The sequence below is a fragment of the uncultured Xanthomonas sp. genome (assembly GCF_964278005.1).
GTDB lineage: Bacteria > Pseudomonadota > Gammaproteobacteria > Xanthomonadales > Xanthomonadaceae > Xanthomonas_A > Xanthomonas_A sontii.
On record NZ_CAXYKF010000026.1, the window covers coordinates 55,691 to 112,419 of the forward strand.

Here is a 56,729-nt window from a genome sequence, read left to right on the forward strand (position 1 = left end):
AATCCAGGGCCGCACCACCCACGCATCCCCCAACGGAGACCGTCGCAGTGACCCGCAAACTCGTACTGTTGCGCCATGGCCAGAGCCAGTGGAACCTGGATAACCGCTTCACCGGCTGGGTCGACGTCGACCTGACCGAGCAGGGCCGCCAGGAAGCCGTGGCCGCCGGCCGGCTGATGCGCGAGGAGGGGCTGCAGTTCGACGTCGCGCATACCTCGGTGCTCAAGCGCGCCATCCACACCTTGCAGGGCGCGCTGAAGGAACTGGACCAGGACTGGCTGCCGGTGCACAAGAGCTGGCGTCTCAACGAACGCCACTATGGCGGCCTGCAGGGCCTGGACAAGGCCGAGACCGCGGCCAAGCACGGCGAGGACCAGGTCAAGATCTGGCGCCGCTCCTACGACATCCCGCCGCCGCCGATGGACGCCGAGGATCCGGGCCATCCGCTGCACGACCGCCGCTATGCCACCCTGGACCGCAACGCGCTGCCGGCCACCGAATCGCTGGCGACCACGCTCGAGCGCGTGCTGCCGTACTGGCACGACGCCATCGCGCCGCAGCTCAAGGCCGGGCAGACCGTGCTGGTCACCGCCCATGGCAACTCGCTGCGCGCGCTGTACAAGTACTTGAACGACGTCTCGCGCGAAGAAATTCTCGAACTCAACATTCCCACCGGCATCCCGCTGCTGTTCGAACTGGACGACAGCCTGCAGGTGCAGTCCTACCGCTACCTGGGCGACCCGGAAGCGGCCAAGAAGGCCGCCGAAGCGGTGGCCAATCAGGGCAAGGCGAAGTAAGCACCAGGATCGGCACGCGGCCGGCAGGAGAACGCGATGGGTGGATTCAGTATCTGGCATTGGCTCATCCTGCTGGTCGTGCTCGCCTTGCCGCTGCTGGTCGGCATGGTGGTGTGGCTGGCGATCCGCGCCCAGCGGCGCCGGCCGGCCGCGGCGCCGCCGCCATTGCCTCCCGTCGACTCGGTCGAGCAGCGCCTGCGCGCGCTGGAGCAGCTGAAGGCGCAGGGATTGATCGATGCGGCGGAGTACACGCGCCGGCGCGAGCAGATCCTGGCCGCGTTGTGAGTGTGTGACGCCTCGGCAGGCGCCGCGTTCTCGCGGCCTGCCAAGCGAAAGTGCGGTGTCGACGCCGCGCCGCGTGTTGCATGCAGCGCGCGTTGCCGCAGCTGCGCGGCAACGGCTTAACCCCGGCATGTCCTTACCAGACGCAGCTGGTGAACAACAGCCCGGGCTGCACGTCCACCCAGCGCAGACGGTGCGCTTGTCCGGCCGGCAAGGCCGGCGCCAGCGGCGTGGCGATCCGCGTCTCCACGCTGCCGCTGGCCGGGTCGCAGCCTTCGATGCGCAAGGCGTCGAAATCGAAGAAGCGGCCGACGGTCGCCGCGGTGGCCTTGTAGAAACTCTCTTTCGCCGAGAAGCCCAGGGTCAGCGCATACGGCCAGCCGCAGACGCGGGCGAGCGCAGCCAATGCGTCACAGTCGCTGGCGTTCAGGGCCATGCTGCGGATCGCCTCGAGCTGGTCCGCGGCCACCACACGTTCGATATCCAGGCCGATGCCATTGGCTCCGGCGGACGTCGGCATGGCGATGGCGACCGCCACGCCGTCGGTATGCGAGAGGCTGCCGAGGAAACCCTCTGGCCAGAGCGGCGCGCGGTCGGGGCCGATCGGAAGGTCGGTGGCCGTGCTGCCGGCCGCCCGCAGCGCGGCGAGCGCCGCGCGCCGTCCGGCCAGGTACTCGGCCTGGCGCTTGCGCACGCTGCGCGCGATCGACGGCGGCTGCTGCACGCGGTGGCGCTGGAAATCGTCGCTGTCGAAGGCATCGACCTCGAACGGCAGCAGCCAGGCGTCCGGCACGGCGATGCGATGCGCGCCGAGAGCGAGGCGGGCGAACGGCGGGGCGGCGAGGGCCAGGGCATTCATGGCCCTAGCTTAGAGCGTGCGCTGGCCGTGCGGCGCGTGTGGGGCGCAGGCAGGCATCGCTGTGGTGACCTGTTTCCGCAAGGATTCATCCGAATGCAGCTTGTCCGGCAGGAACGGCGCTTGTCCCCTTCTGCGGGATCAGCCGCGACCGGCGTTCCCGGTAACGCCGGTCGCGGCTGAAGCCGCTCTTACAGCAGACGTTCCGCAGCGTTGCCTTCAGCCGTCGCTGGCGTCCACCCACACCCGCATTTCGCCCTCGCCGCGATTGGCCCAGGCGAAGTAGGGCACGAAGGTCAGGGGCTGCGGCTGCCGCGTCGGCGGCGGCGCATCGTAGCGGTACAGCGGTGCGGCCGCGGCGTCGACGTCGCCATGCAGGCGTTCGCCGGTGGCTTGCAGCAGCACCTGGCCGGCGAGCGCGCCGGTGCCGGGTACGGCCTGCAGCGTGGCGTTGGCCGGCAGGCGCAGCTGATGCAGGTCGGCGCCGTTGTCGGCCTGCTCCAGGCAGTACACCAGCGGCCCGCGTTGCACCGCGACCTTGCCGGCCAGGTGGCGCACGCGCGGGTGCCCGCTGACCCGCATCGGCGGCATCGGCAGGCGCAGCTGCAAGGTGTCGCCGGACTGCCAGCGCCGGCGCAGCACGCAGTAGCCGTGCTGGCGGTGCGCATCGATCGCCACCGGCTCGCCGTTGAGCCGCAGCTGCGGCGCCTGGCACCAGTCGGGCAGGCGCAGCGCCAGTGCCGCCTCCACCGGGGCGCTGCACTCCACCTCGAAGGCGATCGTGTCCTGCCACGGATATTCGCCGCGCTGGCGCAGGGTCAGGGTCTGCCCGCCGACCTCGAACCGCGCGTCGCTGCCGACATAGAGGTTCACGTACAGCGTGTCGTCGCGGCGGGTGTAGAGGTAGTGGCCGAGCGAGGTCAGCACGCGGGCGATGTTGGGCGGGCAGCAGGCGCAGCCGAACCAGCGCTGGCGCACGGGCTTCACATGATCGAAAGTGTGGTTGCCGTGCACGGTGGGCGGGTGCACTTCCAGCGGGTTGACGTAGAAGAAGTGGCGCCCGTCCAGGGCCATGCCGCCCAGCACGGTGTTGTACAGCGCCCGCTCCATCACGTCGGCGTAGCGGCCATCCGGCGCCAGCTGCAGCATGCGGTTGGCGAACATCATCAGCCCGATCGAGGCGCAGCTCTCGTTGTAGGCGGTGTCGTTGGGCAGGTCGTAGTCGACGCTGAAGGCTTCGCCGTAGCTCTGCGCACCGATCGCGCCGGTCAGGTACATCTGTCGCTGGGTGGCGTTGTCCCACAGGCGCTCGCAGGCCGCGCGCAGGGTGGCGTCGCCGCTGTGCCGGGCCAGGTGCGCCACGCCGGCGTACAGGTACACGAAGCGCACGGCATGGCCGACCGCGGTGTCCTGCAGCGCCACCGGCAGATGCGCCTGGCTGTAGGCCTTGTCCTGGATCATCCAGGCCGGGCCGTGCCCGCCCCAGAAGAAGGTCTGGCCGCGCTTGGCGTACTCCTCGTCGTAGTAGTGCGGCGTGGTGCCGCGTTGTTCGACGAAGTAGCGCGCCAGTGCCAGGTAGCGCGCCTCGCCGGTGGCCTCATACAGGCGCATCAGTGCCAGTTCGATCTGCGGATGCCCGGGGTAGCCGTGCAACTGCGTGGGGCCGGGGCCGAAGGTGGCGTCGATGTGGTCGGCGAGCCGGCACACGATGTCGAGCAGGGTGCGTTTGCCGGTGGCCTGGAAGTAGGCCACGCCGGCCTCGATCATGTGCCCGGCGCAGTACAGCTCGTGGCACTCGGCCAGGTTGGTCCAGCGTTCCTGCGGCGCCTTCACCGTGAAGTAGGTGTTGAGGTAGCCGTCGGCCTGCTGCGCAGCCCCGATCAGCTCGATGGTGGCGTCGGCATCGCGCTCCAGCGCCGGATCGGGATGCTGTGCGAGCAGGTAGGCCACCGCTTCCAGCCATTTGGCCACGTCGCTGTCCTGGAACACCATGCCGTAGAACGCGCCGTCGCTGCGGCCGGCGGCGATGCGGAAGTTCTCGATGGCATGGCTGGGTTCGGCATCGGCGACGTTGTCGTTGAGCGCGTCCCACTGGTAGGGCAGCACCACCTCCTGCACCAGGCGCTGGTAGCGCTGCCAGAACGGATCGGCGATACGCAGGTGGGCGAGCGGCAGTTCCGGGGACGGCACGGGCGAATGCGGCATGGAGCGGAGATCCTGGAGAGTGGGGAAGGTCAGTGCACCGGGCGTGCGGCCAGATCGGCGGCGATATTCGCCAGCAGCGGCCGGCGCAGCCGGCAGCGCAGGATCACCGCGGCCAGCAGCAGATGCAGGCCGGCGGGGATCAGGGTTTCCAGCAGGGTGATGGCCTGCAGCGAGGCGGGACTCTGCTGCGCGGCGCCGGCGCGGTAGCCGGCGTAGACGAACAGCGCGCTGATCACCACCGCGCTCGAGGCCCAGGCCAGCTTGATGCAGAACAGGTTGAAGGCGAAGTTGATGCCCGAGGAACGCACCCGGTTCTTCCAGGCGCCGTAGTCGTCGGCGAAGGCCATCAGCGAGAAGTGCAGCGGCAGCGCGAAGCCCAGCACCAGGCAGTGCACGAAGATCACCCCCAGCCACAGCGTCTGCTGCGCCGGTCCGGTCGGCAGCCACCACTGCGCCACGCCGGACGCGGCCAGCGCCAGGTTGGTGTGCAGGTACAGCGCCAGCGGATCGAAGCGGCGGCACAGCGCGTTGACCACGATCGCGCCAAGTACCGTGGCCAGCGCCACCATCGCGAAGAACAGCGAGGCGTAGCCGCTGCTGCCGCCGAGCACGTAGGTGATGAAGTACAGATAGGCGCCGCCGCGGATGTTGTAGACGTTGATCAGCAGGAACGACATCAGCAGCACCAGCCGCAACTGGTCGTTCTGCAGCAGGCCACGCAGATGTGCGCCGATGCCGGCGCCGCCGAGCAGGCTGACCGGCACGCGTTCGCGCACGGCGAAGAAGCAGCACAGGAACATCGCCACCGCCAGCACCGCCAGCACGCCCACGCCGAGCTGGTAGCCGCGCGCGGCGTCGCCGTTGCCCAGCTCCCGCACCAGCCACGGCAACCCGACCGACACCAGGAAGCCGGCGATGCCGCACAGCACGAAGCGCCAGGATTGCGCCGAGACCACGTCGCGGTGGTCGCCGGTCATGCTGTTGATCAGCGCGCAGTAGGGCACGTTGATCGCGGTGTAGCACAGCGACAGCAGGAAATAGCTGGCGAAGGCGTAGGCGATCTTGGCGCCGGCGCTCAGCTGCGGCGCGCTGAAGGTCAGCACGCAGGCGATGCCGATCGGCACGGCGACCCACAGTTGCCAGGCGCGGAAACGGCCCCAGCGGCTGCGGGTGCGATCGGCGATCAGGCCCATCACCGGATCGGACACCGCGTCGGCCACGCGCAGCACGGTGAACAGGGTGCCGACCAGCGCCGGGGTCAGGCCGAACACGTCGGTGTAGAAGAAGGTGAGGAAGTTGGCGATCAGGCAGGTGACCACCGTGCCGCCGGCATCGCCGAGGCCGTAGCCGAACTTCTCCAGACGCGACAGACGCGGCGTGGTCGCGGCCGGTGCGGCGTCTGCGGTGGCGTGGCCGATGGCGGTCGCGGTCAACGTAACGGCTCCTGGCGCGCCCGGTCCGGCGCCAGCGCAAAGTGGCATGGCGGCGCACCCGCGACAAGAGTCTGTGCGGTATAAAACCGGTACGATTCCGACCACGGCGGCCGCGGCGTCCTTGCGCGGCATCGTTCATTCGAATGCTGCAGTGCAGCGTCGCGCAGGCAAGGGGAGACGTTTCCGACATGCTCGAGTTCGCCGTCGCCTATCCGATCCGGGTCCAGAACGGAGGCCTGTTCATTTCCCGCGGCGTGGGTGCGCATCCGGCGCGGGTGATCCAGTCCTACGAGCTGATCTTCGTCGAGCGCGGCATCCTCTCGATTCGCGAACAGGACAACGACTTCCACGTCGGCCCCGGCGAGACGCTGTTGCTGTGGCCCGGCCGCGCGCACGCCGGCCTGGGCCAGTTCCCGGACGACCTGCGGTTCTATTGGGTGCATTTCGAACTGGAACCGGGCGCGGCGCAGGCGGACAACGCGGTGGCGCTGTCGATGCCGCAGCGCACTGCGATCCGCGATCCGGATCGCTTCGTCGGCCTGTTCCGCTGGTTCCTGGCCGAGCAGGAGGAACGGCGCACGCTGCCGATGCTGGAGCCGATCGTGCTGTCGATGCTGCAATGCGTGGCCGGCGCCTGGCCGGATCCGCACGATTCCGAACGCGCCGGGGTGGCGCTGGCGTACCGTGCCAAGCAACTGATCGGCACCCAGTTCCACACCGCGCTCACCGCCTCGTCGCTGGCCGCGCAACTGCACTGCAATCCGGATTATCTGGGCCGCATCTACCGGCGCAGCTTCGGCACCACGCTGACCGAGGCGATCCACCGCCAGCGCATCGCCTTCGCCGAGAAGCTGTTGCTGGTCAACACCTGCGCGGTGGACGACGTGGCGCAGCGCGCCGGCTTCAGCGACAGCGGCTACTTCCGCCGCGTGTTCCGCCAGCGCCTGGGCATGACCCCCAGTGCGTATCGGCGGCTGTACTGCAAGGAGCACATCAATTCGGGTTGAGGGGGGATTGCGGGCGCATGTGCGTCGCCGCTTGCCGCGAACCTGCTTGCGCCGCTGCGCGCTGCAAGGTGTGTGGCAGGGACAGGGCTTGGCTGCCCGCGTTTGCATGAGCGGCTTCAGCCGCGACCGACATTCATGGGAATGCTTCGTCGCGGCTGCAGCGGCTCCTGCGGCAGGGTGGTGCGGCGGCCGGCTGGGCTAGCTCAGCTGCTGGCCGATCTCGCGCGCCATCGCGTTGAGCGGAAGGATCTTCTCCGCGCCGCCGCGCTTGATCGCTTCCTTGGGCATGCCGAACACCACGCTGCTCTGTTCGTCCTGGGCCACGGTGCGTGCGCCGGCCTGGCGCATCTCCAGCAGGCCGACCGCCCCGTCGTCGCCCATGCCGGTCATGATGATGCCCAGCGCGTTGCCGCCGGCGGCGCGCGCGGCGGAGCGGAACAGCACGTCCACCGACGGCCGGTGCCGGTTCACCGGCGGCCCGTCCAGCACTTCGACGAAGTACTGCGCGCCGCTGCGCCGCAGCAGCATGTGCTTGCCGCCCGGCGCGATCAGCGCGCGTCCCGGCACCACGCGGTCGTTGTTGGCCGCTTCCTTCACCGAGATCTGGCACAGCGTGTCCAGGCGCGCGGCGAAGGCGGCGGTGAATTTCTCCGGCATGTGCTGGACGATGACGATGCCGGGGCTGACCCGCGGCAGCGCGGTCAGCACTTCCTCCAGCGCCTGGGTGCCGCCGGTGGAGGTGCCGATCGCCACCACCCGTTCGGTGGTCTGCGACAGCGCGCGGCCGCCCTGTGCGGGCAGGATCACGTCGGCGGTGTGCTTGATCTCCGGCTCCGCCGGCGCCACGGCCGGCCGCGCCGACAGGCGCTTGACGTTGGCGCGCGCGGCGCTCTTCACCGTGGCGATCATTTCCTCGGCCGAGTCGGTGAGGAATTGCTTCAGGCCGAGCTTGGGCTTGGTCACCACCGCCACCGCGCCGGCGGCCAGCGCGTCCATGGTCACCCGCGCGCCCTTCTCGGTGAGCGTGGAGCAGATCACCACCGGAGTGGGGCGTTCGCTCATGATCTTGCGCAGGAAGGTGATGCCGTCCATCTTCGGCATCTCCACGTCCAGCACGATCACGTCCGGCCACTGCTGGCGCATCTTGTCCATCGCCAGCAGCGGGTCGGCCGCGGCGGCGATGACCTCGATGCCGGGCGCGTCGTTGAGCACGGCGACCAGCACCTGGCGCACCACCGCCGAATCGTCGATCACCATGGCCTTGATCGTGGTCATGCGGGGTTCCCTCCTGGGACGTCGTGGTTCATGGCTTGCGGTACACCGACGGCGCGATCTGCACCACGTCGCCGTTGACGTCGTTGAGGCTTTCGGAGTGGCCGATGCAGAAGATGCCGCCGCGCTTGAGCGTGCCGAGCACCCGCGCCACCACTTCGCGCTTGGTCTGGCCGTTGAAGTAGATCATCACGTTGCGCAGGAACACCACGTCGAACTGGCCCAGGTTGGGCAGCGTCGCGTTGAGGTTGGCGTGCAGGAAGCGCACATGGTCGCGGATCTTGCGGTCGATCAGCATGCTGCCCTCGTACTCGCCGCGGCCCTTGAGGCAGTAGCGCTTGAGCATGGCCGGCGGCATGTGCTCGATGCGCAGCAGTGGATAATGGCCGGTCCGCGCCTTGGCCAGCACGCGCGTGCTGATGTCGGTGCCGACCACCTCGTAGGGGCGGCCCTGCAGGGTATCGTCCAGCACCATGGCCATGCTGTAGGCCTCCTCGCCGCTGGAACTGGCCGCGCTCCAGCAACGGAACGGCGTACCGCCGGTGTGCGCGGCGGCGATGCTGCGCAGCAGGTCGAAGTGCTTGGGTTCGCGGAAGAAATAGGTTTCGTTGGTGGTCAGCAGGTCGATCGCGGTCTGCACCTCGCCGCTGCCCTCGCGGCTTTCCAGCAGCTTGAGGTACTGGGTGTAGGTCTGCAGCGAATGCGCCTTCAGGCGCTTGCCCAGGCGTCCGCACAGCATGGCCTTCTTGGCCGGCGAGATGGTGATGCCGGCGGCGTCGAAGATGAAGCGCTGGAACCGGCCGAATTCCTGCTCGGTGATGGTGTCGTGGCTGGTCATGGTCATGGCCGGTCGGTCAGTGGGGAGGGGCGGGAGCGGGGACGCTGGCGTTGCCGGTGGGGCCGTGTTCCTGCAGCAGGCGCTGGTGCTCCAGCAGCCAGGCGTGCAGCGCGCCGCCCCCCAACGGGCGCGCCAGCAGGTAGCCCTGGCCGAAGTCGCAGCCCAGCTCCTGCAGCAGGGTCCAGTCCTCCACCGTTTCGATGCCCTCGGCGACGGTGCTCAGGCCCAGCCGCTGGGCCATGCCCAGCGCCGATTCGAGGACCGTGCGCAGGTTGCGGCTGCGGTGCGCGTCGTGGACGAAGATGCGGTCGATCTTCAGTTCGGTGAAGGGGATGCGGGTGAGCTGCTGTAGCGAGGAGAAGCCGGTGCCGTAGTCGTCCAGCGACAGGCCGAAGCCCTGCAGCCGCAGCCGTGCCAGCATGCCCAGTGCGCTGCCGCAGACCAGCGAGCTTTCGGTGATTTCCAGCACCAGGTCCGACGGCGCCAGCCCATGCTGGCGCAGCAGCCCGAGCAGTTCGTCGAGTAGGTTCGGGTCCTGCAGCATGCTCGGCGACAGGTTCAACGCCAGGGTCAGCTGGAACCCGTCCTGTTTCCACGCCGCCAGCCGTGCCATCGCCTGGTCGGCGACGCAGGCGGTGAGCGCGTGGATCAGGCCTTCGCGCTCGGCCACAGCGATGAAGCGGTCCGGCGCGATCGGCCCGGCGCTGGGATGGCGCCAGCGCGCCAGCGCTTCCACGCCGCCGACCCGGCCGCTGCGCATGTCCACCTTGGGCTGATAGGCCACCTCGATCTCGCCGCGTTGCAGTGCCTCGCGCAGCATCGCCGCCATGGTCGCCTCGCCGGGCGCCTCGGCGTCGTCACGTGGTGCCGGTGCGCTCGGCGCGTGGGCGCGCACCGCGGCCGCGAGCTGGGCGGCGCGCAGCGGCTTCTCCAGTCCCGCCAGCACCTGCAGGCCGTTGCTGCGCCCGACCTGCAGCACCGAGTCGATCAGGGCCGCGCCGCGCTGCGAGGCGACCACGATCGGCACGCGCACGCTGCAGCGGGCCAGTGCGTCGAGCAATTGCACGCCGTCCATGCCGGGCATTTCCAGATCCACGATCAACAGCCCCAGCGGCGGCCCCTGGGTTACCCGTGCCAGCGCGGCATGGCCGTCGGCCGCGCCTTCCACCGCCACCGCCCCCATGCGCTGGCACAGGGCCAGCGCATGTTCGCGCTGGACCTGGCTGTCGTCGACCACCAGGACCGTGCCGAAGTGGTGCAGGGCGGCGGTGTCGGGGGACGTGGGCATGCGAAATCCGTTTCGAGGAAAGGGAGGGGCGCTAAGTGGCAACGGCCGCTCAGGCGGCGATGCCTTCTTCCAGGTGGGCGTCGAGCGCGGTCATGCTGGCGAACTCCTGGGGCGCCAGCACCGCATCGGCGGCGAGCAGGATCACGAAGCGCTCGCCGACCTTGCCCATGCCGTGGATGAAATCGCGGCGGATGCCGGTCCCGAAGGCCGGCGGCGGCGCGATGTCGGCGGTGGCGATCTCCAGCACCTCGCTGACCGCGTCCACCAGCAGGCCCAGCACCTGGCGTTCCTCGCCGCTGGCCACCTCGATGATGACGATGCAGGTGCGCTTGCTGATCTCGCTGGGCGCGCGGCCGAAGCGTTGCTGCAGGTCCACCACCGGCACCACGGCGCCACGCAGGTTGATCACCCCGCGCAACGCGGGCGGCATCATCGGCACGTCGGTCGGCGTGCGGTACTCGATGATCTCCTTGATGCCGAGGATGCCGACGCCGAACATTTCCTTGCCGAGCAGGAAGGTCAGGAACTGGTCCGTGGCCAGGTCGCCGGCGTCGGAGGGTGAGAGCGAAGCGGGAGCGTTCATGGCCATGTCTCAGAAGGTTTCGAAGTGGGCTTCGTCGAGCGAATCCGCCAGGACCAGCTGGCCGTTGGCGACGCGCGCGATCGGCTTGGGGCCGGCCTGCCCGTTGCGGCCGCGCCCGGCGCCGGGACGTCGCGCCGCGGTCCTGGCCGGCGGGGCGCCCTGCACCTTGAAGAAGCTCATCAGCTGCTGCAGCTGTTCGGCCTGCGCGCTCATCTCCTCGGCCGTGGCGGCCAGCTCCTCGGAGTTGGACGCGGCCTGCTGGGTGGTCTGGTTGAGTTGGCCGACCGCGGCATTGATCTGACCGACGCCGGAGGTCTGCTCCTCGGAGGCGGCGGTGATCTCCTGCACCAGGTCGGAGGTGCGCTTGATCGACGGCACCATCTCGTCCAGCAGCTTGCCGGCGTTCTCGGCCAGTTCCACGCTGGAGCTGGCGACGTCGCCGATCTCCTGCGCCGCGATCTGGCTGCGTTCGGCCAGCTTGCGCACTTCCGCGGCGACCACCGCAAAGCCCTTGCCGTGCTCGCCGGCACGCGCGGCCTCGATCGCCGCGTTCAGCGCCAGCAGGTTGGTCTGGTAGGCGATGTCGTCGATGATGCCGATCTTCTGCGCGATCTGCTTCATCGCCTGCACGGTCGCCCGCACCGATTCGCCGCCGTCCAGCGCCTGGCTGGAGGCCTTGCTGGCCATGCCGTCGGTGATCTTGGCGTTTTCGGTGTTCTGCGAGATCGACGCGGTCATCTGCTCCAGCGAGGCGCTGGTCTCTTCGACGCCGGCGGCCTGCTCGCTGGCCGCCTGGCTCAGCGACTGCGCGGTGGCGCTGACCTCTTCCGACGCGCTGGCCAGCGATTCGGCATTGCCGTTGACCTCGCTGACCACCTGCGACAGGCGGGCGATGGTGTCGTTGATGTAGTTCTTCATTTCGGCGTAGGCGCCGTCGTAGTGCTTGTCGATGCTCTGGGTCAGGTCGCCCTCGGCCAGGCCGCCCATCACCCGCACCACGTCCTGGATGCTGCCGCCGGTCGTGGTCGCCAGATCGTTCAGGCCCTGGCCCATCTCACGCTGGAACCCGGCCAGGCCATCCAACGCGATCCGTTCGGAGAAGTCGCCGCGGTTGGCCGCCGCGACCACACGGCGCTGGCCGTCGATCACCAGCTTCAGCCGCTCGACCATGGTCCGCATCGCATACAGCGCGCTGCCGCTGTCGTTGGCGCGCACCGCCACCTCCAGGTTGAGGTCGCCCTGCGCCACCTTGTTGGCGATCTCGGCCACATAGGCCGGCTCGCCGCCCAGCAGGCGGGTGAGGATGCGCACGATGAAGAACGCCACGACCGCGCCCAGCAGCACCGCCGCCACGATGGTCGCGATGATCAGTGAGCGCGCGGACGCATAGAGTTCGTCGCCGCGGTCGCTGGCATCCTGGCCGCCCTTGACGTTCAGGTCCACCAGCTTGTCGATCGCGTCGGCGGTGCTGCGGAAGATCTGCCGCTGCTCGCCGTTCAGTGCGGTCATCGCCTCCTGCGTTTTTCCCTGCGCCGCCAGCGCCAGCAACTGCTTGTGCAGCTCCGTGTAGCGATCGAAGTTCTTGGCGAAATCCGTGTACAGCGCCTGCTCCTCGGGCGAGGAGATCAGCGGGACATAGGTCTTCCTGTTGTTCTCGAACGCCTCCAGTGTCTTGAGCATGCGCGTGTCGTAATCCTGCATCTCGGCTGGACTGGTGGCGACGACCCGCTGCAACTCGAGCAGACGCAGCTTGTTGAAGTTCGCGCTCATCTCCTCGACGTTGCGCACGCTGGGCATCCAGTTGGTGGCGAGCTCCGTGGACGAGCCGTTGATCCTGGCCATCTGCATCGTGGCGAAAATGCCGGTCCCCAACAGCAGCAGCAACACTAGGCCGAAGCCGATGCCGATGCGCGTGCCGATCTTCATGTGCTGGAACATCGTGATCCCCCTGGATGTGATGTCGTGAAAGTGGATGTCAGAACGTATCGAAATGGGCTTCGTCCGGCCCCGACACCAGTGCCAGGCCGACCTCGCCGAACCCACGCTTGCGCGCCGGCGCCGCCCTGCGGGACGGACCGACGGTGACTGTCTTCGGACGCCGCGGCGCCACGACCTGGTTGGTACGGAAGAAACTCATCAACTGCTGCAACTGCTCGGCCTGCCCGCTCATTTCCTCGGCCGTGGCGGCCAGCTCCTCGGAGTTGGCTGCGGCCTGCTGGGTGGTCTGGTTGAGCTGGCCGACGGCGGCGTTGATCTGGCCGACGCCGGAGGTCTGTTCCTCGGAGGCGGCGGTGATCTCCTGCACCAGGTCCGAGGTGCGGCGGATCGACGGCACCATCTGCTCCAGCAGCTTGCCGGCGTCCTCGGCCAGTTCCACGCTGGACTCGGCGACCTGGCCGATTTCCTGCGCGGCCACCTGGCTGCGCTCGGCCAGCTTGCGCACTTCCGCGGCGACGACCGCAAAGCCCTTGCCGTGCTCGCCCGCGCGCGCGGCCTCGATCGCCGCGTTCAGCGCCAGCAGGTTGGTCTGGTAGGCGATGTCGTCGATGATGCCGATCTTCTGCGCGATCTGCTTCATCGCGGTCACCGTCGAGCGCACCGCATCGCCGCCTTCGTTGGCTTCGCGCGCGGCCTTGGCCGCCATGCCGTCGGTGACCTTGGCGTTCTCGGTGTTCTGTGCGATGGACGCGGTCATCTGCTCCAGCGAGGCGCTGGTCTCCTCCACGCCGGCGGCCTGTTCGCTGGCCGCCTGGCTCAGCGACTGCGCCGTGGCGCTGACCTGCTCGGAGGCGCTGGCCAGTGCTTCGGCATTGATGTTCACCTCGCCGACCACCTGCGCCAGGCGCGCGACGGTGGCGTTGATGCTGTCGCACAGTTCCTTCAGCTGGCCCTGGCACTGCACGTCCGCCAGCCGGGTCAGGTCGCCGGCCTCGATCGCCTTGAGCACGGCGCCGGCTTCGTTCAGCGGGCCGATCACCGTGTCCAGGGTCAGGTTGACGCCGTCGACGATGCGGCGGAAGTCGCCATGGTGCAGGCTGCCGTCGGCACGCACGTCAAGACGGCCGGCCGCGGCGGCATCGACCAGCAGGCTGGTGTCGCGGATCAGCGCGCGCAGGTTGGAACGCACCTGCTCGATCGTGTCGTTGATGAACGCCTTCTTGCCCGGGAGGGCTTCCAACGGCGCGTCGAAGTTGCCGCGGCCGAATTCGGCGATGCAGGCCATCGCCTTCTTCTTGGTGGCGATGTGGTCGCCGACCATGCGGTTGATGCCGTCGGCCATGCTGCGGAAATCGCCTTCGAAGCGGTGGCTCTCGATCACCACGTCGATGTCGCCGGCGTCGTGCTGCGCGGACATGTGCTTCATCTGCGCGATCAGCCCCTGCATGTTGCGCCGCACCTGCTCGATGATCTCGTTGATGAAGACCTTCTTGCCCGGCAGCGTCTCCAGCGGCGCATCGAAATTGCCGCGACCGAACTCGGCCACGCAGGCCAGCGCCTTCTTCTTGGTGGCGATGTGGTCGCCGACCATGCGGTTGACGCCTTCGGCGATGACCTTGAACTCGCCCTCGAAGCGATGGCTCTCGATCACCACGTCGATGTCGCCGGCATCGTGCTCGCGCGACATGCGCACGATCTCGTCGTTGATCTGACGCACGCCGGTCTGCACCTGGCGCAGTGCCAGCAGCACCTCGCAGGCCTGGTCGTTGCGCACCGTCGGCATCACCACCTCGAAGTTGCCGGTGGCGAAGCGCGCCAGGGTGGTGGTGGCGATCCGCAGCGAACGGGTGATGGCGTGGACGGTATAGGCCAGTACCGCAGCGGCGAGCACCGTGGCGCCGATGCCCAGCGCCAGGGTCTGCCCGGCGGGCAGGCCGAGGGCGAACCCGCACACGGCGGCGGCCAATGGCAGCGCGATGGCGATGGCCGAGCCGCTCCACAGCTTGGAGGACAGCGAGAGAGAGTTGGACATGCCGTGGTACCTGTGCGGGATAGAGAGGCACCGGCCTGCCGGGCCGGTGCGGAGATGGATCAGAACGAGACGAACGCGGCTTCTTCCAGGCGTGCGGCCTGCGCCGTGGCGGCAGGCCCGCCGAAGCTGCGCGCACGTGGCCCGCGTTGCATCGGCGTCGGCAGCCGCCGCGGCTGCGGGGCCGGTGCCGGGGTGGGCGTGGCGCCGGTGGTGAAGAAGCTCATGAGCGTTTGCAACTGTTCGGCCTGGCTGCTTACTTCTTCGGCCGTGGCGGCCAATTCTTCAGCGTTGGCAGCGGATTGCTGTGTTGTCTGGCTGAGCTGCACCACCGCGGTGTTGATCTGGCCGACGCCGGAGCTTTGCTCTTCGGAGGCGGCGGTGATCTCCTGCACCAGGTCGGAGGTACGGCGGATCGACGGTTCCATCTCGCCGAGCAGGCGCCCGGCGGTCTCGGCCAGGTTCACGCTGGTGCTGGCGACGTCGCTGATCTCGTGCGCGGCGACCTGGCTGCGCTCGGCCAGCTTGCGCACTTCGGCGGCGACCACCGCGAAGCCCTTGCCGTGCTCGCCGGCGCGCGCGGCCTCGATCGCCGCGTTCAGCGCCAACAGGTTGGTCTGGTAGGCGATGTCGTCGATGATGCCGATCTTGCGTGCGATCTCCTTCATCGCCGAGACGGTGGCGCGGACCGCCTCGCCGCTTTCGGCGGCCTCGCGCGAGGCCTTGGCGGCCATGCCGTCGGTGATCTTGGCGTTCTCCGCGTTCTGCGCGATGGAGCCGGTCATCTGCTCCAGCGAGGCGCTGGTCTCCTCCACGCCGGCGGCCTGCTCGCTGGCCGCCTGGCTCAGCGACTGCGCGGTGGAGGACAGTTCCTCGGCGGCGCTGGCCAGGGTGACAGCGTTGCCGTTGACCTCGTTGACGATGCTGGTGAGCTTGTCGATGGTGGCGTTGACGTAGCGCTGCATGTCGGCGAAGGCACCCTCGTAGTGGCCCTGCACCTGGCGGCTGAGGTCGCCCTCGGCCATCGCGCCCATCACCTTGATCACGTCGCCGACGCTGCGCAGGTTGCCGCGGGTCTGTTCGATGATCTCGTTGATGAAGGCCTTCTTGCCCGGCAACTGCGGCATCGGTGCGTCGAAGTTGCCGCGGCCGAACTCGGCGACCACGCCCAGCGCCTGCTTCTTGACCGCGATATGCGCGGCGACCATGCGGTTGATGGCCTTGCCGATCGCGCAGAACTCCCCGTCCAGATGGGTGCAGTCGATCTGCACGTCGATGTCGCCCTTGTCGTGCTCGTCGGACATGCGCGCGATCTCGCCGATCAGGCGCTTGAAGTTGCCGCGCACCTGCTCGATGGTCTCGTTGATGAAGGCCTTCTTGCCCGGCAGCGGCGGCATGGTCGCGTCGAAGTTGCCGCGGCCGAACTCGGCGACCACGCCCATCGCCTGCTTCTTGACCGCGATGTGGCTGCCGACCATGCGGTTGATGCCGTCGGCCATGCCGCGGAAGTCGCCCTGGAAGTGCGCGCTGTCGATGCTGGCGTCGATCTCGCCGGCCTCGTGCTGCTCGGAGACGCGGCGCATCTCGGCGATCAGGCCGAGCATGTTGCGCCGCACCTGCTCGATGGTGTCGTTGATGTAGGCCTTCTTGCCCGGGAACGCAGCCAGCGGCGCGGCGAAATTGCCATGGCCGAATTCGCCCACGCAGTCGATCGCCTGCTTGCAGACGCCGATGTGGGCCCCGACCAGCTGGTTGATGTCGCCGACCAGGGTCCGGTAGGCGCCGCCGGCCTGGGTCGCATCCAGCACCACGTCGCAGTCGCCGGCGGCGTGGGCGCTGGTCATGTGCGCGACGTCGGCCTGCAGTTGCCGCAGCGGCCGCTGCGCGGCGAGCAGGGCCTGGCCGATCTCGCTGCCGCCGGTCGCCGCGTCCACGCGGTCCAGTTCGCCCTGCGCCAGCGCTTGCAGACCGGTGCGGGCCAGCTCCAGCTCGCGCTGCGCGGCAGCGGCCGCCTGCTGTGCCGCGCGCACGCTGCGGCCCAGTAGCAGGCCGGCGACCAGCGTGGCCACGGCGACCACAGTCCAGGCGATGCCGCCGGCCAGTGGCAGCGTCAGCGCCGCGACGGCCGCGGCGGCGGGCAGGGCGATGGCGACGACCGCGGCGGTCGGCAGGGTGGTAATGGGCGTCCGGTTCTGGGACATGACGGCGATTCCTGGTTGATGGCGTGACGTAGGAATGACGGCAGGCGATGCGGCGGCTCAGGCCGCCAGCGATTCGGTGCCGGGTTGCAACTGGCCGATGAGCGACGGCACGTCCAGGATCAGGGCGACCCCGCCGCTGCCGAGGATGCTGGAGCCGCTGATGCCCTTGACCTGGGCGAAGACCTTGGAGAGCGGCTTGATCACGGTCTGCCACTCGCCCAGCAGGGTGTCGACCACCAGGCCGAACCGCTGCGAGCCCTGGCGGATCACCACGATGCTCTCGCGCGCCGGCGGCGCGCCGGCGATGGCGAACAGCGAGCGCAGGCGTACGTAGGGCAGCACGTTGCCGCGCAGGTCGATGTACTCGCTCTGGTAGTTCGGTGCGAACTCCACGCATTCCTCGACCACGTCCAGCGGCACCACGAACACCGACTTGCCGACCCCGACCTGGAAGCCGTTGATGATCGCCAGGGTCAGCGGCAGCCGCACCGAGATGGTGGTGCCGACGTCCTGCTGGCTGCTGATGTCGACGCTGCCGCGCAGCGCGGCGATGTTGCGCTTGACCACGTCCATGCCGACGCCGCGGCCGGACAGGTTGGTGACCTTCTCGGCGGTGGAGAAGCCCGGCTCGAAGATCAGCGCGAACACCTCGCGGTCGGAGAGCTGGCGGCCGGGTTCGATCAGGCCGCGCTCCAGCGCCTTGGCCAGGATCCGGTCGCGGTTGAGGCCGCCGCCGTCGTCGCTGATCTGGATGACGATGCTGCCGGAATCGTGGAAGGCGTTGAGGCGCACCGTGCCGCGCACCGGCTTGCCGCGCGCCTGGCGCACCTCGGCCGGTTCGATGCCGTGATCCATGGCGTTGCGCACCAGGTGGGTCAGCGGATCGGCGATCTTCTCCACCACCGACTTGTCCAGCTCGGTGTCCTCGCCGTTGACCACCAGCGCGATGTCCTTGCCCAGTTCGCGGGCCACGTCGTGGACCACGCGGTGGAAGCGGCTGAAGGTGCCGCCGATCTTGACCATGCGCAGTTGCAGCGCGCTTTCGCGCACCTCCTCGACCAGGCCGGCGAGGATCGAGGTGGATTCCAGCAACTGCGCATCGCCGGTGCGCTGCGCGTTGGCGCCGGTGCTGGCGACCGCGATGATCAGCTCGCCGACCAGGTCGATCATGCGGTCGAGCTTGTCGGCGTCGACGCGGATCGAGCCGCCTTCGCCGCGCGCGCCGGCGGCCTTGGCGGGGCCGGCATTGGCGGCGGGGGCCGCTGCCGCGGCCGGCGCACTGGGCATGGCCGGCGCGGCTGCAGCCGGCGCGGCTGCAGCCGGCGCGGCCTCCAGTGTGGCGGCACTCTCGAACCCGGCGAAGTCGTCGGCGCTGGCCTGGCTGCCGGCCTCGGCCACCAGCAGCGGCAGGTCCAGGTTGGCGGCGTCGCCGTGCGGGTCCACCGCCAGCACCTGCAGGTCGCAGTCGTCGCGCACGAATTCGAAGATGTCCTCGATCGCGGCCTGCTGCGCGTCGCTGCGCAGCAGGATGTCGAAACCCAGGTAGCAGGCCTCCGGATCCAGTTCCGGCAATGCCGGTACGCGCTCGTGACGGGTGCGCACCGCTTCCAGGCTGCCGAGGCTGCGCAGGCAGCGGATCAGGTGCAGCGGCGAGTTGCCGAAGCGCAGCGCATCGGTGAACAACTGCAGCGAGATCCGCCAGTAGCCGGTCTGCGCCGGTGCCGCGGGCGTTGCGGCGGCGCTGGCCTTCGCGGCCGGCGCGGCAGCAGGGTGCAGGTAGGTCTGCAGGCGTTCCAGCAGCGGCGCACCCTCGGTGGCCAGCGTGGCTTCGTCCGCCTCGGCGCCGGCGGCCGCTTCCACCAGGGTGCGGATATGGTCGCAGCAGGCCAGCATCAGTTGGATCAGCTCCGAATCCAGCGCGACGGCCTGCTCGCGCACCAGGTCCAGCACGCTCTCCACCACATGGGTGAAGCCGACCAGTTGCGCCAGATCGAACAGGCCGCCGGAGCCCTTGATGGTATGGGCGGCGCGGAAGATCGCGTTGACCGCGTCGGGACCGGCTTCGCCGCGCTCGGCTTCCAGCAGGTTGCGTTCCATGTCCTCGAGCAGGTCGCGGCTCTCGGCGATGAAGGTCTGCAGCAATTGATCCATGTTCATGTCGTGCTGCCGATTAGTGAAGAGTGTCGTCGCCGACGCGCTCGAACGCGTCGCCCAGGCCGAGCAGGTCCAGCGCGTCGCCGACCGCCTTGGTGCAGCCCTCCAGCTGGAATGGCCGTCCCAGCGCGCGCAGCGCGGCCTGGGTGGCCAGCAGCAGTTGCACGCCGGTGGCGTCGATGTCGTTCACCGCCTGCACCTGCAGGCGCAGGCCGCCGGGATGCTCCAGCGCGGGCAGCAGCAGCGGCTTCAGTTCGGCCGCATGGCGGATGGTCATGTCGCCGTCCACGATCAACTGCAGCGGCGGATCCTGTTCGTCGGGGGGCGTCGAGCGCATGGCGGGTCTCCGGCAGTGGCAAGTGGAAAGCCGGCGCCACGCCGTGAAGGGCGTGTGCAGGCCTGGGTACCAGCGATATCGGCGCGGACGGGAAATATTTAGAAATATTTAGCCTGCGTGAAGCATTTGTCTCGCAGGCCGCACGCGAGCCTGAGTGGTTCAGACCGGTGCCAGGACGCGGATCCCATAACCGCGCCGATGCGGTCGGTCCCTACGTCTCTGCACGCGCCGTGCCAGTCGCGGCAACGGGGAAGGCGTCAAAAAGCCGCGCCATACGTGCGACGTGGCGGCGGTCTTCACGTGAAGACCGCTGCAGGCCAGAGAACACAGCGGTGTGAGCGCCCATACGCCACCGAACGTTGTGGCGGTCCGGGGCGGGGGCGGGGCAGAGGGGTGCGGGGTCGCGGCAGCGGGCCGCGTGCGGGAGCCGGCGCGGGCGGACGCGCCCGCGTCGCTCAGCGTGGCGACAGCGCGGTCAGCAGGCCGCGCGCGGCATTGAAGCGGTCGGCCGCTTCCAGCAGCGGCAGCTTGAGCTTCAGCTTGTCCGGGCCATCCATCGCATACAGCTTGGGCTGCTTCTGGATCATCTGGATGATGGTCATCGGATCCACGTTGGGCTTGGCCTCGAACACCAGGCGCCCGCCGTGTTCGCCCAGTTCCAGCTTGCGGATGCCCAGCGCATTGGCCTGCAGCTTCAGTTCGGCGATCGCGAACAGGTGCTTCACCGGATCCGGCAGCAGGCCGAAGCGGTCGATCATCTCCACCTGCAGTTCGCGCAGGCCGTCGCTGTCGCGGGCGCTGGAAATGCGCTTGTACAACGTAAGACGGGTATGCACGTCGGGCAGATAGTCGTCGGGGATCAGCGCGGGCACATGCAGCTCCACCTCGGCGCCGCGCGCTTCCTCGCCGGCATCCAGGTCCGGCAGCTTGCCCTGGCGGATGCTGCGCACCGCGCGTTCCAGCAGTTCGGTGTACAGGCTGAAGCCGACCTCGGCCATCTGCCCGCTCTGGTCCTCGCCCAGCAGTTCGCCGGCGCCGCGGATCTCCAGATCGTGGGTGGCCAGGGTGAAGCCGGCGCCCAGTTCGTCCATCGAGGCGATGGCGTCCAGCCGCTTCTGCGCATCGGGAGTGATGCTGCGCCGGTCCGGCACCAGCAGATAGGCGTAGGCGCGATGGTGCGAACGGCCGACGCGGCCGCGCAACTGGTGCAGCTGCGCCAGGCCGAAGCGGTCGGCGCGGTTGATGACGATGGTGTTGGCGTTGGGGATGTCGATGCCCGATTCGATGATCGTGGTCGACAGCAGCACGTTGAAGCGCTGCTTCTGGAAATCCAGCATCACCTTTTCCAGTTCGCGCTCGGGCATCTGCCCGTGGGCGATGCCGATGCGCGCCTCCGGCACCAGCTCGCTCAGCTCGCGCTGCATGCGGCCGATGCTCTCCACGTCGTTGTGCAGGAAGTACAGCTGGCCGCCGCGCGCCAGTTCGCGCTGGAAGGCTTCGCGCAACAGCGCGTTGTCCCACTGGGTGACGAAGGTCTGCACCGCCAGCCGGTTCGGCGGCGGCGTGGCGATGATCGACAGGTCGCGCAGGCCGGCCATGGCCATGTTCAAGGTACGCGGGATCGGCGTGGCGGTGAGGGTCAGCAGGTGCACGTTGGCGCGCAGCGCCTTCAGCGCTTCCTTCTGGCGCACGCCGAAGCGTTGCTCTTCGTCGACGATGACCATGCCCAGGTCCTTGAACTTCACGTCCGGCTGCAGCAGGCGATGGGTGCCGACGATCACATCGATGCTGCCGGCGGCGACCTTCTCCAACTCGGCCTTGATCTCCTTGCTGCTCTTGAAGCGCGACAGCACTTCGACCTTGAGCGGGTAGTCGGCGAAGCGGTCGCGGAAGTTGCGGTAGTGCTGTTCGGCCAGCAGCGTGGTCGGCACCAGCACCGCCACCTGCTTGCCGGCGCTGGCCGCGGCGAAGGCCGCGCGCACCGCGACCTCGGTCTTGCCGAAGCCGACGTCGCCGCAGACCACCCGGTCCATCGGCTGGCTGCTGGCCAGGTCGCGCAGGGTGGCGTCGATCGCGGCCAACTGGTCGGGGGTTTCCTCGAACGGGAAGCCGGCGGCGAACGGCTCGTACATCGCCCGGTCCACCTGCAGCGCCAGTCCGGCGCGGGCCTGGCGGCGCGCCTGGATCTCCAGCAGCTCCGCGGCCACGTCGCGCACCTTCTCGGCGGCCTTGCGCTTGGCCTTGGTCCATTGTTCGCCGCCCAGCGAATGCAGCGGCGCGGTCTCGGCCGAGGCGCCGGAGTAGCGGCTGATCAGGTGCAACTGCGCGACCGGCACGTACAACCGGTCGCCCTTGGCGTATTCGATTTCCAGGAACTCGCCGGGCATGCCGCCGGCATCGAGCACGATCAGCCCGCGGTAGCGGCCGACGCCGTGGTCCTCGTGCACGATCGGCGCGCCCTCGGACAGCTCGCCCAGGTCGCGGATGATCGCTTCCGGCTCGCGCCCCACACGGCGGCTGCGCCGCGGCTGGCTGGCACGCTCGGGGAACAACTGGCGCTCGGTCAGCACCGCGATCCGCGGCTCCTCCAGCGCGAAGCCGTCGTCGAGCGGCGCAACCGCAATGGCAAAGCGTGCAGCGATCGCGCCGGAGTCGAGCCCCTCTCCCCCCGGGAGAGGGGTTGGGGTGAGGGTACGACCGCTAGGGATGTTCGCCTGCGCTGCTGTCGAGGATCCGGACGAAGCAGAAGCAAATGCCTTCTTCGATGATGGCCGCGCAGACGCCGCACCCTCATCCGGCGCTTCGCGCCACCTTCTCCCGGTGGGAGAAGGAACAAATGCCGCGAAATTCGGCAGCACCTCCGGCTTCAACTCCGCGGCCGCCAACACTTCCAGCAGCGCCTCGCGGCGGCCGGGCGAATCGGCCGCGATCAGCACCCGGCCCGGGTAGTGATCGAGGAAGCTCTTCAGCGCCGCGCCCGGCGCGGCGTCCTTGGCCGCCACCGGCAGCGGCGGCAGCGGCTGGTCGCCCAGCGCCTGTGCCTCGTCGATGCGCGGGTGGTCGGCGGCCCACACGTCGATGCGCGGCAGCCCGTTGAGACGTTCGCGCAGCGCGTCCGGCGCCTGGTACAGCTCCTCCGGCGCCAGCAGCGGGCGCTCCACGTCGTGGCGGCGCTGCTCGTAGCGGGCCTGGGTCTGCGCCCAGAACGCATCGGCGGCGGCGCCCACGCCCGGTGCGATCAGCGGCAGCACGTGCTCGCCCAGATAATCGAACAGGGTGGCGGTGGCCTCGCGTGCGCCGCTGCTGCGGGTTTCCTGGAAGAACAGCGGCAGGTAGTACTCGATGCCCGACGGCGCCAGCCCGGCCTTCAGGTCCTGGTACAGCGCACTGCGCCGGGTGTCCACGTCGAAGCGTTCGCGCAGCGCGGTCAACACCCGCTCCACGCTGACGTCGTCCATCGGCACTTCGCGCCCGGGCAGCATGCGCACCGCCTGCACATGGTCCAGCGAGCGCTGCGATTCCGGGTCGAAGGCGCGGATCGAATCGATGTCCTCGTCCAGCAGTTCGATCCGCAGCGGCGCGTCGGTGCCCATCGGGTACACGTCGAGCAGGCCGCCGCGCACGGCGAAGTCGCCCGGGTCCATCACCTGCGGCACGTTGCGGTATCCCGCGCTTTCCAGTCGGCGTTTCTCCGCGTCCAGGTCCAGGCGCTGGCCCACGCGCAGGTCGAAACTGCCGCCGACGATGTAGCGCAGCGGCGCCACCCGCTGCATCAGCGTCTGCACCGGCACCACCACGATGCCCTGGGTCAGCGTCGGCAGCCGGTGCAGCGCGGCCAGGCGCTGGCTGACGATGTCCGGGTGCGGACTGAACTGGTCGTAAGGCAGGGTTTCCCAATCCGGGAACGGCACCACCGGCAGGCTGGGATCCTCCCCGAGCAGGCTATGCAGGTCGGCTTCGAGCTGATGCGCGCTCTGGTTGTCGCGTGCGACCACCAGCAACGGCCCGCGGTGCGCGGACGCGGCGCAGGCGATGTGCCAGGCCAGAGCGGTGGAGGACGCGGGGGCGCGCCAGTGCGCGCGGAGCTGGCCGGACTTGGGCAGCGGCGGAACGGGGAAGGGAAGGGGCGGCATGGACCAACTAGTTTAGCAAGGTCGGGACCCGGGGCCCGCGACCGGGGGCACGTAAGAGCAGGAGCTGAAGCTGCCTGCGGAGCTCTGGATTTTCCGGGTCCCGGGTCCCGAGTTTTCAGCTGCCCAGTTCCAGCACCACCCGCACCAGGTCCGGATTGTCCGGATGCGGCATGCGCTGGAAGCCCAGCGACTCGGCCAGCTGCAGCATCGGCACGTTGCGTTCGAGCACGTCGCCGTAGAGCCGGTCCAGATACTTGCGGCGCGCCCACTTGACCAGCTTGCGCATCAGCTGCCGGCCCAGTCCTTGCCCCGAGACGAAACTGCTGACCAGGATCGCGTACTGCGCCTCGCGGGTGCCCGGGTTGATCGCGGCGCGCGCCACCGCACCGACCACGGCTTCTCCAGGCGGCAGCGGCTCGGCTGCGACCAGGATCAGTTCCGACTTCGGATTGGGATGGGTGAGGCGTTGCGCCATGTCCTCGGTCAGTTCCTGCGTCGAATGCAGGAAGCGCTCGCGGATCTCGGTCGGCCCGAGCAGGCCGAAGGCACCTTGCAGCGGCGCGCTGTCCTCCGGCCGGATCGGACGGATCAGCAGTTCGCGCCCGCTGGGCAGGGTGAAGGTTTCATGCCACGGAGGCATGCGGTTGCGGGTAGCCATGGCCGTATGATCCTCGACGAAGCCTGGATTCTCGCATTACCAAAACCTTACGCCCGTGAACGCAGCGTCCTGCCGATGTGCCGATCGGGTGGTCTTGCTAGAGTGGCGCTTCGTTCAAGGGAATGCGCGACGATGAAGACATCGCATGCCGTGGCCGTCTCCGCGGCGATCGGGCTGGGCTTGGCCACGCTGCTGGTGGGGCTGCTGGTGGGCGGTGGCAGGTGGCTGCTGCGCGCGCAGCACCACGACACGCCGACCGCCACCACCGCCGCTCCAGTCGCCGATGCGGAGCAGCTGGCGACGCAGGCATTGGCCCCGTACCAGGCGCGCCTGCAGGCCACGCGCCGGCCGGTGGTGCAACTGCAACTGCGGCCGATGGCGCAGGACGATCGCCTGGCCAGCAAGGTCGGCGGGCGCCCCTACTGGACCGGTGACAAGCCGTATCCGCATGCGGCCGATGGCCAGCCGCTGGCGTTGCTGGCGCAGATCGATCTGGCGCGGATGCCGCCGCTGCCCGGCTACCCGCGCCAGGGCATGCTGCAGTTCTTCATCGGCGGCGACGACGACTTCTACGGGGCCAACTTCGGTGGTGCGCGCAGCGACCTGGCCGCGCTGAGCGAACAACGCAATTTCCGCGTGGTGTACTGGCCGCAGCCGAAGGCGTCGGCGCGGCAGGCCGAGGTGCCGTTGCCAGCGGCCGACACGTTGCCGTTCGATCCGGCGCGGCCGCGGGCGATGCGGTTCGACGCCGGCGAGGAAACCATCGGCAGCAGCGATGTGCGCTTCGAGCAGGTGCTGGGCAAACCACTGGAAGAGGTGGCCGCCGCCTACGCCAAGCGCCACGCGGTGTCGCAGGATGCGGTGGACGACGCGCTGTTCGATGCCCTGAGCCGTGGCGGCAACAAGCTCGGCGGCTACCCGGAGTTCACCCAGCAAGACCCGCGTACCCTGCAGGACAAGCAGGTGCTGCTGCTGCAGTTGGACAGCGACGAGGAGATGATGTGGGGCGACAGCGGCGTCGCCAATTTCTTCATCGATCCGGACGACCTGCGGCGCGGCGATTTCAGCCGCATCGCCTATAACTGGGATTGCTTCTGAGCGCGCGCGTGCGCCGCCCCGCGTACCTCATGCTTCGCGCTTGAGCCATTCCAGGCGCGTGCTGGCACCGGCTTCGCCCAGGTGCGCCTTCAGCGGCGGCAGCGCCTGCGCCAGCGTCTGCTCGAACTGCCAGGGCGGATTGAGCAGCAGCATGCCGCTGCCGTTGAGCCGTAGCGGCGAATCGTCCGGGCGCACCTGCAGTTCGGCGACCAGCGCCGAGGCCACCGGCAGGGCCGCGGCCTTGCGGAAGAACGGCTGCAGGCTGCGGCGCTGCTTGATCGGATACCACACCGCGCACACCGCCTGCGGCCAGCGGCTCAGCGTTTCGCGCAGCGCGGCCACGATCAGCGGGTACTCGGCGTCCTGCGCTTCGTAGGGCGGATCGATCAGCACCAGCCCGCGGCCGATCCGGTTGGCCCCGGACTTGGGCGGCAGGAACGCCTTGATCGCCGCATAGCCGTCGCCGGCATGCACCTGCACGCGGCGGTCGTGGGTGAACAACGCCTTGAGTTCGGCGGCTTCCTCGGCCTGCAGCTCGCAGGCGGCCAGCCGGTCCTGCGCGCGCAGCGCCTGCGCCACCAGCAGCGGCGAACCAGGGTAGGCGACCAGGGCACCGACCGGATTGTCGGCCTGCACCGCGCGCAGGTAGCGCTCCACCACGTCGGGCAGGGTCGGCTGGCCCATCAACCGCAGCACGCCGGCGGCGGCCTCGCCGGTCTTGCGCGCCTCGCTGGCCGCGAACAGATAGCGGCCGCGCCCGGCGTGGGTATCGAGCACGAAGAACGGGCTGTCCTTGCGCTTGAACGCATCGAGCAGCGCCAGCAGCACGATGTGCTTGAGGACATCGGCATGGTTGCCGGCGTGGAAGGCGTGGCGGTAATTCATCCGCGCAGTGTACGGGGCGCCACGCCGGCCGGCCACGCCTGCCGAGGTGCCGGGCGGGGCGGGTCCGCGGCCGCGGTACACTAGCCGGGCGACCGCTGGCGGCCGCACGGCGCCTACCGGGCATGAGGCCGGAAGGTGTGGACGATGGGCCTGTGCATCCGGGCGCAGGCGTCGTCGGAGCGTTCGGGTGCGCAGTGCCGATACCGCGTGGGCGGCCGGCGGGTCCACGGTTCGCATGCGCATGTCTTCTCCCCTGTTGCTCGTTGTCCTGGCGTTGGCGCTGCCGTTCGCCGCCTGCGGCGCCTCCCGTGCCGAAGCCGCGCCCTCGGGCGCAGCGCAAGCTGCGGCGTTCGATGCGCTGATCGAGGATGTCGGTGCGCACGGCAAGGACATGGCCGCCGACGAGCAGGCCTACCGCGTCGCGCATGCGCGCCTGCAGGCGCTGCTGCCCGCCGGCGACCCGCTGCGGGGGGCGCGCCTGGACGCCTTCGACTGCCAGCATTTTCCGCAGGGCCCGGCCGCGGCGGTGGAGCAGGCGCGGCGCGGCGAGCGCGGCGCGATCGCGCGCACCCATGTGCAGGTCCGCCTGGAGTACCTGCTGTGCGAAACCTATGCGCTGTACAACGACGGCCAGCGCCCGGCCTATCTGCGGCCCGCCACCACGATCCTGGCGCTGACCGACGCGCAGCGGTTCCCGCGATTGCGCGCGGCGGCCCTGCGCATGCGTGCCTTCGCCGAGCGCGACGCCGGCCACTACGCGCAGTCGCTGCGTACCTTGCAGGAACTGCGCGCGCTGGACGCACGGCGCGATGGCGGCTGGGTCGCGCTGCTGACCCTGATCGGCATTGCCGACGCCTACCTGGACATGGGCCTGCCGGACCTGTCGCAGCAGGTCGTCGCCGAGGTCCTGCAGCGGGCCAGGCAGGGCGATGGCGGCTACATGCAGGCGCTGGCGGTGGAGCGCGAAGGCGCCATCGCCGAGCAACGCGGCGATCTGCCGGCGGCGCTGGCTGCCTACCTGCGCGCGGCCGAGCTGCATGGCCGACATCCGCTGGAGGGGTCGCAGGCGTCGCTGTTGCTGCGCGCGGCCCGGGTCAACGCGTTGCTGGGCAACCTGCCGCAGGCGCGGGCGCAGCGGCAGCAGGCCGAGGCGCAACTGGTCGCGATGGGCGCCACGCGGCTGATGCGCGCGCGCCGCGATTACGTCGATGCGCTGATCGCCGAGCGCAGCGGCGATGCGCGGGCCGCGCTGGCGCTGGCCGAACAAGCCGAGCAGGGCTATCGCGCCAACGGCGACCTGCGCAGCCTCAGCGACGTGCTGGACCTCAAGGCCACCGCCTTGCGCGCGCTGGCCGCCTGGCGCCAGGCACTGGATGCGCGCGAGGCGCAGATGCGCGTGCAGCAGGAACTGGATACGCGCATGCAGCGCGAGCAATCGCAGTTCCTCATCGCCGAATCGGAAAGCCGCGAGCGCGATCTGGCGGCGCTGCAACTGGCGCAGAAGGCGGAAACCCAGCGTAACCGGCTGCAGGCGATGGAGCGCGAGGCGACCCTGCGACGCGCGTTGCTGGGCGCGGCGCTGCTGTTGCTGGCGGTGCTCGTCGGGGTGTTGTTCCTGACCCTCGGGCGCCTGCGCGGCGCCCGCCGCGAAGTGCGGATCGACAGCCTTACCGGCGTCGCCTCGCGGCGCCAGGTCCTGGGCGAACTGGACACCGCGCTGGCGGCGTTGCCGCGCGGCGGACGCATGCCGCTGTCGGTGCTGGCGCTGGACGTGGACCACTTCAAGCGGATCAACGACGAGCACGGCCATGCGGCCGGCGACCAGGTGCTGCGGCTGGTCGCCACGACCCTGCGGCAGAGCCTGCGCAGGAACGACAGCTTCGGCCGGACCGGCGGCGAGGAATTCCTGGCGCTGCTGCCCGGCGCCGCCTGCGCCGAGGCACGGGAGCTGGCCGGGCTGCTGCGCGAGGTGCTGGAGCGGCAGTCGTTCGACGCGGTCGTGCCGGGCCTGCGCCTGACCGTCAGCATCGGCGTCGCCGAGGCCGGCGCCGGCGAGAGCAGCCAGGCGCTGCTGGCGCGCGCCGATGCCGCGCTGTACCGAGCCAAGCACGGCGGCCGCAACCGGGTGGAACTGGCGTCGGCGCCGGGCGCGGCCAACGCGCGCGGCGGCAGCGACAGCTGACGCGCCGCAGGTGCGCGTCGGGTTCCGTGCCGATCCACGAGCGGTGCCGCGGAATGGCCGGACGGACTGCCGCGGCGCCCGCGCGGCGGCTATGCTGCGCGCCATGTCCACGCCTGCCGCCGCCTGTGTCCTCGTGGTCGAGGACGAATCCGCCATCGCCGACACCGTGCTGTACGCGCTGCGCAGCGAGGGCTACGCGGTGCGGCATTGCCAGCTCGGGCGCGAGGCACTGGCGCAGCTGCGCGAGGGCGGCATCGACGTGGTGGTGCTGGACGTCGGTCTGCCGGATCTGAGCGGGTTCGAGGTGTGCCGCACGCTGCGCGGTTTCAGCCAGGTGCCGGTGCTGTTCCTGACCGCGCGCAACGAGGAGATCGATCGCGTGCTCGGCCTGGAACTGGGCGCCGACGACTACGTGGCCAAGCCGTTCTCGCCGCGCGAACTGGTCGCGCGGGTGCGGGCGCGGCTGCGGCGCCCGGCGGTGGTCGTCGGCAATGCCGAGGCCGGCTGGCAGCAGCACGGCGATTTCGCCATCGACCGCGACGGCCGCCGCATCCGCTGGCGCGGTGCGGTGCTGGACCTGACCCGCTACGAGTATGCGTTGCTGGCAGCGCTGCTGCAGCGGCCCGGCGCCATCCTCAGTCGCGCGCAACTGATGGACCGCGGCTGGGACAGCAGCGCCGACAGCGCCGACCGCACCGTCGACACCCATATCAAGACCCTGCGCGCCAAGCTGCGCGCGGCCGGCGCCACCGACGATCCGATCCGCACCCACCGCGGCCTCGGCTACGCGCTGGAGGCTTGAGGTGCGGCTGGGGCTGAAGCTGTTCCTGGGCTTCTTCCTGATCGTCGGCGTGGCCGCCTTCTTCGTGATGCGGGTGTTCGTCAACGAGGTCAAGCCGGGCGTGCGCCAGGCGATGGAATCGACCCTGGTGGACGCGGCCAACGTGCTGGCGCAGATGGCCGCGCAGGATCTCAAGGACGGGCGCATCGCCAGCGGCCGTTTCGCCCGCGACCTGGCCGCGGCGCAGCGGCGCGATCCGCGCGCGATGGTCTGGCGTTTCCCCAAGCACAGCGTCGACTACCGCGTCACCCTCACCGATGCGGCGGGCATCGTGGTGTTCGATTCGCGCGGACAGGACATCGGCCGCGACAACTCGCGCTGGAACGACGTGTACCGCACCCTGCGCGGCGAGTACGGCGCCCGCTCCAGCCCCGAGGCCGACGGCGACCCCAACCACACGGTGATGCACGTGGCCGCGCCGGTCTACGATCCGGCCGACCCGCAGCGGCTGATCGGCGTGCTGACCCTGTCCCAGCCCAACCGCAGCATCGAGCCGTTCATCGTCGCCAGCCAGCGCAGCATCCTGCTGCGCGGCGCTTGGCTGATCGGCATCTCGGCGCTGATCGGGATCCTGATGACCTGGGGCCTGCTGCGCGGCATCGGCCGGCTCAACCGCTATGCGCAGGCGGTCAGTGCCGGTGCGCCGGTGCCGCCGCCGCCGCCGCGCCGCGATGAGATCGGCGATCTCGGCCGTGCGCTGGAGACGATGCGCCGCAAGCTGGAGGGCAAGCAGTACGTCGAGCAGTACGTGCAGTCGCTGACCCACGAGATGAAGAGCCCGCTGGCCGCGATCCGCGGCGCGGCGGAACTGCTGCAGGAGCCGCTACCGGAACCGGAGCGGCAGCGCTTCGTGCGCAACATCGCCGAGCAGCAGCAGCGCCTCACCGAGACCATCGACAAGCTGCTGGCGCTGGCCGAGGTGGAACAGCACGGCTGGCTGCAGCGGCGCGAACCGGTGGCGCTGGCGCCGCTGTGCGCGGACCTGGCCGAAGCGCTGGCGCCGCAACTGCAGGCGCGCGGCCTGCAGCTGCAGGTGCAGGCGCCGGATCCGACCCTGGTGGTGTCGGGCGATCCCTACCTGCTGCGCCAGGCGCTGCACAACCTGCTCGACAACGCCATCGCCTTTTCGCCGGAGGGCGCGGTCATCGTGCTGCGTGCCGAACGCGGCGCCGACGCGCGCGTGCTGCTGACGGTGGAGGACGCCGGCCCGGGCGTTCCCGACTACGCGCTGGAGCGGGTGTTCGAGCGCTTCTATTCGCTCGCGCGCCCGGCCACCGGCCAGCGCAGCTCCGGCCTCGGCCTGCCGTTCGTGCGCGAGGTGGCGCGCCTGCACGGCGGCGACGCCAGCCTGCGCAACCGCGACGGTGGCGGCGCGGTGGCCTGCCTGGCGTTGCCGCTGGCCTGAGCCGGATCGATTCGCGCGAGAGGGCGTGAAGCGCGGTGCCGGGGCTCCCGCGTCGGGACTGAAGTCCCTCCCACAGTGGGGCGCCGCGTCGACCGGATGCCGGCCACCAATCCCGATTCCCCAATCCCCAATCCCGGCTCCTCCCACTTCACACCCACTTCAAATTCGCCTCAAACCCCACCCACGCAGCGGTCGCATGCTGGCCCCCTCCCAACCGAGAGGTCGCCATGAAATCCCTGAAGCTGCTGTTGCGATTCGCCACCATCGGCGGATTGATCCTGTTGTTGCTGATCCCGCTGCTGATGATTCGCGGCACCGTGCAGGACCGCCAGCATTACCGCGACGAGGCGGTGGAACGGGTGTCGCAGAGCAAGGCCGGCGAGCAGCGCCTGCTCGGCCCGCTGCGGGTGATCCCGTGGACCCAGGAACGTGAGGTCGCCGTACTCGACGCCGACGGCAAGCGGGTGACCAAGCGCGAGACCCAGGCCGGCTACGTGCTGCAGGCGCCGCGGCGGCTGCAGGTCGAAGGCGAACTGAAGCCCGCGCAGCGCCACATCGGCCTGTTCAAGGTGCAGGTGTATAGCTGGCATGCGCGGCTCAAGGCCGAGTTCGACGATCTCGACTATGCCGCTGTCGATCGCCGCCAGTACGGCACGCCGTATCTGGCGATCGGCCTGCAGGACGTGCGCGGCCTGGTCGGCACGCCGAATCTGCGCGCCGACGGCCGCGCGCTGCCGCTGCAGCCGGGCTCGGAAGGGCTGTCCAACATCTCCAAGGGCGTGCACGCGGTGTTGCCGGCATTGCGCGATACGCAGCAGGGCCGGCTGACCGACCTGCACGACGTGCAGATGGAATTCGTGCTCGACGGCACCCAGGCGCTGTCGATCGTGCCGGTCGGCGACGACAACCAGATCGCGCTGAACTCGCCGTGGCCGCATCCGCTGTTCGGCGGCCGCTTCCTGCCCAACGAGCGCCGCATCACCGCGCAGGGGTTCCAGGCCAGCTGGGCGCTGTCGTCGCTGGCGACCGGCGCGCAGGCGCAGCTGGCCTCCGGCGGACAGGATCTCGACGCCTTGCGCGTGGACCTGGTCGACCCGGTGGACGTGTATACCCAGGCCGAGCGTGCCAGCAAGTACGGCCTGCTGTTCGTGGTGCTGACCTTCGTCGCCTTCGGCCTGTTCGAGCTGATCAAGCGCCTGCCGATCCATCCGCTGCAGTACCTGCTGGTGGGCCTGGCGCTGGCGATCTTCTTCCTGCTGCTGCTCAGCCTGTCCGAGCACATCCCGTTCTGGCAGGCGTATCTGGTCTCGGCGGTGGCCTGCATCGGGCTGCAGTTCTTCTACCTGTCCGGGGTCTTGCGCAGCCGCCTGCGCGCGGCCGGCTTCGCCAGCATGCTCACCGTGCTGTACGGCGCGCTGTACGGCCTGCTGGCCTCGGAAGACAACGCCTTGCTGATGGGCTCGCTGCTGTTGTTCGGCATCCTCGGCGCGATCATGTGGATCACCCGCCGGATCGACTGGTACGAACTCGGCGCGTCGCTGCGCTGAGCCGTCGGGGGAGAACCGGACATGGTCGCGCATCGTCATCTGCATCGGCGTCTGCAGGCGCTGCTGCCGCCCGCCCTGGAGACCCATGGCCTGCATCCCGGCAACCTGCCGGGGGCGCTCGCGCGCAGCGCGCAGGCCGCGCTGGTCACCGCCGCCGATCGCGGCGGGGCCCTGTGGCTGCGCTTGAGCGAACGCAGCCGCGCCGCCCTGGCCGGCGACGCGGTGGCGTTCCTGGCCGGCGCGCTGCAGGCGCGTGCGGCCTTGCCGGGCGAAGCCGCGCCGTGGCGCTACTGCCCCTGGCGCGCGGTGCGCCGGGATCCTGCCTGGGCGATGGACGTGGGGCGGTGCGGGGACACGCCTGTGCCGGGGTTCGTGACCTGGGAAGCGGAAGGCCGCGCGCGCTTGCTGGTGCTGCCGGCACAGGCCGCGCTGCTGTGCCGCTGGTGGCGCTGAGGCAGGGCACCCGCATCGATCGCTGCCACGGCGGGCGGATCGGTCGGATGGTCATCGGCCATTGACGGCAGAAACACCGACGGTGGCGGCACGGATGCCGCCACGGGTCACAGGACGGGCAGGGACGCCCACGCAGGGAGGCGGCAAGGGCGCACACGCCAAGGCGCCGCAAGCAGGGCAAGGAAGCGCGTGCGCCACAGGACGGGCAGGACGCCCGCGCAAGGACGCGGCAAGGAGGCACATGCAAGGGCATCGCCAGGCAGGCAGCGCCAGGGAAACGCTTGCGGTAGAGTGCACGGATGCACTCTCCGCTCTCCATTCAGCGCCTGCGCGGCGCCGGGATCGTGCCGTTCCTGGACGCGGTCGCGCAGCTGCGCATCGCGGTGTTCCGCGACTGGCCCTACCTCTACGACGGCGACCTCGGCTACGAACGCGAGTACCTGGCCGCCTATGCAGCGTCGCCCGACAGCGTGTTCGTGCTGGCGCGCGACGGCGAGCAGGTGGTCGGCGCCTCCACCGGGCTGCCGCTGGTCGACGACACCGAGGCGTTCGCCGCGGCCTTCGCCGGCAGCGGCATCGACCCGGCCGAGGTGTTCTATTTCGGCGAGTCGGTGCTGTTGCCGCAGTATCGCGGGCGCGGCGCCGGCCATGCCTTCTTCGACGAGCGCGAGGCGCATGCGCGCGCGCTCGGTCGCTTCCGCCTGACCGCGTTCTGTTCGGTGGAGCGGGCGCCCGACGACCCGCGGCGGCCGCCGGAGTACCGCGGCAACGACGTGTTCTGGCGCAAGCGCGGCTACCTGCCACAGCCGGCGTTGCGCATGCATCTGCCGTGGAACGAGGTCGACCGCGGCGAGACGCCGCATACCCTGGGTTTCTGGACCCGCGCGCTGGAGCCTGCCGCATGAAAGTCGCCGTCGCCAAGTATCCGATCGGCGCGCCCGCCGATTTCGCCGCCTTCGCCGACAAGCAGGCCGCGCTGCTGGGCGAGGCCGCGCAGGCCGGCGCGCAGCTGGCGGTGCTGCCGGAGTACCTCTCGCTGGAACTGGCCGCCACCTTCGGCGCCGAGGTGTCGGCGCGGCTGCCGGCCTCGCTGGCGGCGATCCAGGCACTGCATGCGCCGTACCTGGCCCTGTTCGCCGACCTGGCACGGCGCCATCGCCTGCACGTGGTCGCCGGCAGCTTCCTGCTCGACATGGGCCAGGGGCGCTACCGCAACCGCGCCTACTGGTTCACCCCGGACGGCGGCCACGGCTGGCAGGACAAACTGCAACTGACCGGCTTCGAAAAAGCCACCGGCCTGATCGACGGCGGCGAGGCGCTGAAGGTGTTCGAGGCCGAGGACGTGCGCGCCGGCGTGGCGGTCTGCTACGACAGCGAGTTCCCGCTGCCGGTTCGCGCCCAGTACGAGGCCGGCGCGCGCCTGCTGGTGGTACCCAGTTGCACCGACACCGAGGCCGGCGCCACCCGCGTGCGCGTGGGCTGCCTGGCGCGGGCGTTGGAAAACCGCATCTTCGTCGCCCAGTCGGTGACCGCCGGCGTCGCCGAGTGGAGCCCGGCGCTGGACGTGAACACCGGCGAGGCCACGCTGTACGCGCCGATGGACGCCGGCTTCCCGGCCGACGGCATCGTTGCGCAGACCCGCGGCGAGCAGGTCTGGGCGATCGCCGAACTGGATTTCGCCGCGTTCGAGGCCAGTCGCGCCAATGCGCAAGTGGCCAACGACCGCGACTGGCGCGGGCAACTGGCACCGGCCGTGGTGCGCGCGGAACTGAGCGGGTTCGCGTAGGGCAGGATTTTGCGCCGTCGGCAGTCCGCCCTGGCGTGGCAGGTCCTGTCCCTGGGCAAAATACTGCTCGTACCAATCCCGAATCCCCAATCCCGAATCCCGCGCGCCGGCAGGCGCCTGCTCGGCAGGGTAAAATCGCCCGATTCCCGTCGTTTCGAGCGTTCCATGGCCTGCCGCACCCGTTTTGCCCCCAGTCCCACCGGTTATCTGCACATCGGCGGCGCGCGCACCGCGCTGTACTGCTGGCTGGAGGCGCGCCACCGCGGCGGCGAATTCGTACTGCGGATCGAGGACACCGACCGCGAGCGCAGCACCCAGGCGGCGATCGATGCGATCCTGGAAGCGATGGAGTGGCTGGGCCTGGACTACGACGAGGGCCCGATCTACCAGACCCGGCGCCTGGACCGGTATCGCGAGGTCGCCGAGCAGTTGCTGGCGCAGGGCAAGGCCTATTACGCCTACGAGACCCGCGAGGAACTGGACGCCATGCGCGAAGCGGCGATGGCGCGGCAGGAAAAGCCGCGCTACAACGGCGCCGCGCGCGAACTGAACCTGCCGCACCGCGACGATCCCAACCGGGTGATCCGCTTCAAGAACCCGACCGAGGGCGTGGTGGCGTTCGACGACCTGATCAAGGGCCGCATCGAGATCGCCAACAGCGAACTGGACGACATGGTGATCTTCCGTCCCGACGGCTACCCCACCTACAACTTCGCGGTGGTGGTGGACGACTGGGACATGGGCATCACCGAGGTGATCCGCGGCGACGACCACATCAACAACACCCCGCGGCAGATCAACATCTACCAGGCGCTGGGCGCGCCGGTGCCGAAGTTCGCGCACATGCCGATGATCCTGGACGAGCAGGGCGCCAAGCTGTCCAAGCGCACCGGCGCGGCCGACGTGATGCAGTACAAGGACGCCGGCTACCTGCCGCACGCGCTGATCAACTACCTGGCGCGGCTGGGCTGGTCGCACGGCGACCAGGAACTGTTCGGGCGCCAGGAGCTGATCGACCTGTTCGACGTCAAGGACGTCAACTCCAAGGCCGCGCGCCTGGACATGGCCAAGCTCGGCTGGGTCAACCAGCACTACCTCAAGAGCGACGACCCGGCGACGATCGCGCCGCAGCTGGAGTTCCAGTTGCGCAAGCTCGGCATCGACCCGGCCGCCGGCCCGGCCGCGGCCGAGGTGGTGGTGGCGCTGCGCGAGCGCGTGCAGACGCTCAAGGAAATGGCCGAGAAGGCCGAGGTCTGGTATCGCCCGCTGACCCGCTACGACGACGCGGCGGTGGCCAAGCATTTCAAGCCGGGCGCCGAACTGGCGCTGGGCAAGGCCCGCGAGCTGCTGGCCGCACTGCCGCAGTGGAACCTGGACGGCGTCGCCGCCGCGCTGCACGACACCGCCGCCGCCCTGGAGATCGGCATGGGCAAGGTGGCGCAGCCGCTGCGCGTGGCCATCACCGGCACCCAGGTCAGCCCGGACATCTCGCAGACCGTGTACCTGGCCGGTCGCGAGGAGGCCTTGAAACGCATCGACGCCGCGCTCATCAAGATCCCAGCGGGAAGCTGATTCCCGGGAGACCGCCATGTCCAGCAAGAAGACCGCCTGCACCGAGCCGCACCACCACGTCCACGACGCTGCCGACTTCGTCAAGGTGGTGGAGCGGGTGAGCCGCGAGCGCGGTCTGCGCCTGACCCCGATCCGCGCCAACGTGCTGCGGCTGATCGCCGAGGCCGGGCGCCCGGTCAAGGCCTACGACCTGCTGGAATGGGTGCGCGAAGGCAAGGGCGTGGGTGCCGACGCGCCGCCCACGGTGTACCGCGCGCTGGATTTCCTGATGGCCAACGGCTTCGTGCACAAGCTCGAGTCGGTCAACGCCTTCGTCGCCTGCCACCATCCGAGCAGTGCCCAGCATTCGGTGCCGTTCCTGATCTGCGACCGCTGCCACAGCGCGGTGGAGCTGGAGGACCGCGACGTGGTCAGCCAGCTGGAGCAGCGCGCCAAGGCCCTGGGCTTCCAGCCGCAGGCACAGACCCTGGAAGTGCACGGGCTGTGCGCGAAGTGCGCGGGCTGAGCTCCGTGCCGACATTGCGATACGTTGCAGGCCTGCGGGACATGGCATCCGATTGATCTGAGCCTGGCTGAATAGCTGTCGGCAATGCCTGCTATCACCGCAACGCGGGCACGTCCTGTCCGCCGTGACGTGTGGCGGTAGCGTGCTACACGCGTTCCGGTGCGGCGTTGCCGCGCTGGAAATCGGAGCGACGGCGAAGCGGAGCCCCGCAGCGAGTGCCTGAGAACCGCGTTGCGCGTCCCGGGTTGCTATTCTGATCGGCGCTACCGCATTGCCAGGAAGGTCGTTCCGATGCGCACTCCCGTCGCTTCCGTCCCGATCGCGCCCGACCGGGCGCGTGCGCTGTGGCTGCATGCGCAGCGCCTGACCACGCCGGCACCGTTCGGCAGCGGTGCCGACGCGGTGCGGCAGGCGACCGCGCACCTGGGCTATGTGCAGATCGACACCATCCACGTGATCGCGCGCAGCCACCACCACGTGCTGTACACGCGCATTCCCGAGTACCGCGAACGGGATCTGGAACGGGCGCAGTCGCAGGACAAGTCGCTGTTCGAGTACTGGACCCATGCCTTGGCCTACGTGCCGGTCGCCGACTACCGCATGTACGTGGCGCAGATGGCGCGCCGACGTGCACAGGCCGACGCCCGGGGCGCGGTGGATGCGCAGGACTATGCGCGGTTGTTGCGGCGCATCCGCAACGAGGGGCCGTTGTCGATCCGCGACATCGACGACGAGGTGCTGGTCGAGAAGACCCACCCCTGGGGCAGCCGCAAGCCGTCGCGGGCCGCGTTGCAGTACGGTTTCTTCAGCGGCGACCTGGTGGTCAGCCAGCGCAGCGGCATGCTCAAGACCTACGAATTGGCCACGCGGCATTTCGGCTGGCGGCAGCGGCCGCGTGCGGTCGGCGACGCGCAATATGCGCGTTACCTGCTGCAGCGAGCGTTGCGCGCGCAGGGCATCGTCGGCGTGGACTCGGTCTGTTATGGCGAGACCGCCGCCAAACCGGCGGTGCGAGCGTTGATCGCCGCGGAAGTGGCGCGCAAGCGCCTGATCCTGGTGCATCTGCAGGGCCAGGAAGGTGTGGCCCTGTGGGCCGAGCCGGAGCTGCTGGACAGTACACCGCCGCCACCGGATCCGACGCGGGCGCAGTTGCTGTCGCCGTTCGATCCGCTGGTGATCCAGCGCAAACGGTTGCAGCAGTTCTTCGGCTATACCCATCGCTTCGAGGCCTATGTGCCGGCGCCACAGCGGGTACTGGGCTACTTCGCGCTGCCGGTGCTGGTCGGCGACCGCATCGTCGCCGCGCTCGACCTGAAGATGGACCGTCGCGCCGGCCGCCTGCTGATCCAGCAATGGACCTGGCTGGCGCCGCAGCGACCGGCGCTGCAGGCGAGGATCGACGCGGCGTTGCAGCGGTTCGAACGCTTCCATCTGCTGTAGCCGGGTGCTGCTGCCGCAGGGGTATGGCTTGCGGCGGTGCAACTCGCGCCAAGGGCATCCGCGGCGCAGCGCCGGACTTCGGCAGGATGCCGCGCATTCCCGATCGCATGCCTACGTCGGTTGTTGCCCAAACGTACCGCTGTTGCCGCGAACCGACGCCCACACGCGGCGGCCAGGGTCACCTCGCGACCACAGGCTGCCGCTTAGGCTCGGGTTTCCCACGTTGCCTGTGCCGCCGCATGTCCGCTGCCCGACACTGTCTCCATGCTGCAATCGACGCCTGCCGGCGCGGCACGCCCGCGGTCCTGGCCGTGGCGATGGCCCGCGAAGGCTCTACCTACGCGCACGCCGGGGCGATGGCCTTGTTCGGCCCCGATGGTACGCAACAGGGTTGGCTCAGCGGCGGTTGCCTGGAGCCGGAGATCGCGCGCTGCGCCGCGGAGGCCGCCGTCGCCGGCATGCCGGTGTGGATGGAGATCGATACGCGCGAAGACGAAGACCTGCTGTCGGGTTCGTCCGCCGGTTGCCGGGGCCGCCTGCACCTGGCCTTGCTGCCGCTGCTCGCCTTGCCGGGCTTCGACGGGCTGGCCCAGGCCTGGCTGCAGGGGCACGGTGGATTGACCCTGGCGCTGGAGGCCGACGGTCGCATCGCCGCCAGCGTGGCCGCGCAGGCGTTGCGGTGGTGCCTGCCTTGGCACAGGCTGTCTGCGGCGCCGCCACGCGTCGGCGAAGTGCAGGTGCCGCCGCCGCCGAGGGTCAGCGTCTTCGGTGCCGGCCCGGAAACCACCGTGTTGCTGCCGCTGCTGCGTCAATTGGGTTGGATGACGACCCTGGTCGAGCAGCGGCCGCGCTGGTCTGCGTTGGCGGCGCTGGCCGACCGCGCCCTGGCATGCACGCCGACCCGCGCACTGGCCGACTGTGACGGCAGCGATGCGGCACTGGTGATGCACCACAATTTCGAACTGGATCGCGAAGCGCTGGACGCGCTGGCCGGCAGCGCGATCCCGTTCCTCGGCCTGCTGGGACCGGTGCGGCGGCGCGAGGACCTGTTCCGTTTGCTGAGCCCGACGCAACGCGCGCAGGTGTCGCCGCGCCTGCATTCGCCGATCGGGCTGCGCCTGGGAGGCAATGGCGCAGAAGCGATCGCGCTGAGCATCGCCGCGCAGTTGCAGTCCAGCCGGGCGAAGCCGCCGCGGCTGAGTGCGGTCGCGCAGGCGAGCGACAGGCCGCGGCGATCGCACCGCGATGCGCTGACGGCAGCGCCGCGATTGCTGGCCGAAGGCGCCAGGTGATGGCGCAGGCGCACGCGGCGCTGATCCTGGCCGCGGGCGGCAGCCGCCGCCTCGGCCGTCCCAAGCAGACGCTGACCAGCGATGGCGAGCCGCTGCTGCGCAAGGTCGTGCGCCTGGCGCTGTCCACGGCGCCGGCGCGTTGCGTGGTGGTGCTGGGTGCGCAGGCCGAGGCGCTGCGCCCGTTGCTGGAGGGATTGCCGGTGGAATGCGTGCGCAATCCGGACTGGTCCACCGGCATGGGCGGCAGCCTGGACTGCCTGCGTGCGGCGGTAGGCGACGATGCCGCGATCACCCACAGCCTGGTGCTCGGCTGCGACCAGCCGGCGCTGGCCGCGGCGCATCTGCAGGATCTGCTGGCGGCGGCCGCGCGGGCGGCGTCCGGTTGCGCGGTCAGCGCCTACGCCGGCGTGCGTGGCATGCCGGCGGTGGTGGCGCAGCAGCGCTGGCGCACGCTGCCATTGGGCGGCGACCAGGGCTTGCGCACGCTGTTCGCGACGCTGGCACCGGATAGCCTCGGTTGCATCGTCGCGCCGGCGTTGGCGCTGGACCTGGACACGCCGGAGGATGTACAGGCGGCGGTGGCGAAAGGGTGGCTGGATCCGCAGCGGTCGCCGCAGGGCGCGACGTAGCGATGGTTCCTGCAGGACTTGCTGCGGGATGCGATAGATGCAGCGAAGGCTTCCGTCAGACAACGGGCGACGTCGGATGGCGTCCTACTTTGCTATTTGCAACGGAATGCCACCTCTGATGACTACGGAAGCGATGTCGCAGGAGCGGCTTCAGCCGCGACAGGCGCTATGGTTAACGTCTGTCGCGGCTGAAGCCGCTCTCACGAGGGATAGGGCGAACGGCGCAGCAAGCGGCGCTCGTGCTCAGCCGATCAGCTTGTCCGGGGTGATCGGCAGGTCGCGGATGCGCTTGCCGGTGGCGTGGAATACCGCGTTGGCGATGGCAGCGGGAATGCCGACCATGCCCAGTTCGCCCATGCCCTTGACCCCGAGCGGGTTGACGATGGTGTCGTCCTCTTCGACGAACATGGTCTGGATCTCGTGCACGTCGGCGTTGACCGGCACGTGATAATCGGCCAGCGAAGCGTTGAGCATGCGCCCGTAGCGATGGTCGATCTCGGTGCCTTCGCTGAGCGCCATGCCGATGCCCATCACCACGCCGCCGATTTCCTGGCTGTGCGAGGTCAGCGGATTCATGATCTTGCCGCAGGCGGTGGCTTCGATGACCCGCGTCACCTGCACCATGCCGGTGTCCGGATCGACCTTGACCTCGATGAACTGCGCGCCGTGTGCGGCGGTGGCGTACTGCTTGCGCTCGGCCGAGGGCTTGGATTCGTGCACCACCTCCAGCTCCTGCAGGCCGTGCTGGCGCATCAGCTTGGCGACCTCCAGGCCGGCGTCGGGCTTGCCGGTCGGGCGCAATTGGCCATCGACCAGTTCCACCGCATCCATATCCAGCCCGCTGAATGCGGCCTGCCCATCCTGCCTGGCCAGTTCCAGCAGCTTGCCGCGGATCTCGCGCACCGCGCCGTGGATTGCGCTGCCGACGCTGGCGGTGGTCCACGAGCCGCCCTGCGCCGGCGCCTTCGGCAGGCGCGTGTCGCCCAGTTCGAACTGCACGCGCTTGGCGTCGATGCCCAGATACTCGGCGGCGATCAGGGTCATCACCGTGTAGGTGCCGGGGCCGATGTCGGAGGTGGCACTGCCGACGCGGGCGCTGCCGTCGGCCTTCAGCACCACCCGAGCCAGCGCCGGCATCTGCATCGACGCCCAGGTGCCGGTAGCCATGCCCCAGCCGACCAGCAGGCGGCCGTCGCGCATGGAGCGCGGCTCGGGCGTGCGCTTGCTCCAGCCGAAGGTCTCGGCGGCGAGCGCGTAGCATTCGCGCAGCGCCTTGCTCGAGAACGGCTTGCCGCTCTCCGGATCGGTCTCGGCGTAGTTGGCCAGGCGCAGTTCCAGCGGGTCCATCTTCAGCGCATAGGCCAGTTCGTCCATCGCGCACTCGATGCCGAACATCTGGCTGATGGTGCCGGGCGCGCGCATCGCCTGCGGCGTCGGCAGGTCGGTCTCCACCACCTCGAAGCGATCCTCCACGTTCGGGCAGGCGTACAGCGAGCGCGCGTTGCGGAAGAAGGCCTCGTTGAACGCCTCGATGCGCGAGGTGTTGAGCACGTGCCGGTAGCGGATCGCCTGCAGCGTGCCCGCGGCATCGGCGCCCAGGCCCAGCTCCACGCGGTAGTAAGGCCGGTAACCGTGGCCGCTGAACATCTGCCGCCGGGTGTAGACGATCTTCACCGGCAGGCCGACCGCCTTGGAGACCGCGCCGAGCAGGAAGGTGTAGTAGTTGGGGCGCAGGCAGGAGCCGAACGCGCCGCCGACGAACAGCGAGACCACGTTGACCTTGTCCACCGGAATGCCGAAGTAGCCGGCCAGCTGTTCGCGGTCCTGGTAGACGTTTTGGCTCTTGTTGACCACGGTCAGGGTGTCGCCGATCCAGTAGCCGATGCCGCCGTGCGGCTCCATCGGGTTGTGGTGCTCCACCGGCATCGTGTACGCGGCCTCCAGCTTCACCGGCGCGGCGGCGAACGCGGCGGCCGGATTGCCACGCGGCTCCGGCGAGTCTTCCGGGGTCGGATCGCGCGCCTGGCCGAGCAGAGCGTCGAAATCGGTCTGCGCGGCCTCGGTGGCGTACTCCACCTGGATCAGCCGCGACGCATGCCGCGCCTGCTCGAAGGTGGCGGCCACCACCACGGCGATCGGCTGCGCATTGAAATGGATGCGGTCGTCGACCAGGGCACGGAACGACAGGTCTTCGCCTTTCTTCTTGACCGCGTCGGAGACCGGCTTGATCGCATTGAGGTGGGTGAGCACCTTGATCACGCCCGGCGCGGCTTCGGCGGCGCGGGTGTCGATGCGCACGATGCGGCCCTTGGCGATGGTGCTGGTGAGGATGTAGCCGTGGACCAGATGCGGGATCTGGAATTCCGCCGCATAGCGCGCCTTGCCGGTGACCTTGGCGTAGCCGTCGACGCGGCGCATTTCCTTGCCGATATAGTTCATTGTCGGTTCTCCGGTTGGCCGCTCATGCGGCGTCGCTGCCGCTGCCGCTGGCGCGGTGCAGGGCGCGGATCATCGCGTGCGTGCCCATCGTGATCTTGTAGGCGTTGTGCGCCAGCGGCCGCGCCGCGGCCATCTCGGCCTGCGCGGCGGCGGCGAAAGCGGTCTCGCCGACCCGCTGCCCGACCAGCGCACGTTCGGCGGCACGCGCGCGCCAGGGTTTGTGCGCCACCCCGCCCATGGCGATGCGCGCGTCGCGGATGCGCCCGTCCGGTTCCAGTGCCAGCGCCGCGGCCACCGAGATCAGTGCGAACGCGTAGCTGGCCCGGTCGCGCACCTTCAGGTAATGGCTGTGCGCGGCGAACTCCGGCGCCGGCAGCGTGATCGACTCGATCAGTTCGCCGTGCGCGAGCTGGTTGTCGACATCGGCGCGCGTCTCGGGCAGCAGGTGGAATTCGGCGAACGGAATCTCGCGCTGGGTGCCGGCCGGCGTACGCACCTGCACCGTCGCGTCCAGTGCGGCCAGCGCCACGCACATGTCCGACGGATGCACCGCCACGCAGTGCGCGCTGTGGCCGAAGATCGCGTGGGTGCGGTTGAGCCCATCGCGCGCGCCGCAACCGCTGCCGGGTTCGCGCTTGTTGCAGGGCAGGGCGGTGTCGTAGAAGTAGCCGCAGCGCGTGCGCTGCAGCAGGTTGCCGCCGTTGCTGGCCATGTTGCGCAGCTGCATCGTGGCCCCGGCCAGGATCGCCTGGCTCAGCAGCGGATAGCGCTGGCGCACCAAGGGATGGTTGGCGGTCTGCGTGTTGTTGGCGAGCGCGCCCAGGCGCAGGCCGCCGTCGGCGGTTTCGGCGATCTCGGCCAGGCCCTTGAGCCGGGTCAGGTCGACGATCTCGTCGGCACCGGTCACCCCTTCCTTCATCAGGTCGAGCAGGTTGGTGCCGCCGCCGAGGAAGCGTGCGTTCGGGTTGGCGGCGACACGGCGCACCGCGTCCTCCGGCGAGGTCGCGCGCTGATACTTAAACGGCGTCATCGGCCACCTCTTTCGCCATCTTCAGGGCGGTCAGTTCGGACTGGTCGACATAGCGCCAGGTCAGCGGCCGCGGCGCGCCGCCGCTGTGCACGTCCTGGATGGCGGCGACGATCTTCGGGTAGGCGCCGCAGCGGCAGATGTTGCCACTCATCCGCTCGCGCACCTCGGCGTCGCTGAGTTCGGTGACCGGCCGGCTGACGTCGGCGCTGACGTGGCTGGCATCGCCGCGCCTGATCTCGTTCAACAAGGCCACCGCCGAGCAGATCTGCCCAGGCGTGCAGTAGCCGCACTGGAACCCGTCGTGCTGCACGAACGCGGCCTGCATCGGATGCAGTCGCTCGCCGTCGGCCAGGCCCTCGATGGTGGTGATCTGGGTGTCTTCTGCCTGTGCCGCCAGGGTCAGGCAGGAGAGGCGTCGCTCGCCGTCGACGATCACCGTGCAGGCACCGCACTGGCCGTGGTCGCAGCCCTTCTTGGTGCCGGTCAGCGCCAGGTGTTCGCGCAGCGCATCCAGCAAGGTGGTCCGCGGATCCAGCTGCAGCGCATGGCGCTGACCGTTGACCTCCAGGACCACGGGCAAGGCGTTCTGCGGTGGCGCGGCCTTGGCGGCCGGTGCGGCAAATGCGGCCTCGCTGAAGAGGATCTGTCCGCCCGCGCTGCTGAGGCCGGCGGCCGAGAGCAGGGCGAGGAATTCGCGGCGCGAGAGGCCGTTGATGCCGAGCCGGCGCGCCAGTGCGGCTTCGTCCTCGCTCAATGGGGTGTCGCGCGCGCTGTCGGCAGCGCCGGACGCGTCATCGATACGGTGGGGCTCATGCTGCATCGGTCTCTCCTGCCTGGGGACCGCTACCGCGCGCGCCGGGGCGCAGCAGGGAGCGAGTCGACCTGGGTAGCGGCGCCGCCATCGCGACGCCGACGTGCGGGCACGCATCGGTACCCGAACGCGAGCATCGCGGCGGGACCGCGAAGGGACTGCGAAGAGAACGCGAAGGGAGGGTGTCGAGGCAGTGATAAGGACGGGTGGCCGTACTGGCTCGGCATGCGCGTGCATGCGCTCCTGCAGATGCCATCGCCGCCACGACAGGCGCGCGATTGCGCCTGTCATGGTCGGCGCCACGCGACGCCAGTGCAGCGATGGCGTCGCGTGCGTCTGCGATGCGGCAGGCGCTACCAGCGATACGCCACCGACGCCTGATACTGGCGGCCGGCGATCGGGCGGCCCATGAACACGCCGCCGGTCGCCGCGCCGGGCACGCGTACATTGCCTTCGGTCAGGCCCAGCGTGTCGGTCACGTTGCTGCCGCTGACGGTGAACTCCCAGCGCTCGCCGCTGTGCAGGCTGGCGCCGACGTCGAGCATGTCGTAGGACGGCAGGCGCTGGCTGTTGGCCAGGTCGGCGTAGCGGTCGCCGATGTAGGAATAGGTGGCGAACACGCGCAGGTCGCCGAACGGCAGCATCCAGTAGTAGCTCGGCGTCAGCCGGAACTGGCGCTTGGGCTGGCGCATGACCTGGTTGCCGGTGTATTCGCGGTAATTGCGGTACTTCGCGTCCAGCCACACCCCCGTCCCGGCCAGTTCGAAGCCGCCGAACGGGCGGATCGCGCCTTCCACCTCCAGGCCGTAGGCACGCGAATCGCCGACCGTGGTGAAGTTGCTGCCGTTGGCCAGGAAAGCCTGGAACGGCGAATTCTTGAAGGTGTTGTAGAACGCGGTGAGGTACAGATCGTAGTTGGCCGCGCCGGACTTCAATCCCAGTTCGTATTGCCGGATGTCCTGCACCTTGGTCTGGCCGTCGCGCAGATTGTCGAAGCCGGGAAACTTGACCCCGGAATTGACCCGCGCGAACACGCTGTTGTGCGCGTCGAGCTTGACGTTCAGGCCGGCGGTCCACGACAGCGCATTGTCGTCCTGGTCGATGCGTCGCGCGCTCGGCAGCGAGATCGAGGTGGCATTGTCGTAGAGCGTAGCCGGATTGCCGTCCAGGTCCACGGTGGCGGTGTCGTGCACGGTGCCGGTGACGTGCTGGCGTTCGTAGCGCACGCCCAGGTCCAGGCGCAGGCGCTCGTCCAGTTCCCATTCATCGGCGACGAACACCGCGGCGTTCTCGCCCTCGTAATGCGCGCGCAGCGCCAGGAAGGCGGTGCTGGTGAAGCCGTCGCGCGTCGGCTGGCGGCCGTCGTCCAGGGTCACGTCGATGCGCCGCGCATGGTTCTGCGCGGTCAGCAGCATGGTGTTGCCGAGGTACCAGGTGTCGTTGGAGGTGTACCTGGCGTAGTAGCTGCCCACGGTGAGCGTGTTCCCGGCGAACAGCATGCGGCTCAGGCGCAGATCGTTGGTGAAGGAGTTCAGGCGCTTGTCCACCGACCACCAGCCGGCTTCCAGCACTTGTTGGTCCGGATCGACCGCGCCGCCGCCGTTGGTGTAGCGCGCGCTGCCGGTGCTGCCGTAGCCGGCGATGAAGTCGCCCAGTCGCTGCGGCGCGTCACCGGTGAACAGCGCATAGGTCGGTGCGGTGCCGCCCATCACGTTGAAACGGTCGGCGACGGTCCAGTCGCCCACCTCCCAGTTCAGTTCGCCGCCGAACACGTCGATGTTGACGCCGCGGCCGTCGCCGAGGTCGCGCCGGATGGTCTGGCCGTTGGGGCCGACCGGCAGAGTGACGTTGCGGAAGTCGTTGCTCAGCAGCGTGCCGTGCTGCGCGTCGAGGCCGGGGAAGCTGGACAGGTCGTTGCCGTTGTTGCGCGACAGCAACGGGATCGCGGTGTAGAAGGCGTTGTTGTCGTCGGTATGGCGCGCATAGAACGACAGTTCGCCGCTGTCCCAGCGCTTGCTCAGGGTCGCGCTGAACTGGCCGCCCTTGTCGGCGGGGAACTGCGGGTCGCGCACGCCGTCGGTCTCGCGGAAGAAGCCGCCGACGCTGTAGTACCAGCCGTTGCCCATCGGCCCGCTGTCGAACAGATCGATGCGGCGCAGTGCATCGCTGCCGCCGGTGAGGCGTACGCTGCCTTCCGGCTCGTCCTGGCCTTTCTTCTGGATGAAGTTGACGGTGATGCCGGCCTGGCCGTTGGAGAAGATCGGGCTGGAACCGCCGCGCAGCACCTCCATGCGTTCGATGGTGTCGTCGGTGCGGAACAGCGTGGAGTTTTCCAGGAACGACAGGGTCGGCGGCGGGAACAGCGGCGCGCCATCGAGCTGGAAGGTGACGAATGGCGCATCGCCTTCCGACGGCATGCCACGCACGAAGATGTTGGCGCCGGTGCCGCCGCCGCTGGGTTCGGCCCACACGCCCGGCACGATCTTCAGCAGGTCGGCGCTGCTCTGCGGCACCGCCTGCTGGATCTGTTCGGGTGTGGCGGTGGTGATCGAGAAGCTGGCGTCGCGCTTGCGCAGGCCGCTGAAGCGCGCAGTGCCGCTGACGACCACGGTATCCAGGGTGGTGGCGTCGGGTTGCGTGGCCGGCGCGGTGGGTGCGTCGGCGGTCTGCGCCAACGCGGGGGGCGCGAGCAGGACGGCGGCGATGGACAGGGGCAGCAGATGACGAAGCGGCGCAAGATGCATGAAGAATCTCTCCTTTCTTCATTCGGAACGATCGGCCGGGATGCGGCACGCGCGTGCAGCGCGCGGCCGCGTCGCATCGGCCGGGACGGCGCGAAGCAGGGCGACGCGCGGCGCCCTTTGTAACGCCGTCGGGCGATCGGACCGTTGTGCAGCGCGGTACCGGCCGCGTTTGCGTGACGGGTTGCCCAGGCAGATCGCCATCGCACCGCAACCTGCGGCGTGCGCTGCGCAGGGCGGCGTCGCTTCGATTGGTCATGCGTGTGGCCATGCGTGGCGTCGCAGGAGAGACGCAGCCGTGCCAGAGACGATCCCGGAACGCCGATCGCGGTCGATTTCCAGAAGGGCACAACGCGCCGCTCCTGCGCAGCGTGCATCCGGGGCAAGGGCCGTCGCCATCGTCGCCACGCGCCGCTTGCTATCGTGGCGCGCTGCGCGTCCAGGAGTGTCCTGCAATGAAGAACTGGCTGTTCCTGCTGGTGGCCATCCTCGCCGAGGTGGTCGCGACCTCGGCGCTGAAGGCCAGCGAAGGCTTCACCCGGCTGTGGCCGACGCTGCTGGCACTGTGCGGCTATGGCATCGCCTTCTATCTGCTGTCGCTGACCCTGCGCAGCGTGCCGGTGGGCGTGGCCTATGCGCTCTGGTCGGGCATCGGCATCGTGTTGATCTCGCTGCTGGCGTGGTGGCGGTTCGGCCAGGCGCTGGACCCGCCGGCGATCGTCGGCATGGCGCTGATCGTCGCCGGCGTGGTGGTGATCAACATGTTCTCGCGCAGCGCGCCGCATTAGCGAAAAAAAAGAGGCCGCCCGAAGGCGGCCTCGTCACGCTGCAGCGAAGCTGCCCGATCAGAAGAACAGGCGCACGCCGAACGAGGCGCTGCGGCCGGGCAGCATGACGTCGTCCTTGAGGAACGAGGTATGCACGCGCGCATCCTGGTTGGTCAGGTTGTTGCCGTCCAGGAACACTTCCCAGGCGGTGCTGCCGGCATCGACGTGATAGGCCAGATGCGCATCGACCAGGGTATAGCCGGCGGTGGGCGTCTCGTTGACCGCCACCTTGTCCTGCTTCTGGTAGCGGGTGGCGCCCAGCGCGGCGCGCCAGTTGCTCGCGTCCCAGCGCAGCTGCGCGCCGTAGCGCGCCGGCGCGATGCGCGGCAGGTTGCCGCCGTCCTTCAGGCGTGCGCGCACGGTGTCGCCGAACACCCGCAGGTCCCAGGCGCCGCTGTCGTTGTCGGCCAGGTGGAAGGTGGCCTCGCCCTCGAAACCATGGAACACCGCATCGGCCTGGGTCCACTGGCGGATCGGCAGGAAATCGTTGTCCTCCTCGTGGAACCACTGGCCGCCGGTGTCGACGATGTAGATGAAGTCGTCGTAGCGGTTGTAGTAGCCGGCCACCTTGGCGTCGACCCAGTCGTTCTTGAAGATCAGGCCCAGTTCGGCCTGGTTGGCCTTCTCGGTCTTCAGGTCGGGGTTGCCGATCTCGTAGGCGAGGGTGGCGATGTGCGGACCGTTGGCGAACAGTTCTTCTTCGGCCGGGGCGCGCTCGGCGTGGTCGAGGTTGGCGGTCAGGCGCCACTGTTCGTTGAAGCGGAAGCCGCCGCTCAGCGACAGGCTCTTCGGAGTGAAATCGCGGTCCACGCCGGTGTCGGTCTCGTACTTGGTCTTGTCCACGCGCGCGCCGACCTCGGCCTGCACGCGGTCCCAGGTGTTGCGCGCCAGCGCGAACACGCCGACGGCGCGGGTGTCGGTCTTCGGCACGAAGGCTTCTTCGCCGGTGGCCTGGAAGGTCGAGTCGCTGCCCTGTACGCCGACCGCGGTCTGCCAGCCGCCGCCCAGGCCGAAGGAGGCCTCCACGCGGCCTTCGTTGGCGCGCTTGTCGAACTTGGTGCCCACTTCCGCGCCTTCGAACTCGGTGTGGGTGTAGGCGGTGTGGCCGAAGCTGTAGCGCAGTGCGCTGCCGTCGCCCCACGGGTCGTTCAGCGCACCCTTGAGCTCGAAACGGTCCTGGTGCAGCTGCAGCGACACGCCACGCTCGCCGGCGGCCGGATCGCCGGGCTCGCCGGGGTTGCCGTAGTTGTCGCGGAAGCGCGAGATCGACACGCCGACGAAGCCCCAGTCGCCGGCCAGCGAACTGCCGATCGAGCCGACCTTGGACTTGACGAACGAGTTGAGCTGCGGGCCCTGCGGCGTGTCGTAGTCCTTCAGGTTGCGGTACACGCCGTCGGCATGGATCGACAGGCCGCTGCCGTTGCCGGCATCGACGCGGAACATGTCGGTGTTGCCGCTCTTGTCGCCGCCTTCCCAGCGCGCTTCGGCACGACCGTGCACGCCGTCGACCGGAGTCTCGGCGATGCGCCCGTCGACCACGTTGACCACGCCGCCGATCGCGCCGGAGCCGTACAGCAGGGTGGACGGGCCCTTCAGCACTTCGATCTGGTCGGCCAGGAACGGCTCAACGGCAGGCGAATGATCCTGGCTGACCGTGGACACGTCCTGCGAGGACAGGCCGTCGTTGAGCACCGCCACGCGCGGGCCGTCGAGGCCGCGGATGATCGGCCGGCCCACGCCGGGGCCGAAGTTGGAGCTCTGCACGCCCGGCAGGCTGGCCACGGTCTCGCCGATGCTGGCGCCGCGGTTCTCGTCCAGGCGCTCGCCGGCCAGCACGTCCACCGGCTGGCTCAACGCACCGGCGGCATCGCGCAGCGGGCTGGCGGTGACCACCACCTGGTCCATGTCCTTCACGTGCCGGTCCTGCCTGTGGCCTGCGCCGTGGCGGCTGTCGCTGGCCGGCGGCGTGGCGTCGGTCGCGGTCGTCGCGGTGGTCGGGTCGGCGGCCAGGGCCAGCGACGGGCTCAGCAGGCCAAGCAGGGCCAGGGACAGGGCGGAACGGCGGAGCAGGACGGGACGGGGAGAGGGCATGGGCATTCCATCAGGAGGGACAGTCGGGGGCGACGTGCGCGCTGCCGGCACCGCACAGCGGCGGTGGACGGTCGAGGAAGAGGCACGGGACGCGCTGGTCGCCGGCGGCCGAATGTTATATTATTCCGTAACACTTTCAACCCGTGCCGACCGTCATGTCCTCATCGTTCGATCTGCGCGCCGCGCTCGACCGCCTCGGCGCCACCGGTTCGCTGCTGTGCGCGGTGCATTGCGCGGTGTTGCCGCTGGCGCTGGCGGTGCTGCCGTCGCTGGGTCTGGCGATGTGGCTGGGCGAGGGCGTGGAGCGCACCCTGGTCCTGTTCGTGACCTGCCTGGGCCTGTTCAGTCTGGTGCTTGGGTATCGCCGGCACCGTGTGTGGCAGGCGCTGGGATTGCTCATCCTCGGCCTGCTGGCCCTATGGGCCGGGCTGCTGGTGCCGGCGCTGCATCATGCGGTGGCGCCGCACGCGGCGATCATGACCTTCGGCGGCACCCTGGTCGGCCTGGCGCACCTGCTCAACCTGCGCTTGAACCACGGCCACGTGCACGACGCAAGCTGCGCCCATTGAGCGCACGTGGTAGGCTTGCCGCCCTTGCGCGAGGGCGCTGACCGCGTTGGCCTCGCCAAACCCCGTGCATCTCGCGGGGGTTTTCGCAAACACATTCAGGAGTCGATGAGCATGGGTAAGGGTGACCGCAAGACCGCCAAGGGCAAGCGCTACAACGCCAGCTACGGCAATTCGCGCTCGCACAGCGTGAGCAAGGTGGCCGTGGGCGCTGCATCGCCGGCCGCGAAGAAGTCGGTGGTCAAGGCGCCGGCGGTGAAGAAGGCCGTGGCCAAGAAGACGGTCGCCAAGGCCGGCTGAGCCAGCCACCGGTTGCGACGAAGAACGCGGCGCTTGCGCCGCGTTTTTTTATGCCTGGCGTCCATGCCTGGAGGTCGCCGTGAGGCGGAGAGAGATGGCCCTGCAGCGAGGAGGGTGGAGCGGGGAGCGCACTCCCCGGTCGTTCGTTCGTCGCTCAGGACACGCGGCCGCTCGGGGCGAGCCGCCGCTCAGTGAGGACGCGGCGCGCTGGGGCCGTCGTCGCGGTCGTCGTGCTCGCTGCCGGCCAGGTCGGCCACCAGCGAGGTCGGCGTTTCCTCTTCCGCAGGCGGCGTGGGCGCCGGCGGTGGCGCCACCAGCAACAGCTCGGCCAGGCCGCGGTAGATCGGCGTGCGGCAGACCAGCGCCGAAGCGCCGCGGGCGATCAGCACCGTCGCCAGGATCGGCAGCAGCATGTCGCTGCTGTCGGTGAGTTCCAGCGAGATCACCGCCGAGGTCAGCGGCGCCTGGGTGACGCCGGTGAGATAGGCGCACATGCCCAGCAGCACGAAGATGCGCGGGTCCACGCCCGGCATCAGCACGGCCAGGTTGTGGCCGAGCCCGGCGCCGACCGCGAGGGCCGGCGAGAACAGGCCGCCGGGGATGCCGGCCACGTAGGACACCAGGTTCGCCAGCAGTTTCATCAGGCCGAATTCGTGGCCGACGCTGGCGTGCCCCTGCACCAGGCTGCGCGCCTGCTCGTAGCCGGTGCCGAACGCGCCGGCGCCGAAGATCAGGCCCAGCAGCACCAGCGCCAGACCGCACAGTGCGGCCAGCAGCACCGGCTGGCGCCGGCGCAGCTCGCCCAGCCAGCGCGGCTTGCCGGCGACGGTGAGCAGCACCATGCGCGCGAAGGCGCCGCCGAGCAGGCCGGCGACCACGCCGCACAGCAGGATCGCCAGCCACGCCTTGCCCAGCGGCAGGCCGGCGGTGGCGACCCGGCCGAAGTAGGTGTAGTCGCCGAGCAGGCCCAGCGAAATCACGCCGCCGACGATCACCGCGGTCAGCAATGTGCCGGAGAAGTGGTGCTCGAAGCGTCCGCTCAGTTCCTCGATGGCGAACACCACGCCGGCCAGCGGCGTGTTGAACGCCGCGGCGATGCCGGCGGCGCCGCCGGCCAGCAGGAAATGGCTGGCCTGGCGCGCATCGCGAAAGCCGAACCAGCGCCCGAACACGTACATCAGGCTGGCGCCGACGTGCACGGTGGGACCTTCGCGGCCGATCGAGGCGCCGCCGAACAGGGCCATGGTGGTCAGCATCAGCTTGCCCGCGGACACGCGCAGCGACAGGTTGGCCTGGCGGAAGCCGTCGTCGGGACGTTCCAGCGCGGCGATCACCTGCGGGATGCCGCTGCCGCGGGTGGGGCGCAGCGCGCCGTTGGTCAGCCAGGCCAGCAGGGCGAACACGCTCGGGGTCAGCAGCAGCGCCCACCATGGCGAATGCGCGCTGATGCGCTGGAACACGTGGAAGGCGGCGTCGCTGGCCTTGGCGAAGACGATGGAGACCAGGGCCACCGCTACTGCGCCGCCCCACAGCACGGCGCGCTGCTTCCAGCTCTCCTGCGAGATCAGCGGGCGCAGACGATGGCGCAGGCGCGGCGGTTGCGCGGAGTCGGGCGAATGCATGCCGCCATTGTCGCACGCGTTGCCATGGGCGGGCGTCGCCGCGCCGCGACCGTTGTCGTGGCGCTCAGGGCGTGTCACCCATTCCCGAGTATGCCGCGCGCCTGCCAGACCCAACCCGAAGGGCCGCGCTTGCGCGCGCCCGTGGTCGCGTCATCGCTCGGGCGTGGACGCTTGCTACAGGCACGCGCAATCGTGGCGCGGCATGCTCGGGGAGTGGTGGCCCGCCTTAGCGCAGCGCCGGCAGCAGCGCCTGCGGATCGCCGTCGTTGGGGGCGGCGGGAATGCCGAGCAGGCGGGTCAGCAGCGGGTAGACGTCGACGTTGTCGATCGGCGCCAGGGTGACGCCCTGGCGGAACGCCGGGCCGCGGGCGACGAACACCGCGCGCATCGACGGCAGTGCCGGGTCGTAGCCGTGGGAGCCGCGCAGGCTGCGCGGCTTCTCGGCGATGCGCGCACGCGGCAGCGCATCCCAGCCCTCGTGCATCTGGCACACGATCGGCGGGATGCGCGGATTGCTGCCGTAGTGCCAGCGCGCCGGCAGTTCGCCCTTGCGCCAGCAGTCGTACTGCGGATGCGCGCCGAGCAGGCGCGCCTCGGCCGCGGCCTCCTGGCCCGGGCGCGGGGCGATGCCCACCGACTGCCCGTAGCTGATCACCGTGACCTGTTGCGGCGGGACCATCTCCTCGACCGCCAGCACCTGCTTGGGCGGCACCGCGGCCATGCCGTGGTCGGAGACCAGCACCAGGTTGATCCGGTCCAGTTCGCCGCGCTGCGCCAGGCCGTCGAGCAGATGTCCGATCGCCGCATCGATCCTGGCGACGGCCTGCGCGTATTCCCGCGACTCCGGGCCATGCTCGTGGCCGGCTTCGTCCACCTGTTCGAAGTACAGCGTCAGCAGCTGCGGACGCGGCGCGCTGGGATCGTCGAGCCAGCCCAGCACCTGGTCGACCCGCGCGTTCGGCGGCATGTCCGCGTCGAAGGCCTGGCGGCGGCTGGGGCGCACGCCCTGGATGGCCGCCTCGCTGCCCGGCCAGGCCCACGTCGCCGCGTGCAGGCCGGCCTTCTCGACGCCGACCCAGATCGGCTCGCCGCCCCACCAGCGGCCATCGCTGACCGCGGCGCGATCGCTGAGCTGGAACGTGCCCAGCAGCGGGTCCTGCATGCTGTTGTGGACGATGCCGTGATGGTCCGGGCGCAGCCCGGTGGCGATGGTGTAGTGGTTGGGGAAGGTCAGCGACGGATAGGAGGGCGTCATCCACTGCGCGCGCACGCCGTCGTGGACCATGCGGCTCAGGTTCGGGGTGATGCCGCGATCGAGCATGTCCGCGCGCAGGCCGTCGATCGAGATCAGCAGCACCGGCGTGGGTAGCCTCGCCGGTACGGCGGCGCTGGGTGCGGCGGCCGCGGCGGTCGCGTGCGGCGACGTGGAGGGGGCGGAGGCGCAGGCACCGAGCAGCAGGGTGGCGCAGACGAGCGTGGAACGCAGGACGGAGGACATCATCGCGGCATCATAAGGTGCGGACGGTGACGTGGCGAAGACAGCGCCTGCCGCGCGCGTGCATCGCTATCCGGGGCGCGCGATGCCGCAGCGCTCGCGGCGTCGCCGCCGCAGGCTGCGACGCTCAGCCGAACAGCGGGGCCATGGTGCCGGCGGCCGCGTCGCCGCCCTCGCGTCGCTCCAGCGCCAGCAGCGCGGCCTTGGTCGGCAGGCCGCCCCCGAAGCCGGTGAGCGCGCCGTTGGCGCCGATCACCCGGTGGCAGGGCAGCACGATCGGCAACGGGTTGCGGCCATTGGCGGCGCCGACCGCGCGCACCGCACGCGGCTGGCCCACATGCTGCGCCAGTTGCGCGTAGCTCCAGGTCGCGCCGAACGGGATCTCGGCCAGCGCCAGCCACACCCGCCGCTGGAAGTCGGTGCCGTGCGGCGCCAGCGGCAGGTCGAAGTGCTCGCGCTCGCCGGCGAAGTAGGCCAGCAACTGCTCGCGCGCGGCACGCACCGGGGCCGGATCGTGCACCCAGTCGGCACGGCCGCGGGCGTCGTAGCGGTTCTCGGGGAACAGGATGTGACGCACGCCATCGCTGCCGACAGCGACGGTGAGTAGGCCGATCGGGGTGTCGAAACGGTCGTAGTACAGCGGGGACGCGGTCATGCGCGGGTCTCCTCGGGAGGGTCGTTGGCCAGGTGCCACAGGTGCAGCACCGCGTAGGCGCGCCAGGGACGCCAGGCCTGCGCGCGCGCCTCGGTGGCGCGTTCGCTCAGGCGTGCGCCGTCCGCGCCGAGCATGCGCTGCAGGACCAGGTCGCCGGCGGGGAAGGCGTCGGGCTGGCCGAGCGCGCGCAGGGCGATGTACTGCGCGGTCCAGGCGCCGATGCCGGGCAAGGTGATGGCGTGGGCGACGAAGTCGTCCAGGCGCTGGCCGGCACGGAACGACAGACGGCCGTCCAGCACCGCCTGCGCCAGCGCACGGATCGACGCCGCACGCGAGCGCGGCAGGCCGATGGCTTCCAGCGGCGCGTCGCGCAGCGCCTGCGGGGTCGGGAAGGCGCGGTCCAACCCCGGCGGCTGGCCGGGCCGCGCGGCGCCGTGCCGATCGACCAGGCGCGCGGCCAGGGTCGCTGCGCCGGCCACGCTGACCTGCTGGCCGAGCACCGCGCGCACCGCCACTTCGAAGCCGTCCCAGCCGCCCGGCACGCGCAGCCCGGGGCGCCGCGCGATGGCACGCGCCAGCAGCGGATCGTCGCCGAGCGTGGCGTGCACCGCGCGCAGGTCGGCATCCAGGTCGAACACGCGGCGCACCCGGCGCACGATGTCGGGAATGGCGCGCGGATCGGCCGCGGCGATGTGCAGGCGCAGTTCGTGGCGCTGCGGATCGGCCTCGACACGGATGCGGGTGGAGGCCTCGCAGGGGCCGAGCACGCGCTCGTAGCTGGCCTCGCCGATGCGCTCGATGCCGGGGATCGCGCGCTTGCGCAGGAACGCCAGCATCGCCGGGAAGTCCAGCGGCGGCCGATAGCCCAGGCGCAGCACCAGATCGCCGCCGGGACTGTCGGTGCGCTGCTTGCGGATCGCCGAGGGTGGCATGCCGCAGCCGTCGAGGAACGCGGCGTTGAAGCGGCGCAGGCTGTTGAAGCCGGCCGCCAGCGCCACCTGGGTGATCGGCAAGGCGGTTTCGGTGAGCAGTTGCTTGGCCAGCAACAGGCGCCGGGTCGCGTGCACCGCCGCCGGGGTGGCGCCGAGCTGGGCCACGAACAGGCGCTGCAGCTGGCGCGCGCTGATGCCCAGTTCGGCCGCCAGCGCGGCGACGCTGGCGTCCTGCAGCGCGCCCTCGGCGATCAGCGCCAGTGCGCGCCGCACCACTTCTTCGCCCAGGTGCTGCTGCGCCTCCGGCGAGAGTTCGGGGCGGCAGCGCAGACACGGCCGGTAGCCGGCCGCCGCGGCCGCGGCGGCGCTGGGGTAGTAGCGCACGTTGCTGCGCTTGGGCGGCGGCGCCGGGCACACCGGCCGGCAGTAGATGCCGGTGCTGCGCACGGCGGTGAAGAACACGCCGTCGAAGCGCGCGTCGCGGGACTGGCGGGCGCGGTCGTAGAGGGCGAGATCGGTGGCGGCGAGGGCAGGCATGGCGCCAGTCTAGTCGGCCCCGGCGCAGCGCACTGGCCGTTTTCGGACAGCAATGCCGCGGCTGTCGCGTGGCCGCGGTGCCCGCGGTTTAGGCGCAGTTGGGGAGGTTCCGCGCGGCGGCACTAGACTAGGTCCACAGGCGCCTGGCGCCTGTCTTTTTCGTCTCGTCCGTGGATCCTCCGTTTGGCCGCTCCGTTCAGACTCTGCTGGTTGTCGCTGTGTTGCCTGGGCCTGTTGGCCTGCGGGCAGCAGCCGGCGTCGGCGCCGCGGACCGTCGCCGACAGCCCCTCCGCTGATGGCGAGCACATGGTCTCGATCGGTGCGCCGCCGGCACCGCCGCCGCATGCGGTCGCGCCCAAGCGCGACCCGCAGGCCTGGGACGAGGCCACCCTGGAGAATGGCGAGGCCTTCATCAGTTGCGACACCGACTATGCCGCCGACGCCGGCGACGGCCAGCCGCTGGCCGGGCTGGACCGGCCCGCCGTGGAGGCGGCGCTGGCGCCGTGCCGCGAGCGTGGGCTGATGCGGGTGCGCTATGTCGGCAAGATCAACGCCGGCTTCGCCGAAATGGTGCGGCGCCTGGCCGAGGTGGCCAGGCAGACCGGCATCGGCAAGCGCGTGCTCGACCTCGATTCCAGCGGCGGCCAGGTCGAGGCGGCGATCCGTGCCGGCGATGCGATCGGCGAATCCGGCTGGACCGTGTGGGTGCGCGAAGGCTCGGTCTGCCACAGCGCCTGCGTGTTCGTGCTGGCCGCCGGCGACAACCGGCTGATCTCCGGCAAGGTCGGCATCCACCGGATGATGCGGATCAGCTCCACTGCGACCTCGCGCGCCGAGCTCAATCGCGAGTTGCAGGAGGTCTATGGCAACGTCAAGGACTACCTGGAACGCAACGGCGTGGCGGTGGCGGTGGCCGATCTGATGATGACCGTGCCCAACCGCAGCCTGCGCCTGCTCAGCAGCGACGAGCTCAAGCAGTACGGGCTCGACGGCACCAACGCGGTGCAGGACGACCTGGAGCGGATCAAGCAGTTGCG

44 protein-coding genes (1 of these 44 cut by a window edge) are annotated in these 56,729 nt (G+C 70.0%); 20 read left to right on the forward strand and 24 right to left on the reverse strand.

Annotated elements, in window-relative coordinates; all coding sequences use genetic code 11:
• Positions 1–47: 47 nt before the first annotated feature.
• Together gpmA and ACHWVH_RS19040 are read left to right on the forward strand one after the other, a co-directional pair.
• Entirely contained in the window at positions 48–797 is a 750-nt protein-coding gene (gpmA, locus tag ACHWVH_RS19035) for a 2,3-diphosphoglycerate-dependent phosphoglycerate mutase (protein ID WP_010342084.1), read from the forward strand.
• 36 nt (positions 798–833) lie between these two features.
• Positions 834–1,082: an SHOCT domain-containing protein gene (locus tag ACHWVH_RS19040; protein ID WP_267115207.1), complete on the forward strand. Its 249-nt coding sequence runs from the start codon at positions 834–836 to the stop codon at positions 1,080–1,082.
• Between the two features lie 133 nt (positions 1,083–1,215).
• On the opposite strand, the gene ACHWVH_RS19045 is transcribed toward ACHWVH_RS19040, so the two are convergent.
• The 3 genes from ACHWVH_RS19045 to ACHWVH_RS19055 form a co-directional block, all read right to left on the reverse strand.
• Positions 1,216–1,938: a 4'-phosphopantetheinyl transferase gene (locus ACHWVH_RS19045; protein WP_295923967.1), complete on the reverse strand. Its 723-nt coding sequence runs from the start codon at positions 1,936–1,938 to the stop codon at positions 1,216–1,218.
• A gap of 216 nt (positions 1,939–2,154) precedes the next feature.
• Positions 2,155–4,140, reverse strand: a complete 1,986-nt coding sequence (locus ACHWVH_RS19050; protein WP_394687771.1) for a glycoside hydrolase family 127 protein — start codon at positions 4,138–4,140, stop codon at positions 2,155–2,157.
• Positions 4,141–4,169: 29 nt separating this feature from the next.
• Positions 4,170–5,573, reverse strand: coding sequence for an MFS transporter (locus ACHWVH_RS19055; protein ID WP_394687772.1), 1,404 nt, complete (start codon positions 5,571–5,573; stop codon positions 4,170–4,172).
• A gap of 188 nt (positions 5,574–5,761) precedes the next feature.
• Between ACHWVH_RS19055 and ACHWVH_RS19060 the strand changes: the two genes are divergently transcribed.
• On the forward strand, positions 5,762–6,580 hold the full coding sequence (locus ACHWVH_RS19060) for an AraC family transcriptional regulator (protein WP_017913264.1): 819 nt from the start codon (positions 5,762–5,764) through the stop codon (positions 6,578–6,580).
• 198 nt (positions 6,581–6,778) lie between these two features.
• On the opposite strand, the gene ACHWVH_RS19065 is transcribed toward ACHWVH_RS19060, so the two are convergent.
• The 11 genes from ACHWVH_RS19065 to ACHWVH_RS19115 all read right to left on the reverse strand — a co-directional run bounded on the left by ACHWVH_RS19065 (position 6,779) and on the right by ACHWVH_RS19115 (position 24,011).
• Positions 6,779–7,855 (reverse strand): chemotaxis response regulator protein-glutamate methylesterase, encoded by a 1,077-nt coding sequence (locus ACHWVH_RS19065; RefSeq protein ID WP_017909387.1) that lies wholly within the window; start codon positions 7,853–7,855, stop codon positions 6,779–6,781.
• A 28-nt stretch (positions 7,856–7,883) separates the two neighbouring features.
• Complete coding sequence (locus ACHWVH_RS19070; protein WP_267086608.1) at positions 7,884–8,690, reverse strand: protein-glutamate O-methyltransferase CheR; 807 nt, start codon at positions 8,688–8,690, stop codon at positions 7,884–7,886.
• 16 nt (positions 8,691–8,706) lie between these two features.
• On the reverse strand, positions 8,707–9,978 hold the full coding sequence (locus ACHWVH_RS19075; RefSeq protein WP_152237930.1) for an EAL domain-containing protein: 1,272 nt from the start codon (positions 9,976–9,978) through the stop codon (positions 8,707–8,709).
• A gap of 49 nt (positions 9,979–10,027) precedes the next feature.
• On the reverse strand, positions 10,028–10,561 hold the full coding sequence (locus ACHWVH_RS19080; protein ID WP_026143817.1) for a chemotaxis protein CheW: 534 nt from the start codon (positions 10,559–10,561) through the stop codon (positions 10,028–10,030).
• Between the two features lie 9 nt (positions 10,562–10,570).
• A complete protein-coding gene (locus tag ACHWVH_RS19085; protein ID WP_267117451.1) occupies positions 10,571–12,499 on the reverse strand; it encodes a methyl-accepting chemotaxis protein in 1,929 nt (642 codons plus the stop codon).
• A 37-nt stretch (positions 12,500–12,536) separates the two neighbouring features.
• Positions 12,537–14,531: a methyl-accepting chemotaxis protein gene (locus ACHWVH_RS19090; RefSeq protein ID WP_295923953.1), complete on the reverse strand. Its 1,995-nt coding sequence runs from the start codon at positions 14,529–14,531 to the stop codon at positions 12,537–12,539.
• 59 nt (positions 14,532–14,590) lie between these two features.
• Complete coding sequence (locus ACHWVH_RS19095) at positions 14,591–16,729, reverse strand: methyl-accepting chemotaxis protein (protein WP_295923951.1); 2,139 nt, start codon at positions 16,727–16,729, stop codon at positions 14,591–14,593.
• Positions 16,730–16,786: 57 nt separating this feature from the next.
• Positions 16,787–18,886, reverse strand: coding sequence for a chemotaxis protein CheA (locus ACHWVH_RS19100; RefSeq protein WP_394687773.1), 2,100 nt, complete (start codon positions 18,884–18,886; stop codon positions 16,787–16,789).
• Positions 18,887–18,899: 13 nt separating this feature from the next.
• Positions 18,900–19,220, reverse strand: coding sequence for a lipid asymmetry maintenance protein MlaB (locus ACHWVH_RS19105; protein ID WP_017908422.1), 321 nt, complete (start codon positions 19,218–19,220; stop codon positions 18,900–18,902).
• A gap of 455 nt (positions 19,221–19,675) precedes the next feature.
• Positions 19,676–23,353, reverse strand: a complete 3,678-nt coding sequence (gene mfd / locus ACHWVH_RS19110; RefSeq protein ID WP_394687774.1) for a transcription-repair coupling factor — start codon at positions 23,351–23,353, stop codon at positions 19,676–19,678.
• A gap of 115 nt (positions 23,354–23,468) precedes the next feature.
• A complete protein-coding gene (locus ACHWVH_RS19115) occupies positions 23,469–24,011 on the reverse strand; it encodes a GNAT family N-acetyltransferase (RefSeq protein ID WP_017909572.1) in 543 nt (180 codons plus the stop codon).
• Positions 24,012–24,143: 132 nt separating this feature from the next.
• Between ACHWVH_RS19115 and ACHWVH_RS19120 the strand changes: the two genes are divergently transcribed.
• Positions 24,144–25,109, forward strand: a complete 966-nt coding sequence (locus ACHWVH_RS19120; protein WP_394687775.1) for a YwqG family protein — start codon at positions 24,144–24,146, stop codon at positions 25,107–25,109.
• 27 nt (positions 25,110–25,136) lie between these two features.
• On the opposite strand, the gene ACHWVH_RS19125 is transcribed toward ACHWVH_RS19120, so the two are convergent.
• Positions 25,137–25,994 carry a 23S rRNA (adenine(2030)-N(6))-methyltransferase RlmJ gene (locus ACHWVH_RS19125; RefSeq protein WP_394687776.1) on the reverse strand — a complete coding sequence of 286 codons (858 nt, stop codon included), beginning with the start codon at positions 25,992–25,994 and terminating at the stop codon, positions 25,137–25,139.
• Between the two features lie 241 nt (positions 25,995–26,235).
• On the opposite strand from ACHWVH_RS19125, the gene ACHWVH_RS19130 reads away from it, so the two are divergent.
• From ACHWVH_RS19130 to ACHWVH_RS19185, 12 genes are all read left to right on the forward strand, one after another.
• The gene (locus tag ACHWVH_RS19130; RefSeq protein WP_394687777.1) at positions 26,236–28,176 is read left to right on the forward strand and encodes a diguanylate cyclase; all 1,941 of its coding nucleotides are present in this window, start codon (positions 26,236–26,238) and stop codon (positions 28,174–28,176) included.
• Between the two features lie 91 nt (positions 28,177–28,267).
• Positions 28,268–28,978 carry a two-component system response regulator CreB gene (creB, locus tag ACHWVH_RS19135; RefSeq protein ID WP_295923939.1) on the forward strand — a complete coding sequence of 237 codons (711 nt, stop codon included), beginning with the start codon at positions 28,268–28,270 and terminating at the stop codon, positions 28,976–28,978.
• A gap of 1 nt (position 28,979) precedes the next feature.
• Positions 28,980–30,422, forward strand: coding sequence for a two-component system sensor histidine kinase CreC (creC, locus tag ACHWVH_RS19140; RefSeq protein WP_152246686.1), 1,443 nt, complete (start codon positions 28,980–28,982; stop codon positions 30,420–30,422).
• 227 nt (positions 30,423–30,649) lie between these two features.
• The gene (creD, locus tag ACHWVH_RS19145; RefSeq protein ID WP_394687778.1) at positions 30,650–31,969 is read left to right on the forward strand and encodes a cell envelope integrity protein CreD; all 1,320 of its coding nucleotides are present in this window, start codon (positions 30,650–30,652) and stop codon (positions 31,967–31,969) included.
• Between the two features lie 21 nt (positions 31,970–31,990).
• A complete protein-coding gene (locus tag ACHWVH_RS19150) occupies positions 31,991–32,422 on the forward strand; it encodes a hypothetical protein (protein WP_295923936.1) in 432 nt (143 codons plus the stop codon).
• Between the two features lie 299 nt (positions 32,423–32,721).
• Positions 32,722–33,327, forward strand: coding sequence for a GNAT family N-acetyltransferase (locus ACHWVH_RS19155; protein WP_267099580.1), 606 nt, complete (start codon positions 32,722–32,724; stop codon positions 33,325–33,327).
• Positions 33,324–34,208, forward strand: coding sequence for a carbon-nitrogen hydrolase family protein (locus ACHWVH_RS19160; protein WP_394687779.1), 885 nt, complete (start codon positions 33,324–33,326; stop codon positions 34,206–34,208). The genes ACHWVH_RS19155 and ACHWVH_RS19160 overlap by 4 nt, the downstream gene beginning before the upstream one ends.
• A 165-nt stretch (positions 34,209–34,373) precedes the next feature.
• The gene (gene gltX / locus ACHWVH_RS19165; protein ID WP_295923934.1) at positions 34,374–35,780 is read left to right on the forward strand and encodes a glutamate--tRNA ligase; all 1,407 of its coding nucleotides are present in this window, start codon (positions 34,374–34,376) and stop codon (positions 35,778–35,780) included.
• A gap of 16 nt (positions 35,781–35,796) precedes the next feature.
• Positions 35,797–36,285, forward strand: coding sequence for a transcriptional repressor (locus tag ACHWVH_RS19170; RefSeq protein WP_017907264.1), 489 nt, complete (start codon positions 35,797–35,799; stop codon positions 36,283–36,285).
• 291 nt (positions 36,286–36,576) lie between these two features.
• Positions 36,577–37,725, forward strand: a complete 1,149-nt coding sequence (locus tag ACHWVH_RS19175) for a winged helix-turn-helix domain-containing protein (RefSeq protein WP_295923931.1) — start codon at positions 36,577–36,579, stop codon at positions 37,723–37,725.
• 239 nt (positions 37,726–37,964) lie between these two features.
• Positions 37,965–39,017, forward strand: a complete 1,053-nt coding sequence (locus ACHWVH_RS19180; RefSeq protein WP_394687797.1) for an XdhC family protein — start codon at positions 37,965–37,967, stop codon at positions 39,015–39,017.
• On the forward strand, positions 39,017–39,646 hold the full coding sequence (locus ACHWVH_RS19185) for a nucleotidyltransferase family protein (protein WP_295943222.1): 630 nt from the start codon (positions 39,017–39,019) through the stop codon (positions 39,644–39,646). The genes ACHWVH_RS19180 and ACHWVH_RS19185 overlap by 1 nt, the downstream gene beginning before the upstream one ends.
• A gap of 243 nt (positions 39,647–39,889) precedes the next feature.
• Here ACHWVH_RS19185 and ACHWVH_RS19190 read toward each other — a convergent pair whose 3' ends face one another.
• The 4 genes from ACHWVH_RS19190 to ACHWVH_RS19205 all read right to left on the reverse strand — a co-directional run bounded on the left by ACHWVH_RS19190 (position 39,890) and on the right by ACHWVH_RS19205 (position 46,670).
• Positions 39,890–42,085, reverse strand: coding sequence for a xanthine dehydrogenase family protein molybdopterin-binding subunit (locus ACHWVH_RS19190; RefSeq protein WP_295924712.1), 2,196 nt, complete (start codon positions 42,083–42,085; stop codon positions 39,890–39,892).
• A gap of 22 nt (positions 42,086–42,107) precedes the next feature.
• Positions 42,108–43,115 (reverse strand): FAD binding domain-containing protein, encoded by a 1,008-nt coding sequence (locus tag ACHWVH_RS19195; protein WP_394687780.1) that lies wholly within the window; start codon positions 43,113–43,115, stop codon positions 42,108–42,110.
• Positions 43,102–43,935: a 2Fe-2S iron-sulfur cluster-binding protein gene (locus ACHWVH_RS19200; protein WP_267123594.1), complete on the reverse strand. Its 834-nt coding sequence runs from the start codon at positions 43,933–43,935 to the stop codon at positions 43,102–43,104. Before ACHWVH_RS19200 ends, ACHWVH_RS19195 begins: the two co-directional genes overlap by 14 nt.
• A gap of 344 nt (positions 43,936–44,279) precedes the next feature.
• The gene (locus ACHWVH_RS19205) at positions 44,280–46,670 is read right to left on the reverse strand and encodes a TonB-dependent receptor (RefSeq protein ID WP_295924708.1); all 2,391 of its coding nucleotides are present in this window, start codon (positions 46,668–46,670) and stop codon (positions 44,280–44,282) included.
• A 452-nt stretch (positions 46,671–47,122) separates the two neighbouring features.
• On the opposite strand from ACHWVH_RS19205, the gene ACHWVH_RS19210 reads away from it, so the two are divergent.
• Entirely contained in the window at positions 47,123–47,455 is a 333-nt protein-coding gene (locus ACHWVH_RS19210) for a multidrug efflux SMR transporter (protein ID WP_148829032.1), read from the forward strand.
• A gap of 57 nt (positions 47,456–47,512) precedes the next feature.
• Here ACHWVH_RS19210 and ACHWVH_RS19215 read toward each other — a convergent pair whose 3' ends face one another.
• Positions 47,513–49,585, reverse strand: coding sequence for a TonB-dependent receptor (locus tag ACHWVH_RS19215; protein WP_295924705.1), 2,073 nt, complete (start codon positions 49,583–49,585; stop codon positions 47,513–47,515).
• Between the two features lie 155 nt (positions 49,586–49,740).
• Here ACHWVH_RS19215 and ACHWVH_RS19220 point away from each other — a divergent pair, with 155 nt between their 5' ends.
• Together ACHWVH_RS19220 and ACHWVH_RS19225 are read left to right on the forward strand one after the other, a co-directional pair.
• Positions 49,741–50,154 (forward strand): MerC domain-containing protein, encoded by a 414-nt coding sequence (locus ACHWVH_RS19220; RefSeq protein WP_017907253.1) that lies wholly within the window; start codon positions 49,741–49,743, stop codon positions 50,152–50,154.
• A 111-nt stretch (positions 50,155–50,265) separates the two neighbouring features.
• Complete coding sequence (locus tag ACHWVH_RS19225; RefSeq protein WP_017911843.1) at positions 50,266–50,451, forward strand: 30S ribosomal protein THX; 186 nt, start codon at positions 50,266–50,268, stop codon at positions 50,449–50,451.
• A gap of 188 nt (positions 50,452–50,639) precedes the next feature.
• On the opposite strand, the gene ACHWVH_RS19230 is transcribed toward ACHWVH_RS19225, so the two are convergent.
• The 4 genes from ACHWVH_RS19230 to ACHWVH_RS19245 all read right to left on the reverse strand — a co-directional run bounded on the left by ACHWVH_RS19230 (position 50,640) and on the right by ACHWVH_RS19245 (position 55,692).
• A complete protein-coding gene (locus ACHWVH_RS19230; RefSeq protein WP_295924703.1) occupies positions 50,640–52,073 on the reverse strand; it encodes a chloride channel protein in 1,434 nt (477 codons plus the stop codon).
• Positions 52,074–52,299: 226 nt separating this feature from the next.
• The gene (locus ACHWVH_RS19235) at positions 52,300–53,574 is read right to left on the reverse strand and encodes an ectonucleotide pyrophosphatase/phosphodiesterase (protein WP_394687781.1); all 1,275 of its coding nucleotides are present in this window, start codon (positions 53,572–53,574) and stop codon (positions 52,300–52,302) included.
• A gap of 121 nt (positions 53,575–53,695) precedes the next feature.
• On the reverse strand, positions 53,696–54,223 hold the full coding sequence (locus tag ACHWVH_RS19240) for a methylated-DNA--[protein]-cysteine S-methyltransferase (RefSeq protein ID WP_295924701.1): 528 nt from the start codon (positions 54,221–54,223) through the stop codon (positions 53,696–53,698).
• Entirely contained in the window at positions 54,220–55,692 is a 1,473-nt protein-coding gene (locus ACHWVH_RS19245; protein WP_394687782.1) for a DNA-3-methyladenine glycosylase 2 family protein, read from the reverse strand. The genes ACHWVH_RS19240 and ACHWVH_RS19245 overlap by 4 nt, the downstream gene beginning before the upstream one ends.
• A gap of 210 nt (positions 55,693–55,902) precedes the next feature.
• Here ACHWVH_RS19245 and ACHWVH_RS19250 point away from each other — a divergent pair, with 210 nt between their 5' ends.
• Positions 55,903–56,729, forward strand: the 5' portion of a protein-coding gene (locus ACHWVH_RS19250) for a hypothetical protein (protein ID WP_148829043.1). The gene runs 217 nt beyond the window's last position; only the first 827 of its 1,044 coding nucleotides appear in the window; its start codon is at positions 55,903–55,905; the stop codon falls past the right edge of the window.

Excerpts from the sequence above, each read along its gene's own strand:
- ACHWVH_RS19040 (WP_267115207.1), top strand. The coding sequence starts at position 834 with ATGGGTGGATTCAGTATCTGGCATTGGCTCATCCTGCTGGTCGTGCTC.
- ACHWVH_RS19045 (WP_295923967.1), bottom strand. The coding sequence starts at position 1,938 with ATGAATGCCCTGGCCCTCGCCGCCCCGCCGTTCGCCCGCCTCGCTCTC.
- ACHWVH_RS19050 (WP_394687771.1), bottom strand. The coding sequence starts at position 4,140 with ATGCCGCATTCGCCCGTGCCGTCCCCGGAACTGCCGCTCGCCCACCTG.
- ACHWVH_RS19060 (WP_017913264.1), top strand. The coding sequence starts at position 5,762 with ATGCTCGAGTTCGCCGTCGCCTATCCGATCCGGGTCCAGAACGGAGGC.
- ACHWVH_RS19065 (WP_017909387.1), bottom strand. The coding sequence starts at position 7,855 with ATGACCACGATCAAGGCCATGGTGATCGACGATTCGGCGGTGGTGCGC.
- ACHWVH_RS19070 (WP_267086608.1), bottom strand. The coding sequence starts at position 8,690 with ATGACCAGCCACGACACCATCACCGAGCAGGAATTCGGCCGGTTCCAG.
- ACHWVH_RS19075 (WP_152237930.1), bottom strand. The coding sequence starts at position 9,978 with ATGCCCACGTCCCCCGACACCGCCGCCCTGCACCACTTCGGCACGGTC.
- ACHWVH_RS19080 (WP_026143817.1), bottom strand. The coding sequence starts at position 10,561 with ATGAACGCTCCCGCTTCGCTCTCACCCTCCGACGCCGGCGACCTGGCC.
- ACHWVH_RS19085 (WP_267117451.1), bottom strand. The coding sequence starts at position 12,499 with ATGTTCCAGCACATGAAGATCGGCACGCGCATCGGCATCGGCTTCGGC.
- ACHWVH_RS19090 (WP_295923953.1), bottom strand. The coding sequence starts at position 14,531 with ATGTCCAACTCTCTCTCGCTGTCCTCCAAGCTGTGGAGCGGCTCGGCC.
- ACHWVH_RS19095 (WP_295923951.1), bottom strand. The coding sequence starts at position 16,729 with ATGTCCCAGAACCGGACGCCCATTACCACCCTGCCGACCGCCGCGGTC.
- ACHWVH_RS19100 (WP_394687773.1), bottom strand. The coding sequence starts at position 18,886 with ATGAACATGGATCAATTGCTGCAGACCTTCATCGCCGAGAGCCGCGAC.
- ACHWVH_RS19105 (WP_017908422.1), bottom strand. The coding sequence starts at position 19,220 with ATGCGCTCGACGCCCCCCGACGAACAGGATCCGCCGCTGCAGTTGATC.
- mfd (WP_394687774.1), bottom strand. The coding sequence starts at position 23,353 with ATGCCGCCCCTTCCCTTCCCCGTTCCGCCGCTGCCCAAGTCCGGCCAG.
- ACHWVH_RS19115 (WP_017909572.1), bottom strand. The coding sequence starts at position 24,011 with ATGGCTACCCGCAACCGCATGCCTCCGTGGCATGAAACCTTCACCCTG.
- ACHWVH_RS19120 (WP_394687775.1), top strand. The coding sequence starts at position 24,144 with ATGAAGACATCGCATGCCGTGGCCGTCTCCGCGGCGATCGGGCTGGGC.
- ACHWVH_RS19125 (WP_394687776.1), bottom strand. The coding sequence starts at position 25,994 with ATGAATTACCGCCACGCCTTCCACGCCGGCAACCATGCCGATGTCCTC.
- ACHWVH_RS19130 (WP_394687777.1), top strand. The coding sequence starts at position 26,236 with ATGTCTTCTCCCCTGTTGCTCGTTGTCCTGGCGTTGGCGCTGCCGTTC.
- creB (WP_295923939.1), top strand. The coding sequence starts at position 28,268 with ATGCTGCGCGCCATGTCCACGCCTGCCGCCGCCTGTGTCCTCGTGGTC.
- creD (WP_394687778.1), top strand. The coding sequence starts at position 30,650 with ATGAAATCCCTGAAGCTGCTGTTGCGATTCGCCACCATCGGCGGATTG.
- ACHWVH_RS19150 (WP_295923936.1), top strand. The coding sequence starts at position 31,991 with ATGGTCGCGCATCGTCATCTGCATCGGCGTCTGCAGGCGCTGCTGCCG.
- ACHWVH_RS19155 (WP_267099580.1), top strand. The coding sequence starts at position 32,722 with ATGCACTCTCCGCTCTCCATTCAGCGCCTGCGCGGCGCCGGGATCGTG.
- ACHWVH_RS19160 (WP_394687779.1), top strand. The coding sequence starts at position 33,324 with ATGAAAGTCGCCGTCGCCAAGTATCCGATCGGCGCGCCCGCCGATTTC.
- gltX (WP_295923934.1), top strand. The coding sequence starts at position 34,374 with ATGGCCTGCCGCACCCGTTTTGCCCCCAGTCCCACCGGTTATCTGCAC.
- ACHWVH_RS19170 (WP_017907264.1), top strand. The coding sequence starts at position 35,797 with ATGTCCAGCAAGAAGACCGCCTGCACCGAGCCGCACCACCACGTCCAC.
- ACHWVH_RS19175 (WP_295923931.1), top strand. The coding sequence starts at position 36,577 with ATGCGCACTCCCGTCGCTTCCGTCCCGATCGCGCCCGACCGGGCGCGT.
- ACHWVH_RS19180 (WP_394687797.1), top strand. The coding sequence starts at position 37,965 with ATGTCCGCTGCCCGACACTGTCTCCATGCTGCAATCGACGCCTGCCGG.
- ACHWVH_RS19185 (WP_295943222.1), top strand. The coding sequence starts at position 39,017 with ATGGCGCAGGCGCACGCGGCGCTGATCCTGGCCGCGGGCGGCAGCCGC.
- ACHWVH_RS19190 (WP_295924712.1), bottom strand. The coding sequence starts at position 42,085 with ATGAACTATATCGGCAAGGAAATGCGCCGCGTCGACGGCTACGCCAAG.
- ACHWVH_RS19195 (WP_394687780.1), bottom strand. The coding sequence starts at position 43,115 with ATGACGCCGTTTAAGTATCAGCGCGCGACCTCGCCGGAGGACGCGGTG.
- ACHWVH_RS19200 (WP_267123594.1), bottom strand. The coding sequence starts at position 43,935 with ATGCAGCATGAGCCCCACCGTATCGATGACGCGTCCGGCGCTGCCGAC.
- ACHWVH_RS19205 (WP_295924708.1), bottom strand. The coding sequence starts at position 46,670 with ATGCATCTTGCGCCGCTTCGTCATCTGCTGCCCCTGTCCATCGCCGCC.
- ACHWVH_RS19210 (WP_148829032.1), top strand. The coding sequence starts at position 47,123 with ATGAAGAACTGGCTGTTCCTGCTGGTGGCCATCCTCGCCGAGGTGGTC.
- ACHWVH_RS19215 (WP_295924705.1), bottom strand. The coding sequence starts at position 49,585 with ATGCCCTCTCCCCGTCCCGTCCTGCTCCGCCGTTCCGCCCTGTCCCTG.
- ACHWVH_RS19220 (WP_017907253.1), top strand. The coding sequence starts at position 49,741 with ATGTCCTCATCGTTCGATCTGCGCGCCGCGCTCGACCGCCTCGGCGCC.
- ACHWVH_RS19225 (WP_017911843.1), top strand. The coding sequence starts at position 50,266 with ATGGGTAAGGGTGACCGCAAGACCGCCAAGGGCAAGCGCTACAACGCC.
- ACHWVH_RS19230 (WP_295924703.1), bottom strand. The coding sequence starts at position 52,073 with ATGCATTCGCCCGACTCCGCGCAACCGCCGCGCCTGCGCCATCGTCTG.
- ACHWVH_RS19235 (WP_394687781.1), bottom strand. The coding sequence starts at position 53,574 with ATGATGTCCTCCGTCCTGCGTTCCACGCTCGTCTGCGCCACCCTGCTG.
- ACHWVH_RS19240 (WP_295924701.1), bottom strand. The coding sequence starts at position 54,223 with ATGACCGCGTCCCCGCTGTACTACGACCGTTTCGACACCCCGATCGGC.
- ACHWVH_RS19245 (WP_394687782.1), bottom strand. The coding sequence starts at position 55,692 with ATGCCTGCCCTCGCCGCCACCGATCTCGCCCTCTACGACCGCGCCCGC.